Below are 56257 nucleotides of genomic sequence, written 5' to 3' on the forward strand. Positions count from 1 at the left end.
TATCCATGTTGTCACCAATGTGCACGTGCCCCTGCAGGTTGGCAGTCAGGCCGAAACCGCTGAAGGCCAGCTTGTCCTGGCCCACCTCCACATCGATGTTCATGGCCATGGCCATGGCCTTTTTGCCGTCGTCGGTCTGCTGGCCGACGATCACCGTGTCGTCGGAGACCTTGACTGTCGAAGGCGGCAATTCGCGCACGATGATCTGGCCCTTGGGGATCAGCACCTTGCCGGCAATCGCCAGCTTTTCCTCCTGCAGCGAGATCTTCAGGTTCGGCGCCACCTCCAGCGCTGCATAGGGCTCCACCGTCACCGGCAGTTGGGTGCCCTTGAGGCTCAGGTCCACCAATAGCGCCCGGCCCCAAGTGATGTTGCCATTGAGGCTGCCCTGCCCGGCCTTGCCGCTTTTCCAGCCGCCGTTGAGCTGCACGCTCTCGCCAGCGATCTGCGCGCTCAGTTGCAGGTCTTCAAGGCTGATGGGCAACTCGGAGCCGGACACCTCGCCCCCGGACAACTGCACGTTGCCGTTGACCTGAGGCGCCAGCAGGCCGCCAGACAAACGACCGCTGCCATTGAGGCTGCCGCTGAGCTTTTCCACCATGGGCACGAACGGCCGCGCCACGGACAGATCCAGGCCACTGAGGCGGAAATCACCGGACAGCGGTTTGCTTTTCGGCAACGGATTGATCTGCGCCTGGAGCATCAGCTCACCCAGTTTGCCGCCGTCGAACTGCAACTGTGTGTCGATGCGCCGCGGGGTGAGGCGGGTATTGAGCTTCAACGCCTGATAGGGGAAATCCAGCCACTGGTCCTTTTCCTTGACCCGCAGGGTGCCACCGCTGGCGTCCAGCATGATCTGGCCCTGGGGCCCGCTGGCCGGCAAGTCCAGTTGCACATCGGCATTGAGCATGCCCTTCCAGGCGAAATCCTTGGGCAGCCACTGCGCCAGGCTGTCGAGGGGAAAACGCTTGAGGTGATAACGCAGTTTCGGGTCCGGCATCAGCCGCTGGTCTTCACCGCACAGGCTGGCATCGCCGCTGGCCCAGCAGTGGGCAGCGAAGTTCAGCGTGCCGTTGGCCAGCCGCTCAAGCCGGGCCGGGTTCTGCAGCTTCCAGTCCTGGCCGCCGGTCTGTACATCGCCGCTGGCCAGGCGCCCGCGCCAGTTGCCCTGGTCCAGGGCGCCATCCAGGCCCAGGGCCAGTTTCAACAGCGGCCCTTGCAGGTCCAGTTGCAGTTTCTGTTTCTTGATGTCGCCCTGGCCGGCCAGGGTCAGGGTCCCCAACTGCGTGTCGCCCAGCTGAATCCCGCTGCCCTTGAGGTCCACCTGGGCCTTTTGCGCACCATCCAGAGTGGCGTCCAACTTGAGGTTCTGCAGGCGGTTTTCGGCAAAGGCCAGTTGCTGCCCGGCCAGGTCCAGCTTGCCCTGTGGCGCCTTGAGGGTGCCGGCCAGGTCCAGCCGACCGTTGAACTGCCCACGCAACTCGGGCCAGAGCTGACCCAGGCGCGGCATCTTGATCTCCAGCTGGCCGGCGATCTTCTGTTGCAGGCTGCCGGAGCCGTTGATCCGGTTGTCTCCCAGGCGGATGTCCAGCGCGCCCAGGGTCCATTGCTCGCCCGCTCCGTCGGCCTTGGCCTGGAGAACCGCCGGCTGTCCGCGCAAGCGTCCCTTGAGGTCGAGGTTGGCATTGAGCTTGAGTTGCTGGTTCTTCATTTCGCCTTGGCTGCGCAGGGGGCCGGCCAGGGTTCCGGGCAGCTCCGCCACCCAGTACGCGGGGTTGATGGCCGACAGATCCAGGGCGGTATCCCAGGCAATGCCGTCGGCGAACTGCAGGTTCAGGTGGCCCTCGGCCTTGCCCTGGCCCGCCGCCAGCTTGAACTGCGGCAGATAGATTTTCGTCAGGTCGCCGCTGAACGGGCTGCTCAGGCTGAACGCGCCTGCCGGGCCGTCCAGGTCGCCCTTGAAGTTGCCCAGGTAGTTACCGTCACGGTAAGCCACTTCGGCATCAAAACTGCGGACCCGCACCGCCGGCTCGTCAATCAGCGGAAACAGGCGGTGCCAGGGGAAGTCCAGCCAGGCCAGCTTGGCCTCGGCGGCGAAACCTTCGCTCCAGTCCAGTTGCCCACTGAGCTTGAGGTGTTGCTTGTCGTTGGCGCTCAGGTCTAGGGCGGCAATCTGTGCGCCCTTGGCGTCGACCTTGCCTTGCAGCAACAGGGCCACCGGGCCCTGCTCCGCCGGCAGGCTGGCCTTGCCGGCGAGCTGGTAGCCACTTTTCAGGTCGCCCTTGCCAATCAGCTCCAGCTGATCCAGTTGCAGGGTGTCCGGCAGATCGGCGCTGGCCTTGAACCCATCGGCAGTGATGCGCACCTGGGCCGGCAGGTTCTCCACCAGAGGCTGCAACTGGCCGCTCAATTGCCCTTGCAGGTAGCCACTGCTGTCGGCATTGAGCTGCAGAGTCTTGAGCAGGTCGCCTTCAACCTTCAACGCCAGGGACCAGGGGCCACCGCCGGGAGCGGGCAAGCCGAGGTTACCCTGGGCGGTCAGGGGCCAGTCGCCACTGGGTTGCAGCAGCCCGGAAAGGTCCAGACTCAGGTCATCGCGCTTTAGGTGCAAAGAGTCGATCTGCAGGCCTTGGGCAGTCCAGTGCGCCGCCAGCTGCAGGGTCTTGAGTTCTTCACTGCCATTGAACAGCAGGCTGCCCACACGCACTTGCCCCAACTCGATGGCCAACGGCAACTTCAATTCCGGCAGGCTGATGGGCTCCGAACTGGTTTCGGTTTCGCCGCTCGGAGGGAACAGCAGGCTGACCTGATCGGCTTCCAACTGCTCGATGCACAGGGTCATGCGCAGCAGGCAGCCGGGCGACCAGGTGAACTGCACGGCGTTGAGCTCGACCCGGTTGCCCTCCTGTTGCCAGAGCAAATGATCGGCGCTCCAGTGCCCGCCAAGGCGGCCCTCGAAATTGTCCAGGGTCAGCCCCGGCACTCGCGCCAGGGCCCAGCGGCTGCCAGCCTGGGTTCCGAGTACGCTGGCCAAGGCCAGAATGATCAGGATCACCAGCGCAACAATCGCCAGCAGCGTTATCTTCAAACCACGCTTCAAAGCTCTGGCCCCATGGAAAAGTGCAAACGAATACCGCCGTCGTCATTCATCGCGTGGGCCAGGTCGACCCGGATCGGTCCCACTGGCGAAACCCAGCGTACGCCGACGCCCACCCCGGTCTTGAGGTTAGGCAGCTCCAGCTTGTTGAAAGAGTTGCCCTGGTCGACAAAGGTCGCGATCCGCCATTTCTCGGCGATCGAATACTGGTACTCGACGCTACCGGCCACCATGTAGCGGCCGCCGATGCGATCGCCTTCGGAGTTTTCCGGTGACAGGGTCTGATAGTCGTAGCCCCGAACGCTCTGGTCGCCACCGGCAAAGAAGCGCAAGGACGGCGGAATCGACTTGTAGCCATTGGTGGCACTGCCACCGAACTGCACTCGCCCGAGAAAGCGGTGGTTGTCCCAGACCGTGGTCAGGCCCTTGAGCAGCACCGTGCCATACAGCAGGTTGGTGTCGGAACCGACCCCTTCCTTGGCCAGCTTGGTATCGAACTGAATGCGATAGCCGTTATGCGGGTCGATGCGATTGTCGCTGCGCAGGTAGGAATAAGTCAGGCCAGGCATCAGCAGATTACTCAGGCCCGAGTCGTCCCCGAGGCGATATTCCTCTCGCTGATACTTCAGCGACAGCACCCGCTGCCAGCCGCTGGGCAACTTGCTGTGCCACTCGGGACCGATGGTGAGCAACTTACTCAGGGTATCGGTGCCGGCAATCTCTTCATTCTGGTAACCACCGGCGAACCGCAGCTTGTCGGTCAGAGGCGGGTCCAGGGGAATGTCGTACCACAGGCCGACGTTCTGCCGCGGGGCAGAAACTTCCGCCTCCCAGCCGTAACTGTGGCCCTGGGGGTTGACCCAGTGCCGGGTCCAGTTGGCCTTGACCCGCGGCCCCACGTCGGTGGAATAGCCGAGGCCGAGGCCCATGGTCCGGGGCTTGCGGGTTTCCAGCTGGACCGCCACCGGAATCACCTCGTGCTCGGCGGCAGTAGGCGCGGCGTCCACCCGCACGCCCTCGAAGTAGCCGCTCGACTGCAGGGCCTGGTTGAGTTCGGCAATCAGTTCGGAGTCATAGGGCGCGCCGGCCTTGAACGGCACCATGCGCCGCAACAGGTCTTCATCGAACAGGGAGTCGCCGCTAAAGCTGACCTTGCCCAGCGCGTAGCGCGGGCCGCTGTCATAGACCAGGTCGATGTCCGCGACACCTGCCTGGGGGTCCACCGACAGTTTCTGCTGGGTAAAGCGCCCGCTGAAAAAGCCATAGCGCGAAGCCTGGTTCTGGATCAGGCGCTTGGCGTCTTCGTAATGGCCATGATTGAGCACGGCACCCGGCTTGAGCTGGTCGCCGTCGGGAAGGCGAAACGACTTGAGGGAGGCCGCCGGGCCTTCGACCCGGACTGTCACGTTGCGCAGGTGCACCGGTTCGCCGGGGTCGATCCGCAACGTCAGGCGCGGTTTGTCACCGCCACGCACCTCACTCTGGATATGCGGTTGGTAGTAGCCCAGGGCCTGGGCGGCTTTCTTCGCCTGCTCCTCGGCGCCCCGGCTGAACCGCAGCAGGGCTTCTTCATCGCGATCGCCGACACTGCCAATGTAACCCTCCACATTGGCCTTCAACTCGTCATTGGCGGGCTTGACCCTGACATCCAATTCGCTCTGCGCCAGCGCCGCACAGCTTGTGAACAACAGCAAAAAGCCGCTGGTAAATCTTCCTGGAAACTTCATAGGCGCGGATGCTATCACGAGCTTGGGAGGGCGATAGAGCGCTCAGGTGCACGGAAAGTTCTATATCAGGCTGTTGCTCTTTGTAAGTGCTGCGGGTTGGGGTGAAAAAATACGTGCTCACGCACCGGCCCCACCGCAATCTCACCGATCTCTTCATAGCCCTGACGCTTGTAGAACTCCAGGTAACGCGGATTGCCGGTGTCCAGCACCACACCCTGGGAATGCTCGTCCACGGCGCACCAGTTGTGCACCGCCGCCAGCAATTGCTCGCCGAAATGCTGGCCCTGAAACTGCGGATGTACCCCCAGCAGCGGCAGCACATGCACCGCATCATTGGGCAGGCAGGCCTGCACCGCCTGGTGATACTCCAGATAGCGCTGGGTGCAGCGAAACCCGGTGCTGAGCACCATACGCAGGCGCCAGGCCCAACTTTCGGTGATGCCCAGGCGCCGTTGCGGCGGCGCGATCAGGGCGATACCGATCAGCCGGTCATTGACCAGCAGGCCGATGGCCGGCAGGTCCTGAAGAAAATGCTGCTTCACCAATTCGCGCACTGTGGCTCGTACCCGCTGTTCGTAGCCGGGGCGATCGGCTTCGAAAATGAAGCCGAAGGTCGGCTCATGGCGGTAGGCCTGGTACAGCAGCGACCGCGCTTCGCGGGAATAGCCGCTGTCGAGCTGGTGAATATCGGCGATGACATTGGAGGAATCAGGCATGACGGTCACTCTCCCCTGGACCCGGCTCAAATGGCCGCGTTCTTGTTAGTACGAGCCCTGCGCGCCGCTGATCGTTCCCGCGCCCCTGGGACATTAGCAGCGCATCCGCCACGCCGCCACGCTGGCCGGCCCGGGCGTTGTCAGCTAGCATCGCTGTTTTGCCAGGACCGCCGACCATGAAAATCGTCTCGTTCAATATCAACGGGCTGCGTGCCCGCCCCCATCAGCTGGCGGCGCTGATCGACAAACACCAGCCGGACGTGATCGGCCTGCAGGAAACCAAGGTCGCCGACGAACAGTTCCCCCTTGCCGACATCCAGGCCCTGGGCTACCACGTGCATTACCACGGCCAGAAAGGCCATTACGGCGTAGCCCTGCTCTCGCGCCAGGCACCGTTGGCCCTGCATAAAGGCTTTGAAGGTGACGACGAGGACGCCCAGCGGCGCTTTATCTGGGGCACCTTCGCCGATGCCAACGGCACCCCGGTGACCATCATGAACGGCTACTTCCCCCAGGGCGAAAGCCGCGACCATCCCACCAAATTCCCGGCCAAAGCGCGCTTCTACCAGGATCTGCAGCACCTGCTGGAAAGCCGTTTCAGCAATGACCAGCCCCTGGTGGTGATGGGCGATGTGAACATTTCCCCGGAAGATTGCGACATTGGCATCGGCGCCGAGAACGCCAAGCGCTGGCTGAAGACCGGCAAGTGCAGCTTCCTGCCGGAAGAGCGCGAGTGGATGGCCCGCCTGAAGAACTGGGGCCTGGTGGACAGCTTTCGTCACCTGAACCCCGAGGTGAACGACCGCTTCAGCTGGTTCGACTACCGCAGCCGCGGCTTCGAGGATGAACCCAAGCGCGGCCTGCGCATCGACCTGATCATGGCTTCCCAGGGGTTGTTGCCACGGGTCAAGGACGCTGGGGTCGACTATGAACTGCGGGGCATGGAAAAACCTTCGGACCATGCGCCGATCTGGCTCGAACTGGGCTGATCGACAGGCACAAAAAAGCCCATCTGCCGATGGGCTTTTTTTTGCGGTTACAGCTGTATGTGCTCGACCCGCTCCGTGGTACCGGCACTGGCGATAGCGCTGATGGCGCTCTCGAGGGTGGCTTCCGAATCGTACAAGTGGCTGACCAGAATCACTTCCTTACCGGACTTGAGCTTGAAAAAAGGTTTGCCGCCCGACGAAATTTTCTTGACGTAGCGTTCCGGGGAAGCGCAGTGTGCGCGGAACAGGCCGAGAGCCGCCTCGGCACTGTCCCGGCAAGGGTAGCGGTCGCTTTGAAGCATGGTCTGCGCCTCCTTTGTCTTCAGCAAGAATCTGCATGCACCACTGCCATACTGCTTCAGCTCGAACCAGGCACTCATTTGTAACTCCTTTGCACACTACGAAATAGCAGCTCAACACTGCCGAGGCATCCGCGGGGGATGACGCGTTGGCAGTCGCCCCAATCCCCGCCAGACAAAGTTGCCCACTCTACGCGCCGTTCCGAGGTTGGTCTTTAGGACAAATCTCAAAAAATCTAGAGAAAACAGCTATTTATGATGTAGGACTTTCGCCATTTCTCTGCAAATAGCCCCGTCCGTCACATCCCTGTCACCTCCCTGACTTAATGTCCCCAGCACTTACCTCCTCCCTCTATATAGAAGGCCAGTGCCGCCATGCCCCGCGCTTCCACCGTCAGCGAACGAGATATCTGGTGCCGGACCATCAGCCTGTTTCTGATCGGTTTCGTTTGCTACGCCCTGCCCTGGTCGGTATTCGCCGCCCTGCCCCCAGCCCCGGACAATGCGCCGGTCCTGCGCATCCAAGGCTCCAATACCATCGGCGCCCGGCTGGGCCCGGCCCTGGTCAAGGGCCTGATGGAAGAACAGGGCCTGCGCGATATCAGGATCACCGCCAGTGGCAAAGACAATGAACAACAGGTGGTGGGGCAAACCGCCCAGGGCCGAGCGGTGCGGGTGGAAGTGGCCGCCCACGGTTCGAGTACCGGCTTTGCCGCTCTGAAAACCGCCCGGGCCGACCTGGCCGCCGCTTCACGGCCGATCAAGGACAGCGAGCTGGTGGACCTTGAAAGCCTGGGGGACCTGAAAAGCCCCAGCGCCGAACAGGTGATCGCCATCGACGGACTGGCAATCATCCTGCATCCGCACAACCCGCTGAACCAACTGAACACCGAGCAACTGGCCCGGCTGTTCAGCGGCGAAGCCAGGACCTGGGAAGAACTGGGTGGCATTGGCGGCGCGGTACATCTCTATGCCCGGGATGACCAGTCCGGCACCTACGACACCTTCAAGGAACTGGTACTCAGCCGTCGCGGTAAGACCCTGGGGCCCGGCGCGAAACGTTTCGAATCCAGCGAGCAGTTGTCCGACGCAGTCAGCCATGACCCCCAGGGTATAGGTTTCATCGGCCTGCCCTATGTGCGCCAGGCCAAGGCGGTGGCCATTGTCGACGGCGACTCACAGCCGATGCTGCCGCTCAACAGCCTGATCGCCACCGAGGATTACCCGCTGTCACGGCGCCTGTACCTGTACCTGCCGCCCAATGGGCAGAACCCCTGGGCCGATGCCCTGGTGAGCTTTGCCCAGGGCAGCAAGGGCCAGGCCATCGTCGCCGCCAACGGCTTTATCGCCCAGACCGTGCAGGCCATGCGCGTCGCTCCCGGCCCGCAGATGCCGGAGGCTTATCAGGCGCTCACCCGCCAGGCGCAGCGCCTGACGGTCAACTTTCGTTTTGAGGAGGGCAGCGCCAGCCTGGACAACAAGGCTCGCCAGGACCTTAATCGGGTACTGGATTACCTGCGCCAGCACGGCAAGATGAACCGCCAGGTGACCCTGGCCGGCTTCGGTGACGCCAAGAACGATCCGGCCCGCGCGGCCCTGCTGTCCAAACTGCGGGCCATGGCGGTACGCCGGGAACTGGTGAAGAGCGGCGTGGTGTTTCGCGAGATTCGCGGCTTTGGCGCCGAGCTGCCGGTAGCGGCCAACAGTGCCGACGAAGGGCGGATCAAGAACCGCCGCGTGGAGGTCTGGGTGTACTGAACTCACAGCGGCCGGCCTTTCGACAGGCCGGCCGCATCGCCCTCAATGCCCGCTGCGCATCAGCTCCTTGGGTACATACTTGCCGATTTCATACTTGCCGATCGCCGCGCGGTGCACCTCATCCGGGCCGTCGGCCAGGCGCAAGGTACGCTGCATCGCATACATGTAGGCCAGCGGGAAGTCGTTGGAGACCCCGGCCCCGCCGTGGATCTGGATCGCCCGGTCGATCACCCGCAGGGCCACGTTCGGCGCCACGACCTTGATCTGGGCAATCTCGCTCTTGGCCACCTTGTTGCCCACGGTGTCCATCATGTACGCGGCCTTCAGCGTCAGCAGCCGGGCCATGTCGATCTCCATCCGCGAGTCGGCGATCTTGTCGATGTTGCCCCCCAGGCGCGCCAGCGGCTTGCCAAAGGCAGTACGGTTCACCGAGCGCTTGCACATCAGTTCCAGCGCCCGCTCCGCCATGCCGATGGAACGCATGCAGTGGTGGATCCGGCCCGGGCCAAGGCGGCCCTGGGCAATCTCGAAACCACGGCCCTCACCCAGCAGCACGTTCTCGTAGGGCACCCGAACGTTGTCGAACAGCACTTCGGCGTGGCCATGGGGTGCGTCGTCGTAGCCGAACACCGGCAACGGGCGAACAATCTTCACCCCGGGGGTATCCACCGGCACCAGGATCATCGAGTGCTGTTGATGGCGCGGCGCATCCGGGTTGCTCAGGCCCATGAAGATCAGGATCTTGCAGCGTGGGTCGCAGGCGCCCGAGGTCCACCATTTCTTGCCGTTGATCAGCCACTGGTCGCCGTCGCGTACCGCACGGGCCGCCATGTTGGTGGCATCGGAGGACGCCACGTCCGGCTCGGTCATGGCGAACGCGGAACGGATCTCGCCGCGCAGCAATGGCTCCAGCCAGCGCTGTTTCTGCTCTTCGTTGGCGTAGCGCACCAGCACTTCCATGTTGCCGGTATCCGGTGCCGAGCAGTTGAAGGGTTCCGGGCCCAACAACGACCGCCCCATGATTTCCGCCAGCGGCGCGTACTCAAGGTTGGTCAGGCCTGCCCCCAACTCCGACTCAGGCAGAAACAAATTCCATAGCCCGGCCTCCTTGGCCTTGAGTTTCAGCTCTTCCATGATGGCGGTCGGCTGCCAGCGATCGCCTTCGGCAACCTGACGCTCGAAGACCGCTTCAGCCGGATAAACATAGGCATCCATGAACGCGGTGACACGCTCACGCAGTTCCTGAACCTTGGGGGAATAGGCGAATTCCATGGGCAGCTCTACCTTTGTGACGATCGGGTGTTGGAGGACTGAAATCGATGCTAGATCAGCTACGAAAATTTACCTAGCCTATTCTCGGCGTGTATTAACATTCATCACCGATATATGATCGGCTGATCCGACAGGCTTCCGAGCCCTCCCACAGGCCCTAACAATAAGAGTGCAGCGCAATGAATCTGAGCAAGGTCGATCTCAACCTCTTCATCGTTTTCGATGCGATCTACACCGAAGCCAACCTGACCCGCGCAGGGCAGATCGTCGGCATCACCCAACCGGCGGTATCCAACGCCCTGGCACGCCTGCGCGAGACCTTCAACGACCCGCTCTTCGTGCGTACCGCCCAGGGCATGGTGCCCACGCCCATGGCGCAGAACATCATCGGGCCGGTGCGCAATGCCCTGTCGCTGCTGCGGGTTTCGGTCCAGGAAAGTCGCATTTTCAACCCCCTGCAAGCGGTCAAGACCTACCGCATCAGCATGACCGACCTCACTGAAGCGGTGATCCTGCCACCGCTGTTCCAGCGCCTGCGGCGCCTGGCGCCGGCGGTGATCATCGAAAGCTTTCTCTCCAAGCGTCGGGAAACCACCAAGGAGCTGGCAGCCGGGCGCCTGGACTTTGCCGTCGACGCACCGCTCAATACCGACCCCCAGGTGCGTCACGTCAAGCTGATGGAAGACCGCTATGTGTGCGCCATGCGCAAGGGCCACCCGCTGGCGGGCAAGGAAAAATTCAGCCTGGACGATTACCTGTCCCTGACCCACATACATATCTCCAGCCGCCGCAGCGGCCTCGGGCATGTCGACCTGGCCCTGGGCAAGATGGGTATCCAGCGCAAGATCGCCCTGCGCTCCCAGCATTACCTGATGGCTTCCCAGGTGCTGCAGCAGACCGACATGGTGATGACCGTACCGGAGCGCTTTGCCCGTCGCCATGAACTGCACGCGTTCAACCTGCCGGTCAATGATGTCCCGCCGGTGGAAACCCACCTGTACTGGCACGAGAGCACCGACCAGGACCCGGCCAACCGCTGGATGCGCGAGCAGATGATCGAGCTCTGCCAGCAGGTCACGGCCTACGAAAAGAAGCTCGACCAGCAGACCGCCTGAGTCCTTTCGCCGGCAAGCCCTCACTGCAGGAGCCGGCTTGCCGGCGAACGGGATCGGCTCGGACTGCTTGACGTATACGTCAACCTGCCTTTAGCTTAGCGCCAAGCCCCCTCTTGAGCGCCTCCATGAGCAGCCAGACCTACAGCATTTCCGACCTCGCCCGCGAGCTCGACATCACCACCCGGGCCATCCGCTTCTATGAAGAGCAGGGCCTGCTCGCTCCCGAACGCCGTGGCCAGGAGCGCATCTATTCGCCCCGGGACAAGGTCAGCCTGAAACTTATCCTGCGGGGCAAGCGCATCGGCTTTTCCCTGGCCGAGTGCCGCGAACTGATCGAGCTCTACGACCCGAGCAGCGGCAACCTGAAGCAGCTGCACAGCATGCTGGCGAAAATCGCCGAGCGTCGCGAACAGCTCGAACAGCAACTGCTCGACATCGAACAGATGAAGCTGGAACTGGACACCGCCGAAGAGCGCTGCACCCAGGCGCTGGAACAGACCATCCTGAACCAGAAAAGCACCGCCCGATAATCATCGGCACACCTGCGCCCGGGCGCCGGTATCCGCCACTCCCTATAAGAAGGTGAACCTCTATGTCACTCCCCAGCCATGTACGCCTGATCGAAGTCGGCCCCCGCGACGGCCTGCAGAACGAAGCCCAGCCCATCAGCGTCGAAGACAAGGTGCAATTGGTGGATGCCCTCGCCGCCGCCGGCCTGGGCTACATAGAAGTCGGCAGTTTCGTGTCTCCCAAATGGGTGCCGCAGATGGCCGGTTCAGCCGAGGTCTTCGCCCGTATCCAGCGCAAGCCCGGGGTTGTCTATGGCGCACTGGCGCCCAACCTGCGGGGGTTCGAAGATGCCCTGGCGGCTGGGGTCAAGGAAGTGGCGGTGTTCGCCGCGGCCTCGCAAGCCTTCTCCCAGCGCAACATCAACTGCTCCATCAGCGAAAGCCTGGAACGCTTCGTGCCGATCATGGACGCCGCCAAGCAGCACGGCATCAGCGTGCGCGGTTACGTGTCGTGCGTGCTGGGCTGCCCTTATGAAGGTGAAGTGGCCCCGGAACAGGTGGCCATGGTCGCCCGCGAACTGCATGACATGGGCTGTTACGAGGTCTCTCTGGGCGACACCATTGGTACCGGCACCGCCGGTGCCACCCGGCGCATGTTCGAGGTGGTGGGCGCCCAGGTACCACGGGAAAAACTCGCCGGGCACTTCCACGACACCTACGGCCAGGCCCTGGCCAATGTCTACGCCAGCCTGCTGGAAGGCATCGCGGTGTTCGACAGCTCGATCGCCGGCCTCGGCGGCTGCCCCTATGCCAAGGGCGCCAGCGGAAACGTCGCCACCGAAGACGTGCTCTACCTGCTCAATGGCCTGGGCATCCATACCGGTATCGACATGGACCGCCTGATCGACGCCGGCCGGCAGATCTGTAACGTGCTGGGGCGCCCCACCGGCTCCCGCGTGGCCAAGGCGCGTAACGCCAGCTGAGGCATTGTGCGGCCGGGTGTTACCGGCCACTCCGATCAGGGGAGGGAACGAGTAACACGGAAACAGTTTGTCGAATTTGTTGCGGTACAGATTGTCCTACAAAATTATCAAGTCATTGATTTTAAATGACTTTAAAAAGTTGGCACGGCTTCTGCTATCTCTATGGCATAACAAGAATAAAAAGCAGCAAACCTAATAAAAATAAGACGTAACGACTCTGAGATAACAAAAACAACACGGCAGAGACGCAGCTAACAGATTTTTTTGGAGAGGATGCACTGTGCAGGAGGGCTTGCAAGAGCCACCCGCAACCGGTCAGAGAACAATAAAACTACCCTGAGGTAGCTCCCGAACTGGTTGGATCGCCCTGGCGAAACATTGAATCAGCGCTCAAAAAAATACGTTTGCTCTTGATCCCGGATGGGGATCGCCAAAAACAGCAGTAAAGGGCAACGGTTGCCAAAAACAACAATAGACCGCCCCTCAATAATAAAAAAAGAGCACGCAACGACAAAATTAAAGGGGAGCTTCGGCTCCCCTTTGTGCTTTCTGCGATCCCTCTTTGCTGCCCATAAAGCGTGCACCGGCGCCGATGCACGCGCCATCCGGGTTCACCCCTTGTTCATGCGCTCACGCAGCTCCTCGATGCTGATTTCGCGCATGCGGAACTTCTGGATCTTACCGGTCACGGTCATGGGAAACTCTTCAACGAACTTGAAGTAACGCGGCGTCTTGAAGTGCGCGATACGCTCCTTGCACCAGGTCTGCAGCTCCAGCTCATTGGCCGAATGGCCGGGGTGGAACTTGATCCAGGCGACGATCTCCTCGCCGTACCTGTCGCAGGGGATGCCGATTACCTGCACATCGGCCACCGCAGGATGGGTGAAGAAGAACTCTTCCAGCTCTCGTGGATAAATGTTCTCGCCACCGCGAATGATCATGTCCTTGTTGCGCCCGGCAATGCACACGTACCCCTGCTGGTTCATGGTGGCCAGGTCACCGGTATGCATCCAGCCGGCCTGATCGATGGACTCGCGGGTGCCCTCAGGGTTGTTCCAGTAACCGAGCATGACGCTGTAGCCCCGGGTGCACAGCTCACCGATGGTGCCGCGGGGCACCACATTGCCGGCCTCATCGATGATCTTGCTCTCCAGGTGCGGCTGGGTCCGGCCGACGGTGGTCACCCGCAGTTCCAGGTCGTCGTCCGGCCCGGTCTGCAGCGACACCGGGCTGGTTTCGGTCATGCCGTAGGCGATCTGCACTTCGCTCATGTGCATTTCGCTGATCACCCGGCGCATCACCTCGATCGGGCAGGTGGCCCCGGCCATGATCCCGGTCCGCAGGCTCGACAGGTCGAACTCGCTGCGTCGGGGCTGATCGAGCACAGCGATAAACATCGTGGGTACGCCGTACAGGCCGGTGGCGCGCTCTTCGGCCACCGCAGTCAAGGTCAGCAGCGGGTCAAAGGCGTCATTGGGATAGATCATGGTGGTGCCGTGGGTGATGCACCCCAGGTTGCCCATGACCATGCCGAAGCAGTGGTACAGCGGCACCGGGATCACCAGCCGGTCGGCAGCAGTCAGGCCCAGGCTCTCCCCCACCATGTAACCGTTGTTGAGGATGTTGTAGTGGCTCAGGGTCGCACCCTTGGGGAAACCGGTGGTGCCGGAGGTGTACTGGATATTCACCGGCTGGTCGAAATCCAGGCTGTCCTGGCGCGCCTGCAACTGCTCGGCCGTAGCCCCCGCCCCCAGCGCCGATAGCTGCGACCAGGGCAGGAAACCCGACGGCGGCTGCGCATCCAGGCTGATCACCCCGCGCAGCTCGGGTAACCGCTCGCTGTGCAATTGGCCGATGGACTGTTGTGCCAGCTCGGGCACCAGGCCCTGGAGCATGCCGTGGTAATCGGACGTCTTGAAGGCTCCAGCGCAGATCAGCCACTGGCAGCCGGACTGCCTGAGCACATACTCCAGCTCGGAACTGCGGTAGGCCGGATTGATGTTCACCAGAATCGCGCCGATCTTGGCGCTGGCGAACTGGGCGATGCACCACTGGGCGCAGTTGGGGGCCCAGATCCCCAGGCGATCGCCGGTCTTGAGCCCCAGGGCCAGCAGCGCCCGGGCATGCAGGTCGACCGCCTCGCGCAGTTGCTGCCAGGTGTAGCGCAGCTGCTGGTGGCGCACCACCAGAGCCTCACCCTGGGGATAGGCGGCGACGGTGTTATCGAAAGCCTGGCCGATGGTCAACGCCAGCAGCGGCTGGTCTTGCGTACCACGGGTGTAACTGCGATCCGGCTGGAAACCCGAGTGTTCCATGACGACCCCTATTGTCTTTATTAGTGGGTGTGCAGGAGCCAGGCGAAAGGTGCAAAACAGCCTGGCTCCAATCGAAAGCCTCGCTACTCTGGCGCAAGTTGACGTTTACGTAAAGGGCGATTGACAGCCATCGGTCGCGGGTTTACGTTAACGTAAAGGTGAGAGCCCGGCCGCGCCGCTCTCGACATCCTGTTCCCTCAATAAAAACAAGTTTGAAGGTGCCCCGCCATGAGTTACCCGACCCTGAACTTCGCCCTCGGTGAAACCATCGACATGCTGCGCCAACAGGTCCAGGCCTTCGTCAAGGCGGAGCTGGCACCCCGGGCAGCGCAGATCGACGTCGACAACCTGTTCCCCGCCGACATGTGGCGCAAATTCGGCGACATGGGCCTCTTGGGCATCACCGTGGCGGAAGAATACGGTGGCGCCGGCCTGGGTTACCTGGCGCACGTGGTGGCCATGGAAGAGGTCAGCCGCGGCTCGGCCTCGGTGGCGCTGTCCTACGGCGCGCACTCCAACCTCTGCGTGAACCAGATCAACCGCAACGGCAACCACGAACAGAAGAGCAAATACCTGCCCAAGCTGATCAGCGGCGAACACATCGGCGCTCTGGCCATGAGCGAACCCAATGCCGGCTCCGACGTGGTGTCGATGAAGCTGCGGGCCGACAAACGCGGCGACCATTTCGTGCTCAACGGCAGCAAGACCTGGATCACCAACGGCCCCGACGCCAACACCTATGTGATCTACGCCAAGACCGACCTGGAGAAAGGCCCCCACGGCATCACCGCGTTCATCGTCGAGCGCGACTGGAAAGGCTTCAGCCGCAGCAACAAGTTCGACAAGCTGGGCATGCGCGGCTCCAACACCTGCGAGCTGTTCTTCGATGACGTGGAAGTGCCGGAGGAAAACATCCTCGGCGTGCTCAATGGTGGCGTCAAAGTGCTGATGAGCGGCCTCGACTACGAGCGCGTGGTGCTCTCCGGCGGCCCCACCGGGATCATGCAGGCCTGCATGGACCTGGTGGTGCCCTACATCCACGACCGCAAGCAGTTCGGCCAGAGCATCGGCGAATTCCAGCTGATCCAGGGCAAGATCGCCGACATGTACACCCAGCTCAACGCCAGCCGCGCCTACCTGTATGCGGTGGCCCAAGCCTGCGAGCGCGGCGAAACCACCCGCAAGGATGCCGCCGGAGTGATCCTCTACAGCGCCGAGCGCGCGACCCAGATGGCCCTCGACGCAATCCAGATCCTGGGCGGCAACGGCTACATCAATGAATTCCCCGCCGGCCGCCTGCTGCGCGACGCCAAGCTCTACGAGATCGGCGCCGGCACCAGCGAGATCCGCCGCATGCTGATCGGTCGCGAACTGTTCAACGAAACCCGCTAACGGAGCTGTCCATGGCTATCTTGCATACCCAGCTCAACCCGCGCTCGGCGGAGTTCGTGGCCAACAGCGAGGCGATGCTGGCCCAGGTCGACGCCTTGCACAGCCTGCTCGCCCAGGTCCAGCAAGGCGGCGGCGCCAAGGCCCAGGAGCGCCACACTTCGCGGGGCAAGCTGCTGCCCCGCGAGCGCATCAACCGCCTGCTCGACCCCGGCTCGCCGTTCCTGGAAATCAGCGCCCTGGCCGCCTATGAGGTCTACGGCGAAGACGTACCCGCCGCAGGCGTGATTGCCGGTATCGGCCGGGTGGAAGGCGTCGAATGCATGATCGTGGCCAACGACGCCACGGTGAAAGGCGGTTCCTATTACCCGCTGACGGTGAAAAAGCACCTGCGGGCGCAGACCATCGCCCAGCAGAACCGCCTGCCGTGCATCTACCTGGTGGACTCCGGCGGCGCCAACCTGCCGCGCCAGGATGAAGTGTTCCCGGACCGCGAGCACTTCGGGCGGATCTTCTTCAACCAGGCCAACATGAGCGCTCAGGGCATCCCGCAGATCGCCGTGGTGATGGGCTCCTGCACCGCCGGGGGTGCCTATGTTCCGGCCATGGCCGACGAAGCCATCATGGTCCGTGAACAAGCCACTATCTTTCTCGCCGGCCCGCCCCTGGTGAAAGCCGCTACCGGCGAAGTGGTAAGTGCCGAGGACCTGGGCGGCGCCGATGTGCATTGCAAGATTTCCGGGGTCGCCGACCACTATGCCGAGAGCGACGAACACGCCCTGGCCCTGGCCCGGCGCAGCGTGGCCAACCTCAACTGGCATAAACAGGGCCAATTGCAACAACGCACGCCGATCGCTCCGCTGTATGCCCGCGACGAACTCTATGGCGTGGTCCCGGCCGATCCCAAGCAGCCGTTCGATGTACGTGAAGTCATCGCCCGGCTGGTGGACGGTTCGGTATTCGATGAGTTCAAGGCCCTGTTCGGCACCACCCTGGTCTGCGGCTTCGCCCACCTGCACGGCTACCCGGTGGCCATCCTCGCCAACAACGGCATCCTCTTCGCCGAAGCCGCGCAAAAAGGCGCGCACTTCATCGAACTGGCCTGCCAGCGCGGGATTCCGCTGCTGTTCCTGCAGAACATCACCGGTTTCATGGTGGGGCAGAAATATGAGGCTGGCGGCATCGCCAAGCACGGCGCCAAGCTGGTGACCGCAGTGGCCTGCGCCCAGGTACCGAAGTTCACGGTGATCATCGGCGGCAGTTTCGGTGCCGGCAACTACGGCATGTGCGGCCGGGCCTATGACCCGCGCTTCCTGTGGATGTGGCCCAACGCGCGCATCGGCGTGATGGGGGCCGAGCAGGCCGCCGGAGTCCTGGTGCAGGTCAAGCGCGAACAGGCCGAGCGCGGCGGGCAAAGCTTCGACGCCGCCCAGGAAGCCCAGATCAAACAGCCGATCCTCGACCAGTACGAGCATCAGGGGCACCCCTACTACTCCAGCGCACGGCTCTGGGATGACGGCGTCATCGACCCGGCGCAAACCCGTGACGTACTGGCCCTGGCCCTGTCTGCGGCCCTCAACGCCCCCATCGAACAGAGCCGCTTCGGCGTGTTCCGCATGTAATCCTGCGCGAGAAGAACATGAGCGACTTCAATACCCTGGAACTGCTGCGTGACCCTCGAGGCTTCGCCACCCTGTGGCTCAGCCGCGAAGACAAGAACAACGCCTTCAACGCCGAAATGATCCGTGAACTGATCCTCGCCCTGGATCAGGTGCAGGGCGACCCGAGCCTGCGCTTCCTGCTGCTGCGCGGGCGCGGCCGGCATTTCAGCGCCGGCGCCGACCTGGCCTGGATGCAGCAATCGGCCGAGCTCGACTACCACACCAACCTCGACGACGCCCGGGAACTGGCGGAGCTGATGTACAACCTGGCCAAGCTGAAGATCCCGACCCTGGCGGTGGTGCAAGGCGCGGCCTTTGGCGGGGCCCTGGGCCTGATCAGTTGCTGCGACATGGCCATTGGCAGTGACGAGGCGCAGTTCTGCCTCTCCGAAGTGCGCATCGGCCTGGCACCAGCGGTCATCAGCCCGTTCGTGGTCCAGGCCATCGGCGAACGCGCTGCCCGCCGCTATGCCCTCACCGCCGAACGCTTTGGCGGCCAGCGGGCGCGGGAAATCGGTCTCCTGGCAGAAAGCTATCCCGCCGCAGAGCTGGATCAACAGGTCCAGCAGTGGGTCGACAATCTGCTGCTCAACAGTCCCCAGGCGATGCGCGCCAGCAAGGACCTGCTGCGGGAAGTGGGCAACGGCGCGTTGACCACCGCCCTGCGTCGCTATTGCGAAAACGCCATCGCCCGCATCCGGGTCAGCGCCGAAGGCCAGGAAGGCCTGCGGGCATTCCTGGAAAAACGCCCGCCCAGCTGGCAGTCCGAGACCACGTCCAAGGAGTCCCGTTGATGAGCGCCCCTGTTCTAGACACCCTGCTGGTGGCCAACCGTGGCGAGATCGCCTGCCGGGTGATGCGCACCGCCAAGGCCCTGGGCCTGACCACCGTGGCCGTGCACAGCGCTACCGACCGCGACGCCCGGCACAGCCGTGAAGCGGATATCCGCGTGGACCTGGGCGGCAGCAAGGCTGCCGACAGCTACCTGCAGATCGACAAGCTGATTGCCGCCGCCCGGGCCAGCGGCGCCCAGGCCATCCATCCCGGGTATGGGTTTCTCTCGGAGAACGCCGGTTTTGCCCGAGCCATCGAAGCCGCCGGGCTGATTTTCCTCGGCCCGCCTGCCGCGGCCATCGACGCCATGGGCAGCAAGTCGGCAGCCAAGGCGCTGATGGAAACCGCCGGGGTGCCCCTGGTTCCGGGTTACCACGGTGAAGCCCAGGACCTGGAAACCTTCCGCAATGCCGCCGAACGCATCGGCTACCCGGTGCTGCTCAAGGCCACCGCGGGCGGTGGCGGCAAGGGCATGAAAGTCGTCGAGGACGTCAGCCAACTGGCCGAAGCCCTGGCCTCGGCCCAGCGCGAAGCCCAGTCGTCCTTCGGCGATTCGCGGATGCTGGTGGAAAAGTACCTGCTCAAGCCACGGCACGTGGAGATCCAGGTGTTTGCCGACCAGCACGGCAACTGCCTGTACCTCAACGAACGCGACTGTTCGATCCAGCGCCGCCACCAGAAAGTGGTCGAGGAAGCTCCGGCCCCGGGCCTCAGCCCCCAACTGCGCAAGGCAATGGGCGAAGCCGCGGTGCGCGCGGCCCAGGCCATTGGCTACGTGGGCGCCGGCACCGTGGAGTTTCTCCTGGATGCCCGTGGCGAGTTCTTCTTCATGGAGATGAACACCCGATTGCAGGTGGAACACCCGGTCACCGAGGCCATCACTGGCCTGGACCTGGTGGCCTGGCAGATCCGCGTGGCCCGCGGCGAAACCCTGCCCATCAGCCAGGAGCAGGTGCCACTGCGCGGGCATGCGATCGAAGTACGGCTGTATGCCGAAGACCCGGCCAACGACTTTCTTCCGGCCACCGGGCGCCTGGAGCTGTACCGCGAATCGGTTGCAGGCCCCGGTCGGCGGGTGGACAGCGGTGTCGAGGAAGGCGACAGCGTTTCGCCCTTCTACGACCCGATGCTGGGCAAGCTCATTGCCTGGGGCGAAGACCGCGAGCAGGCGCGCCTGCGGTTGCTGAGCATGCTCGACGAGTTCGTCATCGGTGGCCTGAAGACCAACCTGGCGTTTCTACGGCGCATCATTGCCCACCCGGCCTTTGCCGAAGCGCAGCTGGATACCGGCTTTATCCCTCGCTATCAGGAGCAGTTGCTGCCAGCCGCAGGCGAGCTGAGTGCAGACTTCTGGCAAGCCGCCGCCCACGCCTTCAGCCAGAGCCAGCCGCCACGCACACGAAGCGATGATCCCGACTCGCCATGGTCCGCCATCAACGGCTGGCGCAACGGCCTGCCAGCGCAAACCAGCCTGCACCTGAGCTGCGCCGGCCAGGATCAGGCCATCAGCCTTGGCGCTCGCACTGCGGCCTTTGAGCTGCAGGGCGAGCACCTATGGACAGAGCAACAGGGACTGCGCCGCGAGCACCGGGCCATCCGTCGCGGCGACACCCTGTACCTGAACTGGCAGGGCGACACACATGCCGTCAGCGCCTATGACCCGATTGCCGCGGCCGAAGCCAGCCATAGCCAGCAAGGCGGGCTGACTGCGCCGATGAATGGCAGCATCGTTCGGATATTGGTCAGCCCGGGGCAAAGCGTCGAGGCCGGTACGCAATTGGTGGTGCTGGAAGCCATGAAGATGGAGCACAGCATTCGTGCACCCCAGGCCGGGGTCATCAAGGCGCTGTATTGCCAGGAAGGCGAAATGGTCAGCGAAGGCAGTGCACTGGTGGAGTTGGAATAACTCCCAAGTAAGAAAGCCCCTTTCTGTTTGCAGGAAGGGGCTTCTAGGGAAAGTTAAAACTTCGCAGTAGCTTGTACGACTACACCAATAATCCGGCACTTGTCGCTGTAGAGCATCTTCGGATAAGTAGGATTGAGCGGAACCAGGTAACGCAAACCACCCTCTTGCACCAACTTGCGGAAGATCGCCTCGTCACTACCAGGACACTGTACAACCACCAACTTCCCGGGTTCGGCGCCAATCGCCGGATCCACCAGGATCAGCATGTCCTGGCTGATGCTCAGACCGCTGGGAGCGATCATCGCATCGCCGACCACCACCAGCCAGAATGCCGCGCCCCGGGCCTGATAGTCGGAAAGCTCGTAGCGCTCCGGCACGTAGGCAGGCTGCCCGTCTTCGCGAACCTCGCCGGCCACCCGCCAATCGCTCACCGGGTAACGGAAGTACGGGTTGTACTTGTTGAGCAGCGCAGGCCCGTCTGCCAGAGGCTCGCCATCGTCTCCTAGCAAGGGTTTCTCGCGGACCACCAGGGCCACTTCGAGAAAGCCCATGCCGATCTCTTCCAGCACCCGGTTCATGTCTTCGATCTTCGGTTGGCGGCGCTTGCTCAACCAGTGACCGATACCCCCTTGAGACATGCCCAGGCGCTCGGCGAGCTTTTCCTGTGTGACCTTGCGGCCTTTCATGTTGGCTTTGACCAACTCGATCCATTTGTCCATGGGCCGAACAATACGTTGTGTATTTCCAGCCTCAACACACAACTTGTAGTATTTGAAATCCCGTCACAATTACAATGTGTATTAACATCGGCCTACCCCTCTTTCCTTTCTCAGACAGGGCAGAACACTTCATGAACACAAGCAGCAAGGACGTGCCGGAACTCGATACAGAGACCACATTAAGCTCACTCAAGGACAGCCAGGCTGCCCGACGCGCAATGGACTATTACTTGAAGCCGGCCATTACCGAGTCAGACAAGGAAGAGAAGTTCTTCGAAATCAGGCGCAGCCTGAGCAGCGAGGAAGCCATGATCCACGCTTCCGACCTGCTGCGCTGTGCAGCGGCCACCGCCTACGATGCAGCGGACAATCTGCGGGGAGCCAATCGCGACCTGGCGTTTTCAGTGGTGCACATGATCGATCTGGCCAAGGCCCTGGTGGACAAATCACTGGAAAGCCAGCGCGTTGAGTCGAACTGAAGCCCTGCGCACGGCTGGACGTGAAGCCAGCGACGGGAAAAAACGGAAGTGGAAAAAATATTTTCCGGAAGGCGGGGAAAAACATTTGACTTGCAAATGATAATGATTATTATTGCAAGCAACTGGTCGCGAGATCAGTCGATAGCCCAAAGGACCTTAGGTCGGACCTTTGGATTATCTCCTCATCAGGCTAATCACGGTTTTTGACCCGGCTTTTTGCCGGGTCTTTTTTTTTGCCAGTTTTTCTGGCTTGGCTTCAGGCTAATGAAGACTGTAGGTGTCGCAAAAAATAATGGCGGCGATGATAGCAAAAGAATGTCCTTTTGCAAGCAAACGCCCGTCGTGAAAGCCTCGCAAATCAAAAAGTAGCGCTTGAGAATCAATCGCATAGCCACTAAGCTTCGTCTGCGTCAAGGACGACGCCCCCCTTCTTTTACCCCCCCTTCTGTGTAGAGTAGCGCTCATAACAATCCTGATAAGGAATCGATTATGACCGTGGGCAATCACACTTCTTTTGATATTTGCGCTGATTTCGACAGTGGCAACATCGACGTACTGGATATCAGCAACCCGTTGCAGGCACTGCTGGCCATCCGCCCGGATACCCGCAGCCCGCACTTCCAGTGGTTTCATTTCAAGGTCAGCGGCCTGCATGTCGGCCAGGAACACTGGTTTCGCCTGACCAACGCCAGCCAGTCCTCCTACAACAAAGCCTGGACCGGCTACCAGGCAGTGGCCTCCTACGACCATGTGAACTGGTTTCGCGTACCGACGATCTTCGAAGGCGACGCCTTGCGCTTCAACCTGGAAGCCACCCAGACCCATGCCTGGTTCGCCTACTTCGAACCCTACAGCCGTGGCCGCCACGACTGGCTGATCGACCAGGCCCTGACCAAGGCCGGCACCGAGTTGCTGGCCGTGGGTAAAAGCGTCGAAGGCCGGGACATCCAGTTGCTGCGCAAAGGCAGCGGCGCGCCAGGCCAACGCAAGATCTGGATCATCGCCCAGCAGCATCCCGGTGAGCACATGGCCGAATGGTTCATGGAGGGCGTGATCGAGCGCCTGTTCCGTCACGATGATGCGGAGCTCAACGCGCTACTGGCCAAGGCCGACCTGTACCTGGTGCCGAACATGAACCCCGACGGCGCATTCCACGGCCACTTGCGCACCAACGCCCAGGGCCAGGACCTGAACCGTGCCTGGCAGACCGCCAGCCAGGAACTCAGCCCGGAAGTGCTGTTCGTCCAGCAGCAGATGGAACAATACGGCGTCGACCTGTTTCTCGATGTGCACGGCGATGAAGAGATTCCCCACGTGTTCACCGCCGGCTGCGAAGGCAACCCGGGCTATACCCCGCGACTGGAGAAGCTCGAGGAGCATTTCCGCAGCCACCTGAAACGCCAGACCCGGGACTTCCAGACCACCCACGGCTACACCCGGGACAAACCCGGCCAGGCCAACATGGCCCTGGCCTGCAATGCCGTCGGGGAAAAGTACGACTGCCTGGCCCTGACCCTGGAAATGCCCTTCAAGGACCACGATGACAACCCCAACCCGCTCACCGGCTGGTCGGGCAAACGCTCCATGCAACTGGGCAAGGATGTGCTGAGCACCCTGGCCGACCTGGTGGATCACCTGCGCTGAACCCGACTCAGGGCTGCGCCCCCCGTTGCGCAGCCCTCAGTCACCCTCCCCGACCGGCACCCGCCGGCAATCCTCCGGCCCCAGCAAGCGCCCGTCCGCCGAGCGCAGTTCCAGCGCGCGCAACGGCTGCCCGGTCTGCCGGTCGACCATCCGTGAATGCGCTTCGCCTTCCTGGTAGAAAAACGCTTCGCCCCATTGGCGCAAGCCGATGATCAGGGGAAACAGCCCCCTGCCCTTTTCCGTCAGCACGTACTCCTGGTAGGCACTGCCATCGGACGCCGGGACAACCTCGAACACCCCATGTTCCACCAGGGTCCGCAGGCGTGTGGCCAGGATGTTCTTGGCCATGCCGAGGTTGCGCTGGAACTCGCCAAAACGGCGGATTCCGTCAAAGGCATCCCGCACGATCAGCAGCGACCACCAGTCGCCAATGGCGTCCAGTGAGCGGGCAACCGGGCACTCGGCATCTTGCAGGCTGGTGCGCTTGACCATGTAGGGCATTCTCCGATCAGGCCAAAGGAAAGTGGTTGCAATATAAAACCACGATCTTTACCGTACAACTGGTTTCATTATGAAACTAAAAACCGGAGCCCAACATGTCAGCCAATTCTTCCCCTCACGCCTCGCCTGCTCTTTCCACCAAAGTGGTGCTGCTGTTCGCCATCGCCTGCGGTCTGGCGGTGGGTAACGTCTACTACGCCCAGCCACTGCTGGATGCCATGGCTCATACCTTCGACCTGGCGCCGGCCACCGTGGGCATCGTCATCACCCTGACCCAGGTCGGCTATGGCCTGGGCCTGCTGTTGCTGGTGCCCTTGGGGGACCTGTACAACCGGCGACGGCTGATCGTGACCCAGACCCTGCTCTCGGTGCTGGCCCTGCTCACCGTGGCCCTGGCCCCGAGCAGCGCCTGGCTGCTGCTGGGCATGGCCTGCATCGGCCTGCTGGCGGTGGTAACCCAGGTACTGGTGGCCTACGCCGCCAACCTGGCCCCGGCAGCGCAACGCGGCCGAACCGTGGGCATGGTCACCAGCGGCGTGGTGGTAGGCATCCTGCTGGCCCGTACCGTGGCCGGGACCATGGCCGACCTGGCGGGCTGGCGTTCGGTCTATCTGTTGTCCGCCGGGCTGACCCTGCTGGTGGCCCTGGCCCTGTGGAAAACCCTGCCTACCCGCGAGCAACCCAAGGCCACCCAGGGTTACGGGCAATTGCTCGGTTCGCTGCTGCAACTGTTCAGGGAGGAAAAAGTGCTGCGGGACCGGGCGGTGCTGGCGATGCTGATCTTCGCCGCCGGCACCGTGCTGTGGACGCCATTGGTGTTGCCATTGAGTGCCCCGCCACTGTCCTTGTCCCACACCGAGATCGGCCTGTTCGGCCTCGCCGGCGCGGCAGGCGCCCTGGGCGCGGCACGGGCCGGGCACCTGGCCGACCGCGGCCTGGCGCAGTGGACCAGCGGCCTGGCACTGGGCCTGATGCTGCTGTCCTGGCTGCCCATTGCCTTCACTCAATCGTCCCTGTGGGCCCTGCTGTTCGGGGTAATCAGCTTCGACCTGGGCCTGCAGGCCGTGCACGTCACCAGCCAGAGCCTGATCTACAGCGTGCGCCCCGAGGCGCAGAGCCGACTGGCCGCCGGCTACATGCTGTTCTATTCCCTGGGCAGCGCCGCAGGTTCCATCGCCGCCACCGCCACCTACGCTTGGGCCGGCTGGACCGGGGTCTGCCTGCTGGGGGCCGGGATCAACGGCGTGGCGCTGATCTACTGGCTATGGAGCCTGGCCCCGGGCAAAGCCGCGGCCAGGGTGCGTTGCGCCACTTGAGCCCGGCGCCGCCGGGTTCAATCAACCGCGGCCGCGCAGCATGCTCTGCAGCACGCCATCGCGACGCACCCAACCATGGAACAGCGCCGCGGCCAGATGCAGCAGCACGGTGAAAAACAGCAGGTACGCCAGATAACCATGGGCCTTGCGCAACACCGCAAACAGCTGGGCATTGGCCGGCAGGATCGCCGGCAGTTGCAGCGAACTGCCGAGCATCACCGGGTCGCCGGCCGCCGAGATCATGCCCCAGCCCAGCAGCGGCAGGCTCAGCATCAAGGCGTACAGCAGCACATGGGAGGCCTTGGCCGCCAGCACCTGCCAGCCCGGCAGGTCTGCCGGCAACGGCGGTTGTCGGGTGTAGAAACGCACCCAGAGCCGCACCAGCACCAACAGCAGGATGGCGATCCCCAGGGGCTTGTGCAGGTGGATCAGCCATTCATGACGCGCGGAAACCGACGCCACCATGCCGGCGCCGATGAACAGCATGGCGATGATCAGCAACGCCATCAGCCAGTGCAGCAGGCGCGCCAGGGGAGCGAAATGTCGAGGTTGGCTATTCATGGACGTGGCTCCTGGGCGCCGGGCAATTGGCTGACTTCGCTGGTGCGACGCAGGTAGGAACTGGCGTAGGCCGCAGAGCGCGCTGCCAGCAGGGGGTCGTCGGACGCCTGGATGCCGCTGGGCAGGATCAGCGGGTCGTAATTGATGTCCCGACACTCGCCGCTGTTCTGCGCCTGGGTGCTTTGCAGCACCAGGGTCCCGGCGTTGATTACCGGCCGCTGCGCCGGCCAGGCCTTGCTGGCGTCATCCGTGGGGTCACCGGGCGCCGCCAGGGTGATCTGCAAGCGCCAGCGCAGCGGCCCTTGGGCCAGGCGCCGAACCAGGTCCTGCTCCAGGTAGTCGGCGCCTTGCGGGGCACTGCCTGCATCAGGCCCATCCCGGGTCTCGGGCACTACCCCCCAGCGCACTGCCTGGCGCTTGCCGCTGCCATCCACCAGGTAGAAGGCATTGATCCCGTTGTAGCTTTCACTGGCATAGCTGGCCGAAGGTTTGGCGCCCTTGACCCATTGCAGGAACGGCGTCGCCTCGGGATGGCTGGCGAAGAATGCCGGCACTTTGCTCGGGTCCGGCTTGCCCGTGGCCGGATCAGGGGAGCCGGCCTGTTGCAACTGATAGAAGGCTTCGGGAGTGCCCACCGGGAACACCGGCATGCTGTTCATCCCGGTCCGCCACTGCTGGCCGTTGGCCTGGAGGAAACGCAGCGCCAGGCTGCGGATCGGCACGCTGCTGTCCGGCGCATAGGGGTTGCCACTGGGCAGGGCAAAGCGCCCCACCACCGGCGTGCGTGCCTCATTGAACACCAGCGCCGTGGAGTAGGCCCGGGCCTCGCCGCTGCTTTCGAAGTAGCCGATGACGCACACCCCTTTGGCGTGGTTACGGCGATACCCCGGGTGCACGCCATTGTTGGTTTCCAGCACATCCACCAGGGCCTTGGGGGTCAGGCGACCGGGATCGAGGCTGCCATGCACATAGGCCAGAGCCGCCGCAGCGACGGCCACCACCAGGGCGATTGCCCCCAGGCGCAGGGTCAGGCTGACGGGCCCCAGGGGTGGGCGGTCGGGCTTTGATGAAGGATCAACCATGGGACATCTCCAATACGCATAGCCATGAGGGCAAGGACCTGTCAGACGCAGCTCGCCCAGGGTTATTCCACGACCGGTATTTATTTTCCTGCGGCTGGAATAACCTGCTGTGCGGCGCGTCTTCCTAGCCTCAAGCCTAGTGACTGGCCCAGCATCCGCAGGATTTCATGAACGATCTCGACCAACAGCTACGCCCGCTGATTCCAAGGCTGCGCCGCTTTGCCCTGTCCCTGACGCGCCAGCCCAGCAGCGCCGACGATCTGGTGCAGGCCTGCCTGGAACGCGCCCTCGCCGGATGGACCGAGAAACGCCCCGAAGGCGACCTGCGGGCCTGGCTGTTCGCCATCCTCTACCGGCAGTTCCTCGATGCCCACCGGCGTTCCCGACGCTACGCGCGGATGCTGGAGTTCTTCACCGGCCGTGACGACAGCCAGCCCTCGGTGGAGCGCACGGTGATGGCGCAATCGACCCTGGAAGCCTTCGACCGCCTGAATGCCGAACAGCGCGCCCTGCTGCTCTGGGTGTCGGTGGAAGGCTTGAGCTACAAGGAGATCGCCGAGATTCTCCAGGTGCCCACCGGCACCGTGATGTCGCGCCTGTCCCGGGCCCGCCAGGCCCTGCGCCAACTCAGCGACGGCGAAATCAGCAGCCCTTCTCTACGGATACTCAAATGATCAGCCTGCCCCCCAGCGACAGCGACTTGCACGCTTATGTCGACCACCAACTCAGTGAGCAGGACCGCCGGTTGCTGGAACACTACCTGGCCAGCCACCCGCAGGTGGCGGCCCGGGTCCAGGCCTGGCAGCAGGACGCCCAGCACCTGCGGGCGGCCCTGGGTGGTGCACTGCTGCAACCGGCCAACCCGGCGCTGGACCCGGTGCAAATCCGCGCGCGCCTGAAGCAACGTAGCCTGCGCCGCCTGGCCAGTGCCGCGGTGCTCCTGGTGGCGGTGGGCGTGGGCGGCCTGAGCGGCTGGCAGGCGCGGGAACTGACCCTGGCCGGCAGCAGCGTGCTGCCCATGACCGACGCCCTGCAGGCCTATCGTCTGTTTGCCGAGCAGGGCATGCTCCCCGCGGACTTCAAGGTACAGGGCAATCAGAGCATCCAGGCCTGGCTGGACCGCTACTTCACCCAGGCCAGCCCATTGCCGGATCTGCAGGGGGCCGGATTCAGGGCCGTCAGCGGGCGCCTGCTGAGCACCGAGCAAGGCCCCGCGGCCATGGTGCTGTACGAGGATCGCGAGGGGCGCAAGGTCAGCTTCTACATCCGCCCGCCAGGGCCACAGAACAAGCTGCTGCCCCCGGGCAGCCGCCGCGAGGGCCCGTTGCAGGCGCAGTACTGGTCCGGCCAGGGCTACAACTACGCCATGGTCGGCCCGGCGGAAATTCCCCTGTAGCCCTCAGAAGCCCACGTCCAGCACCACGTTGTCGATATAGGTGCCGGCCGGCGGGGTGCTCTGGTCGGTGTAGATCCTGGCGTTGTAGTTGAAGATCTGGCTGCCGGTGCCCAGGCCGTTGCCGGGGTTCACCTCGGCATCGGTGCTGGAGCGCCGGGCACTGCCGACACTGCCCCAGCGGGTGCTACCGGCACTCTTGAAGATGTCGTAGGCCAGGTAGTTGCTGCCGGAAATCATCTGCCTGCGCCCCCCCGCACTCACCGGGTGCTGGCCGTCGCTCAGGCCCACGGTGTAGGCACTGCCCTTGGTGCAGGCCAGGTTGATGGTCTGCCCGGTCACCGTCGCGAAGGCGCTGATCACCGGCGCGCTACCGAAACTGATGTTCGGCGCAGTGATCACGCAATCGTTGGACACCGTCATGTTCACGGTCAGGCTCTGGGTACCGCTGCCGACATCCCGGCCCAGACAGATCCCCAGGGCGCCGATTCCGGAGCAATAGTTCCAGCTCCAGAGAATGCTCAGGTTCTCGGTATAGACCCCCGCCGCCACGTTGCTGCCGGTGAGCGTACCCAGGTAGATGGGCACCGTCTTGGCCACGGTCGGGCTGCCCAGCAGGCCCAGCAGGTCGATGATGGAATTGCGGGCGAAGTCGAACTGCACCCCGCGGGTGATCGGATAGCTGGTGCTGTTGTTGGCGTACAGGGTGTAGCTGATGACGTCGCCGGTAGGTCCCACCATGCCGCTGGTGGTGGAAGTGATGGTGGCGTAGAAATGATCGTTGCTGGCCAGAATGCTCAGCAGCGAGCCGGTACAGCTCAGCCCGGCATTGGTGGTGGAGGCCGGCTGCGAGGTGGTGCGCACCAGGATCGAGCTGACGGTACCGAAGCCTGCCGGCGCGGTCGGGACCGTCGTGCACAGTGCCTGGGCCGTGCACGACAGCACGCTCGCCAGCAGCCCCAGTATTGCCTGTCGCCATCCCTTGCCCGCATTCACACGCCACGCTCCTTGATCCGTTGATACCGCCGTTACTGACAGACCAGCGGGCCGATCAACGGCACCTGCTGCTGTTGCATGTCGATGTCGAACTGCGCCCGGCAGGTCTTGCCGTCGGCCAGTTCCACGTGCAGGGTGTTTTGGGCCGCGAGGTTTTCCAGATAGACCAGCCCATCCCAGCCGACCACCGTCCGCGCCCCGCTCTGCTCATGGGTGACGTTGCTGCCCAGGGGCAGCTCGCGCTGCTGGGCGTCCACCAGCACCACGCTGGCGGCAATGATCCGGGTCAGCGGAAACTCCAGCAGGTAGCCGCTGCCACGCCGCACCGCCACCCGCTGCTCGACATTCGGGCTCTGCACGTTGGCCGGCAGGTTCAGCGGATCGATCTCGTACTTGCCGCGGTAATAGGCGCTGCTCCAGGGCACCAGCAGATGGCCGTTCTTGTCGGTCTGGCCCACCAGCTGGTTTTCATAGCGCACCGGGATGTCCTTGTAGCCGTCGGTACTGACCACCACGAAGGCGTCGTCGATCTGGTTGGCGGCGAACACCTGGCGGTCCATCCACACCAGTGAACCGCTGGCATCGGCCCAGCGGGTCTCGGCATCGCTGGTGCCATAGACCCCGGCCTGCAGGCGCACCGACTGCAGGCGCCAGGTCACATCGGCCTGGCGATAGTCGGCGCCACTGCCGGTGGCGTAGCCAAGGTTGTAGCCAACCCCGCCTTCGATCGGCACCGAGCGGCTGAAGTTGACCCGCTGGCGGTTTTCCCCGGTCTTGCTGCGCTCGTTGCTCAGGCTCAGGCTGCCGTGCAGGTCGAAGGGGACCACCAGTTGTGCCTGCATGGCCCAGTGGCTGTCGCCGATCTCGCGGTTGGCCGACAGGTAGAAGCTGCTGCTGTGCCACAGCGGCTTGCTCCAGGTCAGGTTCAACAGCCGGGTACGGGTCGAGTCGGCGGCGCGCACGTCGAAATAACCGGCGCCCAGGCTGCCGAAGCGCTCCAGGTTGAGGCTCAGGGTCAGTTGCTCGCTACGCTGGCTGAGGCTGGTGTAGGGGCTGTCGACCACCGTCAGGTCGGCGTACTGATCACGCCGCTGCACCCGCTGGTAGGCGACGCTATAGCGCTGGCTGCTGTACTGATAGCCAAGGCTCAACTGCTGGCCGCCGTCGCCGTCGAAACGGCTCTGGCTGACGGCGGTATTGATCACCCCGAACTGCCCCAGCCGCAGGTTGCCGCCGACCCCGCCCAGGGTCAGGGAGTCCGAGGCTTCGGCATGGCCTTCCAGGGTCAGGCTGTCGCTCAGGCCGTAGCGCAGGCTGCCGGAAGTCACCCCCGGGCCATAGCCGAAGTCGCGCAGGGTGTAGTCCCGGCGCAAGGTGCCCGCGGCCACCGAGAAGTCCGTCAGGCCCTTTTGCAGCAAGGTGCTGGTGACGTAGAACGGCACCGTGGTGGACACCTGCCGGCCAAGGGCATCGGTGGTGACCACCACCGCTTCGCCGGCGCCGTTGATGAAGGGAATGTTGGTCAGGGTATAGGGGCCGGGCTGCAGGTCGGCGCTGCTGGATTTGTAGCCGTTGATGAACAGGTCCACCGAGGACGGCACCGCTGCTTCCCCGGCGAACTGCGGCAAGGGATAGGTCACCAGGTCCGGACGCACCGAGAAATCCCGGGACAGTTGCACCCCGCCCAGGCGCACCGAGTTGCTCCAGGGCAAGGCGCCACTGATCAGGTCACCGGCCTCGTAGGTCAGCAGGCGTTCATCGTCGGAAAAACGCCAGGTGGTGTCATAGCGTCGGTAACCGTTGGTCAGGGAGCTGTTCCCAACCCCCGACAGGGTCTGGCGGTACTGCCCCGTGTTGGACAGCGTGCCCCAGGAGTCGAACAGCCGCACCTCGTTCCAGGCCGCCAGGTAGGTGCCGCCGTCATCGGTGTCGTTGAGGTACAGGTCATAGTTGAGCAACCCGCCGAAGCTGCTCAGGGCCGGGGTCCGTGGGTAAGCCTGGCGGCTGCCGATGAATTGCTCCGGCAGCCAGTCGGGCGGCACGTCCAGCAGCAGCCGCTGGCCCTGGCTGTCGTAGTCGCTGTGCAGGCCCGGCAGGCTGTCCAGGTCGACCTCGGCGCCCAGCCCCTCGGGCAGCTTGATCCCGGTTTCACGCAGGGTCTGCGCCGGCAGAAACAGCCGGCCGGAGCGCTGCTCCACCGCCACCACCTTCCCTGTGTTCATCTGATTGATCACCAGTTCCAGAAACAGCTGTGCATCGGCCATCGACTCCAGGCTGCTGGGCGGCGGCGGCAGTTCGCCCGCCGGCACCCCTGCGGCCAGCATCAGGCTACACAGGCCGGTCACCAGCCCTTGCCACCTGCGAAAACGCCGAGCCGGGTCCTGGCTCATTGCGGGCTCAAGTCCATCTATGGACATCTCCATCCCGGGGCGGATGCGCCACCGCGCTCACATCCGTCCGTACCTCTCCCCACCGGCCGTCCGACTGGCGGCCGCGTTGCGCCCGAGGCTCAGTGCGTAGGCGCCAGGTCCTGTACCTGCGGTGCTCCATTGACCCGCAGTTGCAGGGTCGACTCGGCCGCCAGGGTTTCCGGCACCGGCCAGCGCATCACCGCCCCGGGCAACACATAGCCCAGCAGCCCAGGCGCCACGGGCCGGGCCTGCCCGCCCTGCTTGAAGGCCACATCGGTCAGGCGGGCGTGCACCGCACCCTGGTTGCGCAGCTCGAAAAACGTCTTGCCGTCCACTGCCACCTTGCGCCAGCTCAGGTCCGGCACGCCGGCGCCCTTGGGATCGCGTGGACGGGAGGTGTCTTCCTTGCTCCACAGCCCGGCGCCATAGGCGAACAAAGGCACCGAGTAGCGCATCTGGAAGCGGATCGCTGCCGCACTCTTGGCATCCCCTTCCGGGGTGATGGGCTTGGCCGAGGGAATCTCGTCGATGATGATCCGGTACGCCAGCTCCTGCCCCGGTGGCACCTCGCGGGTGCGGGTCAGGCGTACCAGTTGCTTCTGCCCCGGCTCGATCTTCGCCACCGGCGGGCTGCCGATGACATCGCGCTGGTTCTGGTACTGGTCGGCAAAGCCGCTCTGGCTCCAGGCAAACACCCGGATCTGCAGGTTGGCGGTCTCGGTACCGCGGTTCTCCAGCCACAGCGCGCTGGCCTGCTGATCGGCCTCCAGTACCGGGTCGATCGGCCAGATCAGCACCGAACTGGCGGCCTGGACCCTGGGTGCAACCGCCAACAGCCCCGCCAGGATCAGATAACCGGTCCCCCGCATGCCCTGCAAAGGTAAATGCATACTGCTACTCCTTGTCCGCCTGCCGGCTGGTTATGAATGCGCCCCATCACCACGACAGCTGCACCTGCAGCACATCGCTGTACGTCCCCCCAGGCTGATTACCCGGCAACTGCACCTGCCCGTAGATCGGCAGGCTGATGTTATTGGCATCGCTGTAGGCCACGGCCACGCTCTGGCCTATCCCCAGGCTCTGGCTGTAGCCCGCATCGCGAAACAACTGATAGGCCACCCGCGCACTGCCGCTATCGAGCTGCATGTGCCGGCCGCTGCTGTTGTATTGGCCTCCGTCCACCGTCATGTTCAGGGTCACCCCCGGCGTGCACTGCAACTGCACGCCCCCGGTGAGCGCCACTCTGACCGTGCTGGTGGACAGCGCCGACTGGCTGCCGAAGGCCAGGCTGCCGTAGTTGCTGACGCCCCCCACCACCAGGCACCCGGCGGTGATGGTGGCGCTGACCTGGAAGCTCTGGCTGGTGGCCGCAGCGATCCACCCCGGCCAGGCACTCGCGCAGGCCAGGAGCAGCAGCGCACAAGCGTGGCTGGCCATGGCATCAGAAGGTCAGTTGCACGGACACCGTATCGGTGTAGGTGCCGGCCGGTAGCCCCGCCTTGCCCACCGCCTGGCCATAGAGGTTCACGGTTTGCGCCACCCCGGTGCTGGGCGCCAGGTTGATCACGCCGTTGATCGCGACGATCTGCGAATGCCCGGAGTCGGTGTACAGGTCATAGGGCACATAGTTGGCCACCCCGTCGAACAGGGCCCGGGTGCCACCGGTGGACTTGCCGTCATTGGCGCCGCCCTGGATGGTCAGGGTCGGCGTGGTACCGGTGGAGCAGAGGATCGACAGCGCGCCGCCACCGCCGCCCAGCACTTGGCCGGTGGCGGTGGTGAACAGGCTGTTGGTGGTGCCGAAGTTCAGGGCACCGAAGTTCAGCCCGGTGCTGCCGCCGACGCCGTTGACCTGGCAACTGCTGGTGAGGATCAGGGTCGAGCTGATCTGCCCGGTGACCGTGGTGGCGGCGTTGGCCGTTGAAGCCATGACCAGCCCCAACAGAGGCCAGCCGATTCTGGATACAAGCGCGTACATGATGTGTGTCCTCTCATGGTTTACCAATCCAGCGTGATGGTCAGGGTGTCGGTGTAGAGCCCTGCCGGAACCGCGCGGGTATTCGCGACCACAGAGCCGAACACCGGGATGGGAATCCGTCTGCCGCTGCTCACTGCGAAATTGCGCTGCTGGCCGATGCTGTAGCTGTCGCTACCGGATGCATCGACGAACAATCGATAGGGGATGGTCTGGCGGCCATTGCTCAAGCGCCGGGTCGTGCCGTCGCCGTTGAGGCCGCCATTGATGGTCACGGTGAAACCGGTGACCGAGGAGTTGCAGGCCACCTGCAGTTGGCCCTCGGCGCTGTTGGTGAGGCTGGCCTTGATCGGCGCGACCCAGGTCGGGCCCTGCTGGCCGAAGTTGAGCATGCCCGGGTCGCCGATCGGGCTGGCAGACGGATCGCCGCCGCTGCTGACCTGGCAGGCAGCGGTAATCACCAGGCGTGCCTGGATCTGCCCGCTGATTGCCGCCTGGGCGTCGTCCGCCAACAGGCACAACGAACCCAGGGCGACAATCGTCCAGGTCCTGCCTTTCATTGCAGCCATCCCAGTTCCATCAGGACTCCCACATGGGCCGTTCACCATGAACCGCCCTCCCTGCTCTGCCCCGTTACTCGTGGCAGCATTCATGCCCCGGCCCTACCAGGTCAGGGTCACTTTCAATAGATCGGAATAACCGCCGGCCCGGGGGATCTCGACCAAAGGTTCGATACGCCCGTACAAGGGCAGGTCCACCGTGCCGGAATCCGGCACCCGGCCACTGACCGGTACATTCACCGGCAGCGGAATCCGCCGGGCCGGGTCCTGGTAGAGGCGATAAGGAATGGGTTTGCCGGCCCGGGTGTTGCTGGCCAGGTAGCGCACTTCGCCGACACCACCGTGCAGGCCGCCGTCGATGCGCATCTGATAGGGGGTATCGGGGTTGCATTCCAGGCGCGGCTGGCGGCTGCTCGGCAGTGCCGCCGACAAGGGCCCGGCCGGGTCGTCCAGGCGTGCGGTGCTGCCGAAGTCCAGGGTACCGAGCTGTTCGATCCCCGCTTCGCGCTGCTGGCCGACCAACTGGCAGCCACGCAGCACATCGACCCGGACCTGCACCTGCAAGTCCGCGGCCCCTGCTGTCGCGCTGAGCAATGCGCCCATCACTGCCACACCCTTATATCCATTCAAGGCCTCAATCCTTATGAGGAGCATTCGCTGAAGTCAGGTTAGCAACCCGCGGGGAAACCGCCAGTTAGCGTATTAATTGCTCACGGCATGAGCGCTGCGCCGGCACGGCTGCAGCCATGCCTTTTCGAGATGACTGGCCGGGGCATTTTCTATTGGTTAAATTGGCGCGCCGCTCTTAAGGTGAGCGGCCTGGAACCATCGGGGTAATCACCATTGGCCGCTTTACCGCCAAAATCTGCACAGACTCGATCTCCCTGGCGTCGCCTGTTCGCCAGGCCCGCCCGCCGCTCGAGCGCCGCTGGCGCGCTGATCCATGACTACTTTCGCCATAAGGCCCAGGACCTGGGCTACACCCTGAGCCATGGCCAGTTGCAGGTGATCGAGCGCATGGGGCAACTGGCCGACGCCCTGGAGCAGGCCACCCCGCAGGCGCCGAGCCTGTACCTGTATGGCGCCGTGGGGCGGGGCAAGAGCTGGCTGCTGGACGGCTTCTTCCGTGCCCTGCCCATCGACGAGAAACAGCGCCTGCATTTCCATGACTTCTTCGCCCAACTGCACCAGGGCATGTTTCGCCACCAGCAGCAGGCCGATGCCCTGGAAACCACCCTGGACGAGCTGCTCCGCCAGTGCCGGGTACTGTGTTTCGATGAGTTCCATGTCCACGACATCGGCGACGCCATGCTCATCACCCGGCTGTTCAAGGCCCTGTTCAAGCGCGGCATCGTGCTGCTGGTGACCTCCAACTACGCCCCCGAAGGCCTGCTGCCCAACCCGCTGTACCATGCCCGCTTCAAACCGGTGATCGAACTGATCAACGCGCGCATGCAGGTCATGGAAGTCGGCGGTGCCGAGGATTACCGGACCCACGCGCAAACCCACGAGCAACAGGCCTTTACCCGGGGGCAGTATCTCTGGCCCGGCACCGCGGCCCAGCGCCAGGCGCTCAAGCTGCCCGAACGCCATGCCCCGGCAACGCTGCTGCAGGTCGGCAGCCGCCAGCTGACCACCCGCCAGCGCCAGCAGCGCAGCATCCGCTTCGAATTCAACGACCTGTGCCAGCAGCCCACGGCAGTCATGGACTACCTGGAACTGAGCCGACAGTTCGACACCTGGATCATCGATGAACTGCCGCCACTGGCGGAGTGCTCGATCGCCGCCCAGCAGCGCTTCATCAATCTGATCGACGTGCTCTACGACCAGGACAAGCGCCTGCTGCTGATCGGCCAGCGCCCGCTGGCCGAAAGCCTGGGCGGCCACGCCATCGACCTGGCCCGCACCCGCAGCCGCCTCGGGCAATTGCAGGAAATCGGCCCCGAGCACCCGCTTGAGCAGGTAGCCACATGAGTTCGATCAGCTTTTGCGAGCTGGTGTGCCTGCACCTGCAAGATTCAACCCTCCAGCACTCCCGGCTATTTGGCCTGGAGAGTTTCTCGGCAGCCGAACTGGCGGCCAAAGGCTATGAGCGGGTCGGCGAGCCCCAGGACTTTCACCAGTATGAAAAACGCTGCACGACGCGCTACCACCAGCGAACCCTGGAGGTGCTGTTCAAGTGCTACTTCCTTGACCGGCAACGGGTCGGCAGTGGCTTCAACCTGGCCCCTGGGGCCCGCCTGACGTCGGTGCTCAAGTACAGGAAACGCCTTGCGGCCCAGCAAAACCTGCCCCCTTCGCAGTTGGCTTTCCATTTCTCGGACGACAAGCAGGAAGGCGCGGTGATTCTGGATGACCGGCACGTCATGCGTTTCAACCAATGGAGCCGCCAAGGCGCCTACCTGCTTGCAACCCTGGAGAGCGACTTCGACCTGGAAAGCCCGCTGGGCAGAGCCGCCACCGGATCGGTAAAAAATACCCTGGAGCACCACAGCCTGGAGTCGATGCTGGCTGAGGCCGGGAACTCCAGGCAACCCGCGGCATTTCGCCGGCTGGCTGGAGCACTGCAAGATGCAAGCATTTGACCGCAAAGAGATTTACCGACTGGCAGAGGCACTCTTGCGCGCCATTGAACATGCCCAGCCGACGGCATTGGCGGCAGTTGGCGTGAGCCCGGCCATTTATGCAGAAATCCTCGAAGAGCTGGACAGCTCGGGAGAACAGGCCGGCGACCTGGCCCTTGCGCCCTATGATCGGGCATTCCAGCCGGACCGCAGCGGCCGGGTGGCCCTGGACCTTTACCCGCTGGGCACCGAGCCATCGACCATGAGAGTGGCCTGCCAGCTGTGGTCCAAAGGCCGCAAGACCGACCTGACCCTGATTGCCGACTACGTTCAAGGAGCGGGCGCGTTGGCCTTCAGGCTGCTGGAAACCCAATAGCCCCCATCCCATGGCCGCTCAGGCAGCAAAAACCGTCGAACTGCTTTATTCTGCCCGCCTTTTTCTTCTTTCGAGTGTTGACGCTGTTCATGGATACCCTTGCCCAACTGCGGGCTGGCCAACTGGCCGGCATCAAGCGCCTGGACCTGTCCTGCGGGCTGACCGAGTTCCCCCGGGAAATCTTCGATCTGGCCGACTCCCTGGAGATCCTCAACCTCAGTGGCAACGCCCTGAGCAGCCTGCCCGAGGACCTGCACCGGCTCACTCGCCTGCGCATCCTGTTCTGCTCGGACAACCGGTTCAGTGAAGTACCGGCCTGCCTCGGCCAATGCCTGCAACTGAGCATGATCGGCTTCAAGGCCAACCGCATCGAGCGGGTGCCGGCCGCCGCCCTGCCACCGCAACTGCGCTGGCTGATCCTCACCGATAACCGCATCGCTGAGCTGCCGGAAGAACTGGGCCAGCGCCCGCTGCTGCAAAAACTCATGCTCGCCGGCAACCGCCTGACCCGCCTGCCCGAAAGCCTGGGCCAGTGCCACCGCCTGGAACTGCTGCGGATTGCCGCCAACCGCCTGACCGAGCTGCCGCCGTTCCTCCTGGCCCTGCCGCGCCTGACCTGGCTGGCCTATGCCGGCAACCCGCTGGAGTCGGAAGCCGATGCCACGGCCCTGGAATCCACACCGACCATCCCCTGGAGCGAACTGACCCTGGAACAGCGCCTGGGCGAAGGCGCCTCGGGGGTGATTCACCAAGCGCAGTGGCAGCCCGCCGGGCAACCGCCGCGGGCGGTGGCGGTCAAGCTGTACAAGGGCGAGATGACCAGCGACGGCTCGCCGCTGCATGAAATGAACGCCTGCATCAGCGCCGGGCTGCACCCGAACCTGATCCGCGTCGAAGGCCGCATCCTCGACCACCCCCAGGGCCAGAACGGCCTGGTGATGCAGCTAATCGACAAAAGTTTTGCCAACCTTGCAGCGCTGCCCAGCCTGGACTCCTGCTCCCGGGACATCTACCCGGACGACACCCGCTTCAACGCCGACGTAACCCTGGGCATCGCCCTGGGCATCGCCTCGGTGGGCGCCCACCTGCACGCCCAGGGCATTACCCATGGCGACCTCTATGGCCACAACACCTTGTGGAACGCCCAGGGCGACTGCCTGCTGGGTGATTTTGGCGCAGCGTCCTTCCATGCCCAGGACGACACCGTGCAAAGCCGGGCGCTGCAACGCCTGGAAGTGCGGGCCTTCGGTATCTTGCTGGAGGAATTGCTGGAGCGCGGGGATGGCTCGCTGAGCCTGGGGCAACAGCAGAAACTGGCGGCGCTGGTGCAGCGCTGCTGCCAGCCGGAGGTACTGGCGCGACCGGGCTTTACCCAGGTCTGCGAGGAATTGGCGGGGCTTTAAAACAGCTTCGCCGGCCAGCCGGCTCCTACAAAGGTATGCAGGAGCGGGCTGGCCGGCGAATCGCCTTAGCCTGCCAGGCCGACGAACATGTCCTGCACGTCGTCATGGTTGTCCAGGCCTTCGAGGAACGCCTCGACTTCAGCCATCTGCTCATCGCTCAGGCCGCTGACCGGGTTCTTCGGCTGGTAGCCAAGCTTGGCCGAAAGCACGGTGAAACCTTGCTCGGGCAGGGCTTTCTGTACCGCATCCAGGTCCGCAGGCTCGGTCAGGAACAGGGTCGCGCCCTCTTCGCCCGGCTCGAAGTCCTGGGCTCCAGCCTCGATGGCGGCCAGTTCCGGATCGGCGTCCGGGCTGTCCGGCGAGGCCTCGATCATGCCCACGTGGTTGAAATCCCAGGACACCGAACCCGAAGCGCCCAGTTGGCCCTTGCGGAACGCCACGCGGATTTCCGCCACGGTACGGTTGATGTTGTCGGTCACGCATTCAACGATCAGGGGTACCTGGTGCGGGGCAAAACCTTCGTAGGTCACGCGGTGGTACTGCACGGTCTCGCCCAGCTGGCCCGAGCCTTTCTTGATGGCACGCTCCAGGGTCTCGCGGGGCATCGAAGCCTTTTTCGCCTGTTCCACCACCAGCCGCAGGTGGGCGTTGGTGGCGGTGTCGGCGCCGTTACGTGCGGCGATGGTGATCTCTTTGACCAGCTTGCCGAAAATCTTGCCCTTGGCATTGGCTGCCGCTTCTTTGTGTTTAACCTTCCACTGTGCGCCCATTACTCACTCTCTTGATCTATGGCGTCGAGTTGGATTTGGCCGACGCGATGGGCAAGTTTATACGTCCTCAAGGCCCTGATCGACCAAAAAGTCAGTGGCTGGCAGGCTTCAGCCCTTGTCGGCCTTGCCGGCCGCCGCAGCGAAACGCGCCAGGCGCACATCCAGGTGCCGCGGCCGGCGCCCGTGGTCCTCGGCCCGTTCCTTGCGGCGGATGGCGTTGCGCACCACCAGCGAACCCAGGTAGCGGATCGGCTCCGGCGGGAAGTAGCCCAGGGGGCCATTGACCAGCGGCGAGCGAGTCCAGGGGTTGTCCAGCCCCTGCACCAGGGAGGCGAGGATCTGCCCGCCCATATGGCAGGGGCCGACGCCGCTGCCGGAATACCCGAAACCGTAGAACACATTGCCCGCGCGGCTCATCTGGCCGAAGAACGGCAAGCCGGTCACCGAGCGATCCGACGGGCCATTCCAGGTGGCCGCCACCGGCACGTCGGCAAAGGCCGGGAAGAACTGCCCCAGGCTGCGCTTGAGCAAGCCGGCGTAGGGCGACGGCTGGTCGAACACCGGCAGCATCCGCCCGCCGTAGGCGAAGGTGTTGCCGCCCTTGCCGAGCATGATCCGACCGTCCGGGGTGTTGTGGTAGTAGTGCACGAAGATCCGCGAATCCAGCACCGTCACGCCGCTGGTCAGGCCGATCTGCTGCAGCAGTTGGGGCCTCGGCTCGGTGATCAGCATGTCGCTGGAAACAATCGCCACGCTGCGCTCGAATTGCGGGAAGGCCCGGGCCATCCAGGCATTCATCGCCAGTACCACGCGCTCGGCGCGGATCTGCCCCAGGGGCGTGCGCAACAGCGCCGGGCGCCCCTCCTCCAGCCCGGTCATGGCGGTGTTCTCGTGAATCCTCACGCCCAGTTGCAGGGCCACCCGGCGCAGCCCGCGCACCAGCAGGCCCGGCTGTACGCTGGCCGCCGCCGGCGAATACCAGCCCTCCAGATGCTGGCTGGAACCGGCCATGCGCTGCACGTCGGCCAGGGGTCGCTTGTCGAAGGAGTTGATGCCGCGGCGCTCCAGCGCAGCGATCACGCCATCGGTGGAGCCGACCTGGGCCGGGTTGGTGGCCGTGTACAAAGTGCCGTCGAGGCGGTACTGGGCATCCACCCCGTAGCGCTCGCAGAAGGCGCCGATGGCATAGATGCTCTGCTCGGATTCCTTGACCAGGCGCACGGCCTCCTCGACACCGAACAGCCGCTCCAGGGTGAAGTACTTGGCCGACCAGGACAGCGCACAGCCGCCGTTGCGCCCACTGGCACCGGCGCCGCAGATATCCGCCTCGATCAGCAGCACGTCCAGCCCGGGGTTCTGCTCCTTGAGCATGATGGCGGTCCACAGCCCGGTGTAGCCGCCGCCGACAATAGCCACCTGGCAGGTCGTGTCGCCCGACAGTGGCGGGCACGCCGGTGAGGGTTGCTGTTGCAGGGCCTGTTCCAGCCAGAAAGGTCGCATGGTGAGTCTCCAGGTAAAAAACGGCGAGTGGGTTCGCTGGCAAGCCTGCTCCTACAAGCCTTCGTAGGAGCCGGTTTGCCGGCGAAGAGGCCCGAAAGTCAGGTACGCAGCGGTTTGATCAGCAAAGGTCCATTGGGAACGAGTGCGCGCACCGGCTCGAGCCCTTGGGGCCGGCTGTTCCAGTACGGCACCAGCACCAGGGCCGAGACCAGGGCGCAGGCGGCAAACACGATGAACACCGTGACCGTGTCGAAGTAACCCGGCAGCAGGCCACCCAGCACCGCGCCCACCGAGCCGCAGCCATTGACGAAACCGGCCGCGGTGGCCCCGGCCTTGGCCGAGCCGAAGTCGATGGCTGCAGCGCCACAGATCATCGAGTCCGGCCCGTACAGGGTCAGGCCCATGAAAAACAGCAGGGCCATCACCAGCACGACGCTGCCGGTATGCAGAGCGCCCATGAACAGCGCCAGGGACAGGGTCAGCGCCAGCAGGCTGATGACACAGGCCGGCATGCGCCGGGCGCCGAACAGCTTGTCCGAGGCCAGGCCGATCATCACCGGCCCCAGCAGCCCGGCCAGCTCGAAGCTGGTGGGCACGATCGCCGCCCCCACCTTGCCCACCGAGGGCATCTGTTCGTAGACGATCACCGGCCCCCACAGCAGGATCGCGTAACGCGCCGGCTTGAGCAGGAAGTACGACAGCCCGAGGATCAGCACCGTGCGGTTGCGCAGGATCTCGCGCAGCGGTTCCCAGACGCTCATGCGCCGTTCGGCGGCGTCTTCTTCGGCGCTCTGCGGGAGCAATGGCTCCACGGCCGGCAGGCCCACGTCCTCCGGGGTATTGCGCTGGAAGATGAAGAACAGCACCGCGGTCAGGCCCACCACCACCGCACTGGAAATGAACGCCGCGTGCCAGGTGCCGATCAGCGTATAGGCCCACCAGCCGGCAAAGGGCGAGGCCACCAGGCCGCCGAAGGCGTAGCAGGAACTCCACAGCCCCAGCACCCTGCCGCGCTGCCCGGCGGGAAAGAAACTGCCGATGTTCTTGCACAGCCCCGACCAGCCCGTGGACTGCGCCAGCCCCTGGACCAGCATGCAGGTGGCGAACACCGGCAAGGTGGCGAAGCTGCCCATCACCAGCGCCGCAGCGGCGGAAATCAGCAAGCCGCCCAGCACCACCACCCGCGGGCCGAAGCGGTCGGCGAAGATGCCCCAGGTGAACTGCCCCACGGCGTAGGCCGCCAGGTAGATGGCGTCGAGGTTGGCCATGGCCATCTTGTCGAGGGTGAAGTCGGGATCGTCGGCGATCCCGAGCTTGGCGACGGAAAAGGCTTTGCGGGTGAAGTAGAACGCCGCGTAGGCGATCCAGGTGATGGCGAAAATCTGCACGCGCCAACGTTTGATGGTGCCGATCTGCTTGTTCATTGTGGTTCTGACCTCAGGGTGAGTGTGCCGGCAGGATGCGAAGCAAACGCCTGTGTTTTTTATTCTTGAGCACTGCAGCAGGGCCCTCGCGGCGGGCGCTGCTGGTCAGATGAGTCCTGTTGCCGGCCCGTTTCGGGGACCGAAGCTGCACGCACAGGCCTCAGGGCCCGGTGCCGGTCGACCGAACGGTCACTGGGCTTGCAGGGATGGAAGCAATTACTGACTAATAAATGAAATCGATTTATCGTATTTCAAATATAAGCTCAGCTTGTAAGAGGATTGGCCCATGTCGGTTTCCCACGCCCAATTGAAAGCCTTCCACGCCGTGGCGGTGCACGGCAGCTTCACCCGGGCGGCCGAACGCCTGTACCTGACGCAGCCGGCGATTTCCGACCAGGTGCGCAAGCTCGAAGAGCGCTTCGGGGTGCTGTTGTTTCATCGCAACAAGCGCTCGGTGCGCCTGACCGACCTGGGCGAGCGCCTGCTGGCCATCACCCAGCGCCTGTTCGTGGTGGAAGCCGAAGCCAAGGAGCTGCTGCAGGAGTCCCGGGCCTTGCAGACCGGCAGCCTGGTACTGGCGGTGGATGCCCCGGTGCATGTGCTGCCGCAGATCGCTCGATTCTGCGAGCTGTACCCCGGGATCAATGTGAAGATCGAAACCGGCAACACCGATGAATCGCTGCTGCGCCTGTTCAATTACCAGGCCGACCTGGCTCTGCTGGGGCGGGCCGTGGACGACGAGCGTCTGCTGTCTCTGACCCTGCGCAACGACCCGATGGTGGCGTTCGTCTCCCGTCACCACCCCTGGGCCGGCCGCCAGTCCATCTGCCTCGCCGACCTGGACGACACGCCCCTGGTGCTGCGGGAGGTCGGCTCGGTAACCCGCCAGACCCTGGAAGAGGAAATGAACCGCGCCGGCCTGCGCATCCGCCCGACCATCCAGGTGGAAGGTCGCGAAGCCGCGCGCGAAGCGGTGGTGGTGGGCATTGGCGTGGGGGTGGTCTCGGCGGCGGAGTTCGGCGCCGACGCCCGGGTCTGCGCCCTGCCGATCGTCGACTGCCAGAGGCGCCTGACCGAAACCCTGGTGTGCCTGCGCGAACAGAGTTCACGACGGATCGTCGCCACCTTCCTCGACCTGGTACGCGAAAGCCTGGCCTCCCCCACCGCCCTGTAGGAGCCGGCTTGCCGGCGAAGGCAATCTCCCAGGCACCACTACCGTAGGAGCCGGCTTGCCGGCGAAGGCGATCTTTCGGGCCTCTTCGCTGGCAAGCCAGCTCCTTCAAGAGTGGAGGTGGGCTCAGGCTGGAGCCAGGGCGAAAAACGCCTGGATCAAGCGCAGGTCACGACGCCGCTCCACGCAGCCGATCATGTGCCGGTTGACCAGCCCCGCACCGCGGATCGGCACCGTGCGCACCCGCGGGTCGTGGCCAACCTCCACCGAACTGACAATGCCCACCCCCAGGTGCGCCGCCACCGCCTCGGTCACCGCTTCGCGGCTGTCCAGCTCCAGCAGCACCCGGGGCTGGACCTGGGCCAGCCCACAGGCCTCATCGAACGTCCGGCGGGTGATCGAACCCGGTTCGCGCAGCACCATGATCACCTGGTCCAACTGCTCGATGGCGACGCCCTCGGCCAGTTCCAGCCAAGGGTGCCCATCGGGCACCAAGGCACAGATCCGCGACTCGCCCAGGCTTTGCAGGTGCAGGCCCTTGCGCGGCTCGACTTCGGTCAGCACCGCCACGTCGGCATGCTCGGACAACAGCGCCGCCAGGGTTTCCTGGGCATTGCCCAGGCGCAGGTTGACCGTCACCCCCGGGTAGCGCGCCCGCAAGCTGGCCAGCATCGGCATGACCAGATGGGGGCCGTCCGCTGCCACTTCCAGGCGCCCGGTGAGCAATTGCCGGTTGGCCTCGAGCATGGCCTGGGCCTCTTCCGCCAGGCCGAACATGGCCCGGGTAATGGCCGCCAGCTTGATGCCCTCTTCGGTCAGTTCCACCCGGCGCGCAGTGCGCCGCAGCAAGGTGATCTGGTAATGCTCTTCCAGGGCCTTGATATGCCCGGTGACCGCCGGCTGGCTGATGAACAGCCGCCCGGCGGCCCGGGTAAAGCTGCCTTCCCGGGCCACGGCGTCGAATGCGCGGAGTTGAAACAGGTTCATAGCTATCGGCCTCACTGATGGCTGGCATAACAACAAACAATTTGATTGATGACAAGGAAAACTGCAATTTAGTCCCCGTAGCGTCATCCCCACCTTTTCGAGGACACAGCATGAGCATCGCCGAGCCAATCCTGCTTACCCCCGGCCCCCTGACCACCTCCGCCCGCACCCGCCAGGCAATGCTGGTGGACTGGGGTTCGTGGGATGACCGCTTCAACCAGCTGACCGCCAGCCTGTGCCAACAGCTGCTGGCCATCATCCAGGGCGCCGACAGCCATCACTGCGTGCCCCTGCAAGGCAGTGGCACCTTCGCCGTGGAAGCGGCCATCGGCACCCTGGTGCCCCGCGACGGCAAGGTCCTGGTGCTGATCAACGGTGCCTACGGCAAGCGCCTGGCGAAGATCTGCGAAGTGCTCGGCCGGGATTTCAGCACCTTCGAAACCGCCGAGGACCAACCCACCACGGCCGCGGATGTCGAGCGCCTGCTCCAGGCCGACAGCAGCATCAGCCACGTGGCGCTGATCCACTGCGAAACCAGCACCGGCATCCTCAACCCGCTGCCGGAAATCGCCCAGGTGGTGGCCAGCCATGGCAAGCGCCTGATCATCGACGCCATGAGTTCCTTCGGCGCCCTGCCCATCGATGCCCGGGAGATCCCCTTCGATGCGCTGATCGCCGCCTCCGGCAAATGCCTGGAAGGCGTGCCCGGCATGGGCTTTGTCTTCGCTGCCAAGGCCTCCCTGGCCCAGGCCGGCGGCAATGCCCATTCCCTGGCCATGGACCTGCACGACCAGCACAGCTACATGGCCAAGACCGGCCAGTGGCGCTTCACCCCGCCGACCCACGTGGTCGCCGCGCTGCACGAAGCCCTGCTGCAATACGCCGAGGAAGGTGGCCTGCCGGCGCGCCACGCCCGCTACGCCGACAACTGCCAGACACTGCTCGATGGCATGGGCGAGCTGGGCCTGCGCAGTTTTCTGCCGGAAGCGATCCAGGCACCGATCATCGTCACCTTCCACGCCCCGAAAGATCCCCGCTACCAGTTCAAGGATTTCTACGAGCGGGTCAAGGCCAAGGGTTTCATCCTCTACCCGGGCAAGCTGACCCAGGTCGAAACCTTCCGCGTGGGCTGCATCGGCCATGTCGACCGCCGCGGCATGCAGGCTGCCGTCGCCGCCATCGCCGAAGTGCTGCAAGAGATGGAAGTCCTCGATATCTGACTCCCCACCGAGCCTGTAGGAGCGAGCTTGCTCGCGAATCAGGCGACGCGATACCGAACCTTTTTTCGCGAGCAAGCTCGCTCCTACACAGGCATCGAAACCATGAACTACAGCAACCCTTCTCAGCTGCAAGCGGCGATCCTCGACTGGGCCGGCACCGTGGTCGACTTCGGCTCCTTTGCCCCGACCCAGATCTTTGTCGAAGCCTTCGCCGAGTTCGATGTGCAGGTGTCCATCGAAGAGGCCCGCGGTCCCATGGGCATGGGCAAGTGGGATCACATCCGCACCTTGTGCGACCTGCCGGAGGTGGCCGAGCGCTATCGCAAGGTCTTCGGCCGCACCCCGACTGACGCCGATGTGACCGCCATCTACGAACGCTTCATGCCGTTGCAGATCGAGAAGATCGCCGAGCACTCGGCGCTGATCCCCGGCGCCCTGGAGGTGATCGCCAAGCTGCGTGGACAGGGGATCAAGATCGGCTCCTGCTCCGGCTACCCCAAACAGGTGATGGACAAGGTGGTAACCCTGGCCGCCACCAACGGCTACACCGCCGACCACGTGGTGGCCACCGACGAAGTGCCCAACGGCCGCCCATGGCCAGCCCAGGCCCTGGCCAACGTGATCGCCCTGGGCATCGACGACGTGGCCGCCTGCGTGAAGATCGACGACACCGTACCGGGCATTCTCGAAGGCCGCCGCGCCGGCATGTGGACCGTGGCGCTGACCTGCTCGGGCAATGCCCTGGGCCTGACCTACGAAGGCTACCGGGCCCTGGCCAGCGACACCCTGGCCAGCGAGCGCAAGCGCATCCACAAGCTGTTCGAGGCTTCGCGCCCGCACTACCTGATCGACACCATCGCCGACCTGCCCCAGGTGATCGCGGACATCAACCAGCGCCTGGCCCGGGGGGAAATGCCCCAGGGCAACTGATTCAGGCACGGGGCAATATTAAAAAACGGCGGTGCCTTCGGGGCCGCCGTTTTTTTATACCCGCCCACCGCCCCGACGCTGCACAGGGGGGCGATAAAAGCCGCTACAGCTCCAGGCAGACCGGCATAAAGCGGATTACAGTTAAAGCACTCCGTCGCTCAAGAACGGAGGCTTCAGACCTGATGACCGAGGATGTCCCGTATGCCCTGGAAAAACACTGAGTCTCGCTACAGCACCATGACGATCGCCCTGCACTGGTTGATGCTGGTGCTACTGGCCGTGGTTTACGCCTGTATCGAATTTCGCGGCATCTTCCCCAAAGGCAGCGGTGGTCGCACGCTGATTGTCGAAGCCCACTTCATGCTCGGCCTGACAGTGTTTGCGCTGGTCTGGCTGCGCCTGTTCGCTCGCGCCCAGGGCGTAGCGCCGAAGATCCTGCCCACCCCGCCCCACTGGCAACGGCTGCTGTCGACCCTGATGCACTGGGCGCTGTACCTGTTCATGATCGCCATGCCGATCCTCGGCTGGCTGACCACCAGCGCCAAGGGCCATCAGGTGATGTTCTACGGCCTCGACCTGCCGCTGCTGCTGGCCGAGAACAAGCCACTGGCCAAGCAGCTCCAGGGCTGGCACGAACTGCTGGGTACGGTCGGCTACTGGCTGATCGGGCTGCACGCCCTGGCCGGGCTCTACCACCACTACGTGATGCGCGACAACACTCTGCAACGCATGTGGCGCAAGCGCGGTCAGGCCTGAGCCAACAGCACGCGGCGGCCCTGCAGGCCGCCGGTATGCACAAAGATCAACCGGCAACCCGGGGCGAAACGCCCGGCCTGGACCTGTTCCTGCAACGCCAGCAGGGCCTTGCCGGTGTACAAGGGTTCAAGCGGTAGAGCGCATTGTTGTTCAGTGAGCCGGATAAAACCGCTTAACACTTCATCGACCTTGGCAAAACCGCCGCGGCTGCTGTCCAGCAGTTGATAACCGCCGCAGCCCTGCCCGGCCTCTTGCAAGATCCCCTCGACCTGCTGCGCCACCCCGTGATCCTCGGGAACCGCCAGGGCGCCGTAGACCGGATGCGCTCCGGCCTCCGCCAGCACCAGCCCGGCCAGGGTAGTGCCCGTGCCGGCGGCCAGCCACCAGCCGTGGTAGTCGCTCCAGCCCAGGCTCGGCAACTGCCGCCGCACCTGATCGCGCAGGGTCATGCAGCCCGCTGCGCCGGCCAGGCCACCGCCACCTTCGGGCACCGGGTACAACTCTGGGTACCGGGCCTGCCAGGGCGTCCAGAAACCCGCCTCGTGGCGCGCGCGATAACCGCCATAGCCCAGCCAGTGCAGGCGCATGCCGAAGGCTTGCAGGTCGAGCACCGTCGGTGTGTCCTGTGGATGGCCACGCAACAGACCCACGGTGGGAAAGGCAAAACGCCGGCCAGCAGCGGCCAGCGCATGCAGATGATTGGAATGGGCGCCCCCCAGGCTGATGATGCCGTGGGCACCAGCGGTACGTGCCGCCGCCAGGTGTTCGGTCAGCTTGAACCACTTGTTGCCGCTGATCAGCGGGTCGATCAGGTCCAGGCGCAGCACCGCCACCTCGACCCCGGCCCGCGACAGCCAGTCCAGCTCCAGCCGTTGCAGCGGGGCGTGGGGTAACCAGTCGAAGGATTCGGGGAAGGACATCGGCAGCGGGGGTTCGGGGAAGAAGCTGCGCAGTCTATCAGCTCCAGGCCCAGGCTCATCCTTGTAGCCGCTGCCGTAGGCTGCGAACGGGTTCGCAGAACCCGCAAGACAGGCAACCGCGCTCGCTGGTTGCAGCGCGATTGCCCGCTGGGCGAGTCCTGCGGCCTCGTGCCCAGCCTACGGCAGCGGCTACAGGACGGCAGGCCGTTACAGCTCGGCCGCCAGACGCGAACCCTGGTTGATGGCGCGCTTGGCGTCCAGTTCGGCGGCCACATCGGCACCACCGATCAGGTGCACGTTCTGCCCTGCCGCCACCAGGCCGTCCTGCAGTTCACGCAGCGGATCCTGGCCGGCACAGATGACGATGTTGTCCACCGGCAGCACCTGGGGTTCGCCGGCCTCACCGATACGGATATGCAAGCCGGCATCGTCGATCTTCAGGTACTCGACGCTGTTGAGCATCTGCACCTGCTTGTTCTTCAGACCGGTGCGATGGATCCAGCCGGTGGTCTTGCCCAGGCCGTCGCCGACCTTGGTCTTCTTGCGCTGCAAGAGGAACACCTGCCGCGCTGGTGCATGGGGCTCGGGCTTGATCCCGGCCACGCCGCCACGGGCCTGGAGCTGGGTGTCGATGCCCCATTCCTTCCAGAACGCCTGGCGATCCTGGCTGGTGGCCACACCCTGGTGCACGAGGAATTCGGAAACATCGAAGCCGATGCCGCCGGCACCGATCACCGCCACGCTCTTGCCCACCGGCTTGCGCTCGAGCAGCACGTCCAGGTAACTGAGGACCTTGGCGTGCTCCACCCCGGGAATCGCCGGCACGCGAGGGGCAATGCCGGTGGCCAGGATGATTTCGTCAAAGCCGCCGGCCACCAGTTGCTGTACATCGACGCGGGTGTTGAGGCACAGCTCGACATGGCTGGTCTGCAACTTGCGCTTGAAGTAGCGCAGGGTCTCGAAGAACTCTTCCTTGCCCGGCACTCGCTTGGCGATGTTGAACTGGCCGCCGATCTCGCTGGCGGAATCGAACAGGGTCACCTGATGCCCACGCTCGGCGGCCACGGTAGCGGCGGACAGGCCCGCCGGGCCGGCACCGACCACGGCGATCTTCTTGATCTGCTTGACCGGCAGGTAGTTCAGCTCGGTCTCGTGGCAGGCGCGCGGGTTGACCAGGCAACTGGTGAGCTTGCCGCCGAACGTGTGGTCCAGGCACGCCTGGTTGCAGCCGATGCAGGTATTGATTTCGTCGGCGCGGCCTTCGGCGGCCTTGTTGACGAAGTCCGGGTCGGCCAGGAATGGCCGCGCCATGGAGACCATGTCGGCATCGCCCTCGGCGAGGATCTGCTCGGCGACTTCCGGGGTGTTGATGCGGTTGGTGGTGATCAGGGGAATGCTCACCGAACCCCGCAGCTTGGCCGTCACCTTGCTGAATGCGGCACGCGGCACCTTGGTGGCGATGGTGGGGATCCGCGCTTCATGCCAGCCGATCCCGGTGTTGATCAGGGTGGCGCCGGCCTGCTCGATGGCCTGGGCCAGTTGCACGATCTCTTCCCAGGTGCTGCCGCCTTCCACCAGGTCGAGCATCGACAGGCGGAAGATGATGATGAAGTTCGGGCCCACCGCCTCACGTACCCGACGGACGATTTCCACCGGCAGGCGCATGCGGTTTTCATAGCTGCCGCCCCAACGATCGGTGCGGTGGTTGGTGTGGGCGGCCAGGAACTGGTTAATGAAATAACCTTCCGAGCCCATGATCTCGACACCGTCGTACTCGGCCTTCTGGGCCAGGGTCGAGCAGGTGACGAAATCGCGGACCTGCTTCTCGATGCCTTCCTCGTCCAGCTCCTTTGGCTTGAACGGGTTGATCGGTGCCTGGATGGCGCTGGGAGCCACCTGCTTGGGGCTGTAGGCATAACGCCCGGCATGAAGGATCTGCATGCAGATCTTGCCGCCGGCCTCGTGCACCGCCCGGGTCACGATCTGGTGCTTGAGTGCCTCTTCTTCGGTGGTCAGCTTGGCGGCGCCGGAATACACCCCGCCCTCATCGTTGGGGCCGATGCCGCCGGTGACCATCAGGCCCACGCCGCCCCGGGCACGCTCGGCAAAGTACGCCGCCATGCGCTCGAAGCCGCCGGGCTTTTCTTCCAGACCGGTGTGCATCGACCCCATCAGGGTACGGTTGCGCAGGGTGGTGAAACCCAGGTCGAGGGGGGCCAGCAAATGCGGGTAAGGTGCTCCAGCCATGGTGTCACTCCAGATCGGGCAATCACGGAAAAATGCGGAAGCTCTGCGGCTTCCATCAGTAGTGCTGCACAGACTAAGAGCAGAACATCGGGCACTCAATGACCGTAACTGACAACTTAATGATCAGAACGCACACCCTTTTGCCAGCCCTCAGCAATGCGCTGTAGAAGCCGGCCAAGCCATGACGTCATGGAGATAGGGCACCGTCATCTGTCGAAGATAGAAAGGATCTTTCACGAAAAAATGCTGAATACGATGGTGAGTGCTGCCAACGTTGAAACAGAATAACTGGAACCGCCACCGCATCATGAAGTCATGGGCCAGGGGCTGCTTCCGGAAATACGGACGGGGAAACAGGTCATGTGCAAGTTCATGAATGACCCAGCGGCCCACTTTGGAACTATTAGCTCACCCCGACTGCGCCTCCGCGGATGAGCCCCGAAGAACTTTGAAGAGTGTTTTTTGCCGAACACCCCATCAACTTGCAAACCTGGAACTTCAACGAAAGTAGGGGCAACTGCACAAAGCCTGATCCGCTCGACGCGGGACCGCAACAGCCTGCCAGCCCTCTCCCCCCAGAGGCGACAGCGTAGGCGCGGCTCAGGGAAAAGCCCGGGACGCCACGGAAATGACCCATTTCATGCAAAAAACCGCTCTAACACGCTGTTTTCCTGTACCTTTGGTTCAAATATCCGAGATATGTCACGATCCAGCACACGGCCGCTGACTGTTTTCCCATGCGCAAACTTCTCTACATCACCCTCAGCCTGGCGCTGCTTGGCGCCCTCACCAGCTACGCCATCTGGACCCGTGATCGTCCAGGGGCGCACTACCTGTCGGACCTGCGTATCCAGCTCGCGGTGGACCAGGGTGTGCCTGCCGACCACGGCAACCTGCTGGCAATCCAGCCCGAGCTGTTCCCCACCGACTACCAGAGCATCGAGCGCCTGCATCGCAAGCTTGCGGCCTACATGCAGCAAGCCCGTGACAAGGGCCTGGTCAATGACAAGACCATCGTCGTGCTGCCCGAGCATGTCGGCACCTGGCTGATGGTCAGCGGTGAAAAGAATGAGCTGTATCAGGCCACCTCTCTGAAAGAGGCAATGAACTGGCTGGCGGTGAGCAACCCGCTGCCGTTTCTCAAGGCGCTGATCAGCGCCAGGGGTGACAGCCGCCTGGACGATGCGTACCTGCGCATGAAGGCCAAGAGGATGGCTCGGGACTATCAGTCGTTGTTCGGCGGCCTGGCCAAGGAGTTTCATGTGACCCTGGTGGCCGGCAGCATCATTCTTCCAGAACCCAGTGTCAGCCAGGGCAACCTGCAGATCGGCAGCGGCGCCCTGTACAACAGCAGCCTGGTGTTTGGCAGCGATGGCCTGCCCATGGGCCAGCCCCAGCGGCAGATCTACCCGACCTACGCCGAAAGCGGCTACGTGAAGGGCGATGCCGACAAAGCGCTGGAGGTTATCGACACCCCGGCCGGGCGCCTCGGTGTGCTGATCGGCAGCGACAGCTGGTACCCCGACAACTACCGCAAGCTCAATGACCAGCACGCCCAACTGGTGGCGGTCCCGGCCTTTGTCATGGGCCGTGATGGCTGGGACAAACCCTGGCGCGGATACAAGAGCATCGCCACCCCCAGCGAAGTCAGCCTCAAGCCCGAGGAAGTCAGCGAGGGGGAGGCCTGGCATCGCCTGACACTGACTGCGCGCGCACCCAGCAGCCTGGCCAGCGCCGGGGTCAGCGTGTTCCTGCGCGGCCAATTCTGGGACCAACGCAGCAGTGGCCAGAGTTTCATCAACAGCAACGGCCAGACCTTTGCCGACGACGGCAACCGCGGCGCCCGCCTGCTGAACATCTGGTTGTAGGCCAATGAAAACCCCACCGATGCGCCTGGGCGACTTGTCGGTGGGCTTCGTCCATAGCCTGGTGGACGCGGTCCTCAGCTACGGGCAGGACCCCACCCCCCTGCTGGAACAGTACGCCCTGGACGCCGCGCGCCTGGGCGAAGCCGGAGCGCGGCTGTCAATCCCGCGCTACATGCGCCTGGGCCACGGGGCGATCCAGCTGACCGGTGACCCGGCCCTGGGCTTGCGCATGGGCCGCCTGAGCCGGCTGAGCCAGGCCGGCCTGGCCGGAGTGACCGCAGCCCAGGCCCCCACCGTGCGCGAAGCTGCCCGCTGCCTGACCCGCTTCGAAGCTCTGTATGGCTCCAACTATCGCGGCCAGTCGAGCTTTCACGAGGATGCCAGCGGCGCCTGGCTGTGCTTCTACTCCATCAGCCCGTACAACGCCTACAACCGCTTCGTGGTGGACTCGATCATCTCCGGCTGGCTGCAGCAGTTGTCCAGCGTCGCCGACCAGGCGATCCACGCCGAACAGATCGATATCGAATTCCAGCGCCCGGACTACCACGAGGCCTATGCGGTGCTCGGCCCCACGCCTATCCAGTTCGGCGCCGAACAGAACCAGCTGCGCCTGAGGCAGGCCAGCCTGGGCCTGCGCAACCCGCAGCATTGCCCAAGCACCTGGCGGCATCTGGTGCAGTTGTGCGAGAGAGAACTGGAACAACTGACCCGCACCCGCAGCCTGCGCGAACGCATCATTCAGATGCTGGGGCCGTTGCTCAATGGCGGCCGCGAGCCGGACCTGGAAGAAGTGGCGATGCGCCTGAAGCTGCCGACCTGGACCCTGCGGCGCAAGCTGGCGGAAGAAGGGACGCAGTTCCGGGCGATTCTCAATGACACCCGCCGCGACCTGGCCATGACCTACATTCGCGATACTGAACTGGCGTTCGGGGAGATTGCCTATCTGCTGGGCTTTGCCTCAGCCGAGGCGTTTCAACGGGCCTTCAAGCGCTGGAATGGCCAGACCCCCGGGGATTTTCGCCGCAGCCACCGACAATTCGGCTAGAGAAACGGTAAAAAAAAACGCCACCGGCGTTACAGCTCGGTGGCGTCTTCTGCAGGTTCCAGAGGATCCAGCTCGAAAGCCTGATACTCCAGCAGTTCCTCTTGGTATTCGTCCATGGCGGACTCCTTTTTCCGTTGTTGAAAGACCTTGTTCAATAGCCCTGTGCCTAAGGACCATCGGGATCAGCATAAAGTGCCGGGATGACAGAAAAAATACTACCCCCCAGGTCAGGATTTCTATCATTAAAACGTAACAGCCCGTGAGGAATTTAATCCTCGAACACAGATGCAACTGCAACGATTGCAATTGCAATCATATTTGCCGATCCGTTAGGGTAGCCGCTCTCCCCCCTTGCGGACGGCGCCGAGCATGAACCCATCCTCACTTTTCCCCACTCGCCACAAGGCCCTCGCGCAACAGGCGGCCCAGGCCTGCCTGGACCTGCTCAGGAGCGCCCGCCCCCCTGGCGGTTCGCCACTCAACACCGTGCTGGAGATGGCCAATACCCTGGAGCTGGACCGGCGCACCGCACGCCAGTCCTTTGTGGTGCGCAGCCACAGCGCACCACAAAGGAGTACCCGGATCAGCGCCTGGCCATTGTGGTTCTCCACCGACAGCGCGGAAAAACCCCTGCTCTATCTGCACCGCTGCAGTTCTTCGGCGCAGTTGTGCGCGGTCAGCGCCGAGACCGCGGCGCGGGGCATCCTGTGCAACGACAGTGAGACCCAAACCTCCCCATGGCCCAAGGGTGCCGACCCGTCACTGGCGTTGTGGCTGGCCCACAACCCGCACTGCCTGCCATTCGACCCGGCCACTGGCGCAGAGGCCGAGGCGATTGTCCTGGAGGCCCTGCAACGCCTGTATATCGAGGGCCAGCCAGGCTTCTACTACCTGGCCCTGCATGACCATGAGCTGCAACTGGAACTGACGCCCGAGCAACGGCAAGCCGCATTGCAGGGCATGTACAAGGTGACGGACACCACTGCCCACCCAGCGGCGGGGCGCGTGCGACTGCTGGGCGCCGGCCGGGCGTTTGCCCAGGTCAGGGCCGCGGCGGATCTGCTGCAGCGTGATTGGAAGGTGGCCAGCCAGCTCTGGAGTTGCCCCAGCTACACCCGCCTGGCGCGGGAAGCGGCTGCGGCGCAGCATTGGAATCGCCTGCATCCTGGGCAAGAGAAGCGCGGCTCACACCTGCAGCGCTGCCTGGCGGATGACTCGGCGCCCGTGATTGCAGTGACTGGCTACGGCCAGGCGGTGGCCGAACAGCTACGCCCTCACCTCAAGGCCGAGCTGGTGGCCCTGGGCACCGACTCCTTCGATGCCGCCCGCGACCCGCGACGCGGCCGCTGCCCCGAGGCACGCTGGATCGCCGTGCTGGCACTCAAGAGCCTGGCAGACGCTGGGCAATTGCCCATGCAATGTGTGGAACAGGCCATGGCGACCTATGGCCTGCCCTGACGGTACCGGGCTCAGCTTTTGGAGCCTGTGTCGCCACCATTGGCCGCCGCCCGGGCCAGGGTCGCGGTGCGTTCCAGGGCATCGGCAAAGGCGTGTTTCTGCTCGCTGTCCAGTTGCGAGAGAAACAGCTCGGCCACTGTCGCCTCGTAGATTTTCCACATCTTCTTGCGCAGCTTTCGGCCTTCGTCGGTGATGCTGACAAAGGCCGCGCGACCATCGCCCTCGCAGCGCGAGCGCTGCACCAGGCCGTCTTTTTCCAGGCGGTCCACCAGGCGCGTGAGGTTGTAGCGCTCGATGGCCAGCACATCGGCCAGTTCGTGCATGCGCCGGGTACCTTCGGCGCCGCTTTCCAGGCCCCAGAGGGCGTCGTACCAGGCATACGCCGGCAAGCCGGCCTGGGCCAGGCGGCGCTCGATTTCGCGAATCACCGTCCGGTGAGCCCTGACAAAACGGAACCAGACATCGGGCTCTTTTGAAGACATGCCACACCATCCGAAGGTTTGAAGAAGGGTTGCAATAGTAGCGCATGCCGGGATAGATTCGGCCATGTAGTTGCAATTGCAATTACTTTTTCCGGCGCCGAATACCCTCCGATTCCACAAGAATCCGCGCGCTGGAACCCCGCCCAACACGGAGCCAGGTATGACCCAGAACAACAGTGCAACCCTCGATAACGATCCCCAGGAAACCCGCGAGTGGCTCGACTCTCTGGAGTCGGTGCTGACGGTGGAAGGTCGCCCTCGGGCCCATTACCTGATCGACCAGTTGCTGGATTTCGACGTGGCACGCCACGGCGACTTCCATGGCCGGGTGACCACGCCCTACATCAACACCATTGCCCCCGAGCGGCAGCTCCCCTACCCCGGCGACCTTGAGACCGAGCGCAAGCTCAACGCGATGATCCGCTGGAACGCCATGGCCATGGTGCTGCGCGCCGGCAAGCATTCGGGCGTGGGCGGCCACATCGCCACCTATGCTTCGGCAGCCGTGCTCTACGACGTGGGTTTCGATCATTTTTTCCGCGGCCGCAGCGACAGCTTCGACGGTGACATGGTGTACATCCAGGGCCACTCCTCCCCAGGCATCTACGGCCGCGCCTACCTGGAAGGCCGGATCAGCGCCGCCCAGCTCGACAACTTCCGCCGCGAGGCCGACGGCCAGGGCATTTCCTCCTATCCGCACCCCAGGCTGATGCCGGACTTCTGGCAGTTCCCCACTGTATCCATGGGCCTGGGGCCGATCACCGCGGCCTATCAGGCGCGTTTCATGCGCTACCTGGAACTGCGCGGGCTCAAGCAGCACCAGGGGCGCAAGGTCTGGGCCTTCCTCGGCGACGGCGAAATGGACCAGCCCGAATCCCTGGCGGCGATTTCCCTGGCCGGGCGGGAGAAACTCGACAACCTGATTTTCG

The 56257-nt window shown here is 64.0% G+C and carries 51 protein-coding genes (2 of these 51 only partly in view); 26 read left to right on the top strand and 25 right to left on the bottom strand.

Annotation, left to right across the window (positions count from 1 at the left end):
• The 3 genes from AC1RGE_RS09870 to AC1RGE_RS09880 all read right to left on the bottom strand — a co-directional run.
• Window positions 1-3100 carry the 5' portion of a translocation/assembly module TamB domain-containing protein gene (locus AC1RGE_RS09870; protein WP_492584125.1) on the bottom strand. Its footprint begins 578 nt before the window's first position, so only the first 3100 of its 3678 coding nucleotides appear in the window; it begins with the start codon at window positions 3098-3100; the stop codon falls past the left edge of the window.
• Window positions 3097-4824: an autotransporter assembly complex protein TamA gene (locus tag AC1RGE_RS09875; RefSeq protein ID WP_015636311.1), complete on the bottom strand. Its 1728-nt coding sequence runs from the start codon at window positions 4822-4824 to the stop codon at window positions 3097-3099. Before AC1RGE_RS09875 ends, AC1RGE_RS09870 begins: the two co-directional genes overlap by 4 nt.
• A gap of 65 nt (window positions 4825-4889) precedes the next feature.
• Window positions 4890-5540: a GNAT family N-acetyltransferase gene (locus tag AC1RGE_RS09880; protein ID WP_011062214.1), complete on the bottom strand. Its 651-nt coding sequence runs from the start codon at window positions 5538-5540 to the stop codon at window positions 4890-4892.
• A gap of 176 nt (window positions 5541-5716) precedes the next feature.
• Between AC1RGE_RS09880 and xthA the strand changes: the two genes are divergently transcribed.
• A complete protein-coding gene (gene xthA / locus AC1RGE_RS09885; RefSeq protein WP_019092829.1) occupies window positions 5717-6529 on the top strand; it encodes an exodeoxyribonuclease III in 813 nt (270 codons plus the stop codon).
• Between the two features lie 47 nt (window positions 6530-6576).
• Here xthA and AC1RGE_RS09890 read toward each other — a convergent pair whose 3' ends face one another.
• On the bottom strand, window positions 6577-6909 hold the full coding sequence (locus AC1RGE_RS09890; protein ID WP_011062216.1) for a DUF1508 domain-containing protein: 333 nt from the start codon (window positions 6907-6909) through the stop codon (window positions 6577-6579).
• Between the two features lie 294 nt (window positions 6910-7203).
• On the opposite strand from AC1RGE_RS09890, the gene AC1RGE_RS09895 reads away from it, so the two are divergent.
• The gene (locus AC1RGE_RS09895; protein ID WP_019092828.1) at window positions 7204-8586 is read left to right on the top strand and encodes a substrate-binding domain-containing protein; all 1383 of its coding nucleotides are present in this window, start codon (window positions 7204-7206) and stop codon (window positions 8584-8586) included.
• Between the two features lie 42 nt (window positions 8587-8628).
• Here AC1RGE_RS09895 and AC1RGE_RS09900 read toward each other — a convergent pair whose 3' ends face one another.
• Complete coding sequence (locus AC1RGE_RS09900) at window positions 8629-9858, bottom strand: acyl-CoA dehydrogenase (protein ID WP_011062218.1); 1230 nt, start codon at window positions 9856-9858, stop codon at window positions 8629-8631.
• 179 nt (window positions 9859-10037) lie between these two features.
• Between AC1RGE_RS09900 and AC1RGE_RS09905 the strand changes: the two genes are divergently transcribed.
• From AC1RGE_RS09905 to AC1RGE_RS09915, 3 genes are all read left to right on the top strand, one after another.
• On the top strand, window positions 10038-10973 hold the full coding sequence (locus tag AC1RGE_RS09905; protein WP_011062219.1) for a LysR family transcriptional regulator: 936 nt from the start codon (window positions 10038-10040) through the stop codon (window positions 10971-10973).
• A 125-nt stretch (window positions 10974-11098) separates the two neighbouring features.
• Window positions 11099-11503: a MerR family transcriptional regulator gene (locus tag AC1RGE_RS09910; RefSeq protein ID WP_011062220.1), complete on the top strand. Its 405-nt coding sequence runs from the start codon at window positions 11099-11101 to the stop codon at window positions 11501-11503.
• Window positions 11504-11565: 62 nt separating this feature from the next.
• The gene (locus tag AC1RGE_RS09915; protein WP_019092827.1) at window positions 11566-12465 is read left to right on the top strand and encodes a hydroxymethylglutaryl-CoA lyase; all 900 of its coding nucleotides are present in this window, start codon (window positions 11566-11568) and stop codon (window positions 12463-12465) included.
• Between the two features lie 611 nt (window positions 12466-13076).
• On the opposite strand, the gene AC1RGE_RS09920 is transcribed toward AC1RGE_RS09915, so the two are convergent.
• The gene (locus AC1RGE_RS09920) at window positions 13077-14780 is read right to left on the bottom strand and encodes an AMP-binding protein (protein ID WP_072452704.1); all 1704 of its coding nucleotides are present in this window, start codon (window positions 14778-14780) and stop codon (window positions 13077-13079) included.
• Between the two features lie 228 nt (window positions 14781-15008).
• On the opposite strand from AC1RGE_RS09920, the gene AC1RGE_RS09925 reads away from it, so the two are divergent.
• Genes AC1RGE_RS09925 through AC1RGE_RS09940 form a run of 4 tightly spaced genes read left to right on the top strand, consistent with a single transcriptional unit; the run spans window position 15009 to window position 20570 of the window.
• Window positions 15009-16172: an isovaleryl-CoA dehydrogenase gene (locus AC1RGE_RS09925; protein WP_011062223.1), complete on the top strand. Its 1164-nt coding sequence runs from the start codon at window positions 15009-15011 to the stop codon at window positions 16170-16172.
• 11 nt (window positions 16173-16183) lie between these two features.
• Window positions 16184-17791, top strand: coding sequence for a carboxyl transferase domain-containing protein (locus tag AC1RGE_RS09930; RefSeq protein ID WP_015636317.1), 1608 nt, complete (start codon window positions 16184-16186; stop codon window positions 17789-17791).
• A 17-nt stretch (window positions 17792-17808) separates the two neighbouring features.
• On the top strand, window positions 17809-18624 hold the full coding sequence (locus AC1RGE_RS09935) for a gamma-carboxygeranoyl-CoA hydratase (RefSeq protein WP_011062225.1): 816 nt from the start codon (window positions 17809-17811) through the stop codon (window positions 18622-18624).
• Entirely contained in the window at window positions 18624-20570 is a 1947-nt protein-coding gene (locus tag AC1RGE_RS09940) for an acetyl/propionyl/methylcrotonyl-CoA carboxylase subunit alpha (RefSeq protein ID WP_492584127.1), read from the top strand. The genes AC1RGE_RS09935 and AC1RGE_RS09940 overlap by 1 nt, the downstream gene beginning before the upstream one ends.
• A 53-nt stretch (window positions 20571-20623) precedes the next feature.
• Here AC1RGE_RS09940 and AC1RGE_RS09945 read toward each other — a convergent pair whose 3' ends face one another.
• Window positions 20624-21289 (bottom strand): LexA family protein, encoded by a 666-nt coding sequence (locus AC1RGE_RS09945; protein ID WP_011062227.1) that lies wholly within the window; start codon window positions 21287-21289, stop codon window positions 20624-20626.
• Between the two features lie 131 nt (window positions 21290-21420).
• Here AC1RGE_RS09945 and AC1RGE_RS09950 point away from each other — a divergent pair, with 131 nt between their 5' ends.
• Both AC1RGE_RS09950 and AC1RGE_RS09955 read left to right on the top strand, forming a co-directional pair.
• Window positions 21421-21768 (top strand): DUF6124 family protein, encoded by a 348-nt coding sequence (locus tag AC1RGE_RS09950; protein ID WP_015636319.1) that lies wholly within the window; start codon window positions 21421-21423, stop codon window positions 21766-21768.
• A gap of 489 nt (window positions 21769-22257) precedes the next feature.
• Window positions 22258-23412, top strand: a complete 1155-nt coding sequence (locus tag AC1RGE_RS09955; RefSeq protein WP_011062229.1) for a M14 family metallopeptidase — start codon at window positions 22258-22260, stop codon at window positions 23410-23412.
• Window positions 23413-23448: 36 nt separating this feature from the next.
• On the opposite strand, the gene AC1RGE_RS09960 is transcribed toward AC1RGE_RS09955, so the two are convergent.
• A complete protein-coding gene (locus AC1RGE_RS09960; RefSeq protein WP_011062230.1) occupies window positions 23449-23904 on the bottom strand; it encodes a winged helix-turn-helix transcriptional regulator in 456 nt (151 codons plus the stop codon).
• Window positions 23905-24008: 104 nt separating this feature from the next.
• Between AC1RGE_RS09960 and AC1RGE_RS09965 the strand changes: the two genes are divergently transcribed.
• Window positions 24009-25229, top strand: coding sequence for an MFS transporter (locus tag AC1RGE_RS09965; protein WP_123577708.1), 1221 nt, complete (start codon window positions 24009-24011; stop codon window positions 25227-25229).
• A 21-nt stretch (window positions 25230-25250) separates the two neighbouring features.
• Here AC1RGE_RS09965 and AC1RGE_RS09970 read toward each other — a convergent pair whose 3' ends face one another.
• Window positions 25251-25790, bottom strand: a complete 540-nt coding sequence (locus AC1RGE_RS09970) for a cytochrome b (RefSeq protein WP_011062232.1) — start codon at window positions 25788-25790, stop codon at window positions 25251-25253.
• On the bottom strand, window positions 25787-26872 hold the full coding sequence (locus AC1RGE_RS09975; protein WP_053152717.1) for a catalase family peroxidase: 1086 nt from the start codon (window positions 26870-26872) through the stop codon (window positions 25787-25789). Before AC1RGE_RS09975 ends, AC1RGE_RS09970 begins: the two co-directional genes overlap by 4 nt.
• Before the next feature lie 167 nt (window positions 26873-27039).
• On the opposite strand from AC1RGE_RS09975, the gene AC1RGE_RS09980 reads away from it, so the two are divergent.
• A complete protein-coding gene (locus tag AC1RGE_RS09980; protein ID WP_011062234.1) occupies window positions 27040-27546 on the top strand; it encodes an RNA polymerase sigma factor in 507 nt (168 codons plus the stop codon).
• Entirely contained in the window at window positions 27543-28268 is a 726-nt protein-coding gene (locus AC1RGE_RS09985; RefSeq protein ID WP_015636323.1) for an anti-sigma factor family protein, read from the top strand. The genes AC1RGE_RS09980 and AC1RGE_RS09985 overlap by 4 nt, the downstream gene beginning before the upstream one ends.
• Window positions 28269-28271: 3 nt before the next feature.
• On the opposite strand, the gene AC1RGE_RS09990 is transcribed toward AC1RGE_RS09985, so the two are convergent.
• The 7 genes from AC1RGE_RS09990 to AC1RGE_RS10020 form a co-directional block, all read right to left on the bottom strand.
• Window positions 28272-29261, bottom strand: coding sequence for a Csu type fimbrial protein (locus tag AC1RGE_RS09990; protein ID WP_011062236.1), 990 nt, complete (start codon window positions 29259-29261; stop codon window positions 28272-28274).
• 32 nt (window positions 29262-29293) lie between these two features.
• Window positions 29294-31651, bottom strand: coding sequence for a fimbria/pilus outer membrane usher protein (locus AC1RGE_RS09995; RefSeq protein ID WP_492584129.1), 2358 nt, complete (start codon window positions 31649-31651; stop codon window positions 29294-29296).
• 119 nt (window positions 31652-31770) lie between these two features.
• The gene (locus tag AC1RGE_RS10000; protein WP_011062238.1) at window positions 31771-32562 is read right to left on the bottom strand and encodes a fimbrial biogenesis chaperone; all 792 of its coding nucleotides are present in this window, start codon (window positions 32560-32562) and stop codon (window positions 31771-31773) included.
• Window positions 32563-32608: 46 nt separating this feature from the next.
• Entirely contained in the window at window positions 32609-33109 is a 501-nt protein-coding gene (locus tag AC1RGE_RS10005; protein WP_011062239.1) for a Csu type fimbrial protein, read from the bottom strand.
• A gap of 4 nt (window positions 33110-33113) precedes the next feature.
• On the bottom strand, window positions 33114-33650 hold the full coding sequence (locus tag AC1RGE_RS10010; protein ID WP_011062240.1) for a Csu type fimbrial protein: 537 nt from the start codon (window positions 33648-33650) through the stop codon (window positions 33114-33116).
• A gap of 20 nt (window positions 33651-33670) precedes the next feature.
• Complete coding sequence (locus tag AC1RGE_RS10015; protein WP_011062241.1) at window positions 33671-34207, bottom strand: Csu type fimbrial protein; 537 nt, start codon at window positions 34205-34207, stop codon at window positions 33671-33673.
• A gap of 102 nt (window positions 34208-34309) precedes the next feature.
• On the bottom strand, window positions 34310-34810 hold the full coding sequence (locus AC1RGE_RS10020) for a Csu type fimbrial protein (RefSeq protein ID WP_492584268.1): 501 nt from the start codon (window positions 34808-34810) through the stop codon (window positions 34310-34312).
• 240 nt (window positions 34811-35050) lie between these two features.
• Between AC1RGE_RS10020 and zapE the strand changes: the two genes are divergently transcribed.
• The 4 genes from zapE to AC1RGE_RS10040 all read left to right on the top strand — a co-directional run bounded on the left by zapE (window position 35051) and on the right by AC1RGE_RS10040 (window position 38550).
• Window positions 35051-36181 carry a cell division protein ZapE gene (gene zapE / locus AC1RGE_RS10025; RefSeq protein WP_492584131.1) on the top strand — a complete coding sequence of 377 codons (1131 nt, stop codon included), beginning with the start codon at window positions 35051-35053 and terminating at the stop codon, window positions 36179-36181.
• Window positions 36178-36792 carry a hypothetical protein gene (locus tag AC1RGE_RS10030; RefSeq protein WP_169893234.1) on the top strand — a complete coding sequence of 205 codons (615 nt, stop codon included), beginning with the start codon at window positions 36178-36180 and terminating at the stop codon, window positions 36790-36792. The genes zapE and AC1RGE_RS10030 overlap by 4 nt, the downstream gene beginning before the upstream one ends.
• Window positions 36779-37147 carry a hypothetical protein gene (locus AC1RGE_RS10035; protein ID WP_350022978.1) on the top strand — a complete coding sequence of 123 codons (369 nt, stop codon included), beginning with the start codon at window positions 36779-36781 and terminating at the stop codon, window positions 37145-37147. The genes AC1RGE_RS10030 and AC1RGE_RS10035 overlap by 14 nt, the downstream gene beginning before the upstream one ends.
• Before the next feature lie 89 nt (window positions 37148-37236).
• Window positions 37237-38550 (top strand): leucine-rich repeat-containing protein kinase family protein, encoded by a 1314-nt coding sequence (locus tag AC1RGE_RS10040; protein ID WP_093409388.1) that lies wholly within the window; start codon window positions 37237-37239, stop codon window positions 38548-38550.
• 65 nt (window positions 38551-38615) lie between these two features.
• Here the strand turns inward: AC1RGE_RS10040 and AC1RGE_RS10045 are convergent, their stop codons facing one another.
• From AC1RGE_RS10045 to AC1RGE_RS10055, 3 genes are all read right to left on the bottom strand, one after another.
• Complete coding sequence (locus tag AC1RGE_RS10045; protein WP_011062247.1) at window positions 38616-39320, bottom strand: YebC/PmpR family DNA-binding transcriptional regulator; 705 nt, start codon at window positions 39318-39320, stop codon at window positions 38616-38618.
• A gap of 108 nt (window positions 39321-39428) precedes the next feature.
• Complete coding sequence (locus tag AC1RGE_RS10050; RefSeq protein ID WP_011062248.1) at window positions 39429-40820, bottom strand: FAD-dependent oxidoreductase; 1392 nt, start codon at window positions 40818-40820, stop codon at window positions 39429-39431.
• A gap of 98 nt (window positions 40821-40918) precedes the next feature.
• Complete coding sequence (locus tag AC1RGE_RS10055; RefSeq protein WP_492584133.1) at window positions 40919-42244, bottom strand: MFS transporter; 1326 nt, start codon at window positions 42242-42244, stop codon at window positions 40919-40921.
• A 286-nt stretch (window positions 42245-42530) separates the two neighbouring features.
• Here AC1RGE_RS10055 and AC1RGE_RS10060 point away from each other — a divergent pair, with 286 nt between their 5' ends.
• Window positions 42531-43418: a LysR substrate-binding domain-containing protein gene (locus AC1RGE_RS10060; RefSeq protein WP_011062250.1), complete on the top strand. Its 888-nt coding sequence runs from the start codon at window positions 42531-42533 to the stop codon at window positions 43416-43418.
• Window positions 43419-43541: 123 nt separating this feature from the next.
• On the opposite strand, the gene AC1RGE_RS10065 is transcribed toward AC1RGE_RS10060, so the two are convergent.
• A complete protein-coding gene (locus tag AC1RGE_RS10065) occupies window positions 43542-44402 on the bottom strand; it encodes a LysR substrate-binding domain-containing protein (protein ID WP_011062251.1) in 861 nt (286 codons plus the stop codon).
• A 110-nt stretch (window positions 44403-44512) separates the two neighbouring features.
• Here AC1RGE_RS10065 and AC1RGE_RS10070 point away from each other — a divergent pair, with 110 nt between their 5' ends.
• From AC1RGE_RS10070 to AC1RGE_RS10080, 3 genes are all read left to right on the top strand, one after another.
• The gene (locus AC1RGE_RS10070; protein ID WP_011062252.1) at window positions 44513-45622 is read left to right on the top strand and encodes a 2-aminoethylphosphonate--pyruvate transaminase; all 1110 of its coding nucleotides are present in this window, start codon (window positions 44513-44515) and stop codon (window positions 45620-45622) included.
• A gap of 102 nt (window positions 45623-45724) precedes the next feature.
• Entirely contained in the window at window positions 45725-46552 is an 828-nt protein-coding gene (gene phnX, locus AC1RGE_RS10075) for a phosphonoacetaldehyde hydrolase (protein ID WP_011062253.1), read from the top strand.
• A gap of 201 nt (window positions 46553-46753) precedes the next feature.
• A complete protein-coding gene (locus AC1RGE_RS10080; RefSeq protein ID WP_011062254.1) occupies window positions 46754-47308 on the top strand; it encodes a cytochrome b in 555 nt (184 codons plus the stop codon).
• Here AC1RGE_RS10080 and AC1RGE_RS10085 read toward each other — a convergent pair.
• Both AC1RGE_RS10085 and AC1RGE_RS10090 read right to left on the bottom strand, forming a co-directional pair.
• Window positions 47299-48228: a 1-aminocyclopropane-1-carboxylate deaminase/D-cysteine desulfhydrase gene (locus tag AC1RGE_RS10085; RefSeq protein ID WP_258610991.1), complete on the bottom strand. Its 930-nt coding sequence runs from the start codon at window positions 48226-48228 to the stop codon at window positions 47299-47301. The two genes, AC1RGE_RS10080 and AC1RGE_RS10085, sit on opposite strands and share 10 nt — an antisense overlap.
• A 207-nt stretch (window positions 48229-48435) precedes the next feature.
• Window positions 48436-50475 (bottom strand): 2,4-dienoyl-CoA reductase FMN-binding domain-containing protein, encoded by a 2040-nt coding sequence (locus tag AC1RGE_RS10090; RefSeq protein WP_492584135.1) that lies wholly within the window; start codon window positions 50473-50475, stop codon window positions 48436-48438.
• A gap of 737 nt (window positions 50476-51212) precedes the next feature.
• On the opposite strand from AC1RGE_RS10090, the gene AC1RGE_RS10095 reads away from it, so the two are divergent.
• On the top strand, window positions 51213-52343 hold the full coding sequence (locus AC1RGE_RS10095) for a carbon-nitrogen hydrolase family protein (RefSeq protein ID WP_492584137.1): 1131 nt from the start codon (window positions 51213-51215) through the stop codon (window positions 52341-52343).
• A gap of 4 nt (window positions 52344-52347) precedes the next feature.
• A complete protein-coding gene (locus tag AC1RGE_RS10100; RefSeq protein ID WP_492584139.1) occupies window positions 52348-53388 on the top strand; it encodes an AraC family transcriptional regulator in 1041 nt (346 codons plus the stop codon).
• A 29-nt stretch (window positions 53389-53417) separates the two neighbouring features.
• On the opposite strand, the gene AC1RGE_RS10105 is transcribed toward AC1RGE_RS10100, so the two are convergent.
• Window positions 53418-53543, bottom strand: coding sequence for a hypothetical protein (locus AC1RGE_RS10105; RefSeq protein WP_011062261.1), 126 nt, complete (start codon window positions 53541-53543; stop codon window positions 53418-53420).
• 214 nt (window positions 53544-53757) lie between these two features.
• Between AC1RGE_RS10105 and AC1RGE_RS10110 the strand changes: the two genes are divergently transcribed.
• Window positions 53758-54846, top strand: a complete 1089-nt coding sequence (locus tag AC1RGE_RS10110) for a transketolase-like TK C-terminal-containing protein (protein WP_072452671.1) — start codon at window positions 53758-53760, stop codon at window positions 54844-54846.
• An 11-nt stretch (window positions 54847-54857) separates the two neighbouring features.
• On the opposite strand, the gene AC1RGE_RS10115 is transcribed toward AC1RGE_RS10110, so the two are convergent.
• Window positions 54858-55328: a MarR family winged helix-turn-helix transcriptional regulator gene (locus AC1RGE_RS10115; protein WP_011062263.1), complete on the bottom strand. Its 471-nt coding sequence runs from the start codon at window positions 55326-55328 to the stop codon at window positions 54858-54860.
• 160 nt (window positions 55329-55488) lie between these two features.
• Between AC1RGE_RS10115 and aceE the strand changes: the two genes are divergently transcribed.
• Window positions 55489-56257, top strand: partial view of a pyruvate dehydrogenase (acetyl-transferring), homodimeric type gene (aceE, locus tag AC1RGE_RS10120; protein ID WP_492584141.1) — the 5' end (the start) only. It continues 1907 nt past the right edge of the window; the window shows 769 of its 2676 coding nt (coding positions 1-769); the start codon lies at window positions 55489-55491; the stop codon falls past the right edge of the window.

This window comes from Pseudomonas sp. GW823-FHT02C05 (genome assembly GCF_058797595.1).

Excerpts from the sequence above, each read along its gene's own strand:
- AC1RGE_RS09875 (WP_015636311.1), bottom strand. The coding sequence starts at position 4,824 with ATGAAGTTTCCAGGAAGATTTACCAGCGGCTTTTTGCTGTTGTTCACA.
- AC1RGE_RS09880 (WP_011062214.1), bottom strand. The coding sequence starts at position 5,540 with ATGCCTGATTCCTCCAATGTCATCGCCGATATTCACCAGCTCGACAGC.
- xthA (WP_019092829.1), top strand. The coding sequence starts at position 5,717 with ATGAAAATCGTCTCGTTCAATATCAACGGGCTGCGTGCCCGCCCCCAT.
- AC1RGE_RS09890 (WP_011062216.1), bottom strand. The coding sequence starts at position 6,909 with ATGAGTGCCTGGTTCGAGCTGAAGCAGTATGGCAGTGGTGCATGCAGA.
- AC1RGE_RS09895 (WP_019092828.1), top strand. The coding sequence starts at position 7,204 with ATGCCCCGCGCTTCCACCGTCAGCGAACGAGATATCTGGTGCCGGACC.
- AC1RGE_RS09900 (WP_011062218.1), bottom strand. The coding sequence starts at position 9,858 with ATGGAATTCGCCTATTCCCCCAAGGTTCAGGAACTGCGTGAGCGTGTC.
- AC1RGE_RS09905 (WP_011062219.1), top strand. The coding sequence starts at position 10,038 with ATGAATCTGAGCAAGGTCGATCTCAACCTCTTCATCGTTTTCGATGCG.
- AC1RGE_RS09910 (WP_011062220.1), top strand. The coding sequence starts at position 11,099 with ATGAGCAGCCAGACCTACAGCATTTCCGACCTCGCCCGCGAGCTCGAC.
- AC1RGE_RS09915 (WP_019092827.1), top strand. The coding sequence starts at position 11,566 with ATGTCACTCCCCAGCCATGTACGCCTGATCGAAGTCGGCCCCCGCGAC.
- AC1RGE_RS09920 (WP_072452704.1), bottom strand. The coding sequence starts at position 14,780 with ATGGAACACTCGGGTTTCCAGCCGGATCGCAGTTACACCCGTGGTACG.
- AC1RGE_RS09925 (WP_011062223.1), top strand. The coding sequence starts at position 15,009 with ATGAGTTACCCGACCCTGAACTTCGCCCTCGGTGAAACCATCGACATG.
- AC1RGE_RS09930 (WP_015636317.1), top strand. The coding sequence starts at position 16,184 with ATGGCTATCTTGCATACCCAGCTCAACCCGCGCTCGGCGGAGTTCGTG.
- AC1RGE_RS09935 (WP_011062225.1), top strand. The coding sequence starts at position 17,809 with ATGAGCGACTTCAATACCCTGGAACTGCTGCGTGACCCTCGAGGCTTC.
- AC1RGE_RS09940 (WP_492584127.1), top strand. The coding sequence starts at position 18,624 with ATGAGCGCCCCTGTTCTAGACACCCTGCTGGTGGCCAACCGTGGCGAG.
- AC1RGE_RS09945 (WP_011062227.1), bottom strand. The coding sequence starts at position 21,289 with ATGGACAAATGGATCGAGTTGGTCAAAGCCAACATGAAAGGCCGCAAG.
- AC1RGE_RS09950 (WP_015636319.1), top strand. The coding sequence starts at position 21,421 with ATGAACACAAGCAGCAAGGACGTGCCGGAACTCGATACAGAGACCACA.
- AC1RGE_RS09955 (WP_011062229.1), top strand. The coding sequence starts at position 22,258 with ATGACCGTGGGCAATCACACTTCTTTTGATATTTGCGCTGATTTCGAC.
- AC1RGE_RS09960 (WP_011062230.1), bottom strand. The coding sequence starts at position 23,904 with ATGGTCAAGCGCACCAGCCTGCAAGATGCCGAGTGCCCGGTTGCCCGC.
- AC1RGE_RS09965 (WP_123577708.1), top strand. The coding sequence starts at position 24,009 with ATGTCAGCCAATTCTTCCCCTCACGCCTCGCCTGCTCTTTCCACCAAA.
- AC1RGE_RS09970 (WP_011062232.1), bottom strand. The coding sequence starts at position 25,790 with ATGAATAGCCAACCTCGACATTTCGCTCCCCTGGCGCGCCTGCTGCAC.
- AC1RGE_RS09975 (WP_053152717.1), bottom strand. The coding sequence starts at position 26,872 with ATGGTTGATCCTTCATCAAAGCCCGACCGCCCACCCCTGGGGCCCGTC.
- AC1RGE_RS09980 (WP_011062234.1), top strand. The coding sequence starts at position 27,040 with ATGAACGATCTCGACCAACAGCTACGCCCGCTGATTCCAAGGCTGCGC.
- AC1RGE_RS09985 (WP_015636323.1), top strand. The coding sequence starts at position 27,543 with ATGATCAGCCTGCCCCCCAGCGACAGCGACTTGCACGCTTATGTCGAC.
- AC1RGE_RS09995 (WP_492584129.1), bottom strand. The coding sequence starts at position 31,651 with ATGAGCCAGGACCCGGCTCGGCGTTTTCGCAGGTGGCAAGGGCTGGTG.
- AC1RGE_RS10000 (WP_011062238.1), bottom strand. The coding sequence starts at position 32,562 with ATGCATTTACCTTTGCAGGGCATGCGGGGGACCGGTTATCTGATCCTG.
- AC1RGE_RS10005 (WP_011062239.1), bottom strand. The coding sequence starts at position 33,109 with ATGGCCAGCCACGCTTGTGCGCTGCTGCTCCTGGCCTGCGCGAGTGCC.
- AC1RGE_RS10010 (WP_011062240.1), bottom strand. The coding sequence starts at position 33,650 with ATGTACGCGCTTGTATCCAGAATCGGCTGGCCTCTGTTGGGGCTGGTC.
- AC1RGE_RS10015 (WP_011062241.1), bottom strand. The coding sequence starts at position 34,207 with ATGAAAGGCAGGACCTGGACGATTGTCGCCCTGGGTTCGTTGTGCCTG.
- AC1RGE_RS10020 (WP_492584268.1), bottom strand. The coding sequence starts at position 34,810 with ATGGGCGCATTGCTCAGCGCGACAGCAGGGGCCGCGGACTTGCAGGTG.
- AC1RGE_RS10030 (WP_169893234.1), top strand. The coding sequence starts at position 36,178 with ATGAGTTCGATCAGCTTTTGCGAGCTGGTGTGCCTGCACCTGCAAGAT.
- AC1RGE_RS10035 (WP_350022978.1), top strand. The coding sequence starts at position 36,779 with ATGCAAGCATTTGACCGCAAAGAGATTTACCGACTGGCAGAGGCACTC.
- AC1RGE_RS10040 (WP_093409388.1), top strand. The coding sequence starts at position 37,237 with ATGGATACCCTTGCCCAACTGCGGGCTGGCCAACTGGCCGGCATCAAG.
- AC1RGE_RS10045 (WP_011062247.1), bottom strand. The coding sequence starts at position 39,320 with ATGGGCGCACAGTGGAAGGTTAAACACAAAGAAGCGGCAGCCAATGCC.
- AC1RGE_RS10050 (WP_011062248.1), bottom strand. The coding sequence starts at position 40,820 with ATGCGACCTTTCTGGCTGGAACAGGCCCTGCAACAGCAACCCTCACCG.
- AC1RGE_RS10055 (WP_492584133.1), bottom strand. The coding sequence starts at position 42,244 with ATGAACAAGCAGATCGGCACCATCAAACGTTGGCGCGTGCAGATTTTC.
- AC1RGE_RS10060 (WP_011062250.1), top strand. The coding sequence starts at position 42,531 with ATGTCGGTTTCCCACGCCCAATTGAAAGCCTTCCACGCCGTGGCGGTG.
- AC1RGE_RS10065 (WP_011062251.1), bottom strand. The coding sequence starts at position 44,402 with ATGAACCTGTTTCAACTCCGCGCATTCGACGCCGTGGCCCGGGAAGGC.
- AC1RGE_RS10070 (WP_011062252.1), top strand. The coding sequence starts at position 44,513 with ATGAGCATCGCCGAGCCAATCCTGCTTACCCCCGGCCCCCTGACCACC.
- phnX (WP_011062253.1), top strand. The coding sequence starts at position 45,725 with ATGAACTACAGCAACCCTTCTCAGCTGCAAGCGGCGATCCTCGACTGG.
- AC1RGE_RS10080 (WP_011062254.1), top strand. The coding sequence starts at position 46,754 with ATGCCCTGGAAAAACACTGAGTCTCGCTACAGCACCATGACGATCGCC.
- AC1RGE_RS10085 (WP_258610991.1), bottom strand. The coding sequence starts at position 48,228 with ATGTCCTTCCCCGAATCCTTCGACTGGTTACCCCACGCCCCGCTGCAA.
- AC1RGE_RS10090 (WP_492584135.1), bottom strand. The coding sequence starts at position 50,475 with ATGGCTGGAGCACCTTACCCGCATTTGCTGGCCCCCCTCGACCTGGGT.
- AC1RGE_RS10095 (WP_492584137.1), top strand. The coding sequence starts at position 51,213 with ATGCGCAAACTTCTCTACATCACCCTCAGCCTGGCGCTGCTTGGCGCC.
- AC1RGE_RS10100 (WP_492584139.1), top strand. The coding sequence starts at position 52,348 with ATGAAAACCCCACCGATGCGCCTGGGCGACTTGTCGGTGGGCTTCGTC.
- AC1RGE_RS10110 (WP_072452671.1), top strand. The coding sequence starts at position 53,758 with ATGAACCCATCCTCACTTTTCCCCACTCGCCACAAGGCCCTCGCGCAA.
- AC1RGE_RS10115 (WP_011062263.1), bottom strand. The coding sequence starts at position 55,328 with ATGTCTTCAAAAGAGCCCGATGTCTGGTTCCGTTTTGTCAGGGCTCAC.